The 43,626-nt window shown below is 60.5% G+C and carries 44 protein-coding genes, 1 other RNA gene and 1 riboswitch (1 of these 46 only partly in view); of the genes, 14 read left to right on the top strand and 31 right to left on the bottom strand.

Annotation, left to right across the window (positions count from 1 at the left end; genetic code table 11):
• Positions 1-92: 92 nt before the first annotated feature.
• Positions 93-905, bottom strand: a complete 813-nt coding sequence (locus tag UB90_RS17950) for a TIGR00282 family metallophosphoesterase (RefSeq protein WP_039982753.1) — start codon at positions 903-905, stop codon at positions 93-95.
• 287 nt (positions 906-1,192) lie between these two features.
• Here UB90_RS17950 and UB90_RS17945 point away from each other — a divergent pair, with 287 nt between their 5' ends.
• Positions 1,193-2,032, top strand: a complete 840-nt coding sequence (locus UB90_RS17945; RefSeq protein ID WP_065322618.1) for a 2OG-Fe(II) oxygenase — start codon at positions 1,193-1,195, stop codon at positions 2,030-2,032.
• A gap of 72 nt (positions 2,033-2,104) precedes the next feature.
• Here UB90_RS17945 and UB90_RS17940 read toward each other — a convergent pair whose 3' ends face one another.
• Together UB90_RS17940 and mgtE are read right to left on the bottom strand one after the other, a co-directional pair.
• Positions 2,105-2,692, bottom strand: coding sequence for a 5-formyltetrahydrofolate cyclo-ligase (locus UB90_RS17940; RefSeq protein ID WP_065325754.1), 588 nt, complete (start codon positions 2,690-2,692; stop codon positions 2,105-2,107).
• 20 nt (positions 2,693-2,712) lie between these two features.
• A complete protein-coding gene (gene mgtE / locus UB90_RS17935) occupies positions 2,713-4,101 on the bottom strand; it encodes a magnesium transporter (protein ID WP_046002801.1) in 1,389 nt (462 codons plus the stop codon).
• 138 nt (positions 4,102-4,239) lie between these two features.
• On the opposite strand from mgtE, the gene guaD reads away from it, so the two are divergent.
• The gene (gene guaD, locus UB90_RS17930; protein WP_065325753.1) at positions 4,240-5,529 is read left to right on the top strand and encodes a guanine deaminase; all 1,290 of its coding nucleotides are present in this window, start codon (positions 4,240-4,242) and stop codon (positions 5,527-5,529) included.
• Positions 5,530-5,656: 127 nt separating this feature from the next.
• On the opposite strand, the gene UB90_RS17925 is transcribed toward guaD, so the two are convergent.
• The 3 genes from UB90_RS17925 to UB90_RS17915 form a co-directional block, all read right to left on the bottom strand.
• Positions 5,657-6,997 carry an 8-oxoguanine deaminase gene (locus UB90_RS17925; protein WP_065325769.1) on the bottom strand — a complete coding sequence of 447 codons (1,341 nt, stop codon included), beginning with the start codon at positions 6,995-6,997 and terminating at the stop codon, positions 5,657-5,659.
• 181 nt (positions 6,998-7,178) lie between these two features.
• Complete coding sequence (gene hisN / locus UB90_RS17920; RefSeq protein WP_065325752.1) at positions 7,179-7,973, bottom strand: histidinol-phosphatase; 795 nt, start codon at positions 7,971-7,973, stop codon at positions 7,179-7,181.
• A 161-nt stretch (positions 7,974-8,134) separates the two neighbouring features.
• A complete protein-coding gene (locus UB90_RS17915) occupies positions 8,135-8,509 on the bottom strand; it encodes a helix-turn-helix domain-containing protein (RefSeq protein ID WP_005638576.1) in 375 nt (124 codons plus the stop codon).
• Between the two features lie 366 nt (positions 8,510-8,875).
• Between UB90_RS17915 and UB90_RS17910 the strand changes: the two genes are divergently transcribed.
• Positions 8,876-9,850 (top strand): NADPH:quinone oxidoreductase family protein, encoded by a 975-nt coding sequence (locus UB90_RS17910; protein WP_065325751.1) that lies wholly within the window; start codon positions 8,876-8,878, stop codon positions 9,848-9,850.
• On the opposite strand, the gene UB90_RS17905 is transcribed toward UB90_RS17910, so the two are convergent.
• The gene (locus UB90_RS17905; RefSeq protein ID WP_009177084.1) at positions 9,819-10,736 is read right to left on the bottom strand and encodes a LysR family transcriptional regulator; all 918 of its coding nucleotides are present in this window, start codon (positions 10,734-10,736) and stop codon (positions 9,819-9,821) included. The genes UB90_RS17910 and UB90_RS17905 overlap by 32 nt on opposite strands.
• A gap of 124 nt (positions 10,737-10,860) precedes the next feature.
• Between UB90_RS17905 and UB90_RS17900 the strand changes: the two genes are divergently transcribed.
• From UB90_RS17900 to UB90_RS17890, 3 genes are all read left to right on the top strand, one after another.
• Positions 10,861-11,073 (top strand): DUF1127 domain-containing protein, encoded by a 213-nt coding sequence (locus tag UB90_RS17900; RefSeq protein ID WP_065325750.1) that lies wholly within the window; start codon positions 10,861-10,863, stop codon positions 11,071-11,073.
• Between the two features lie 229 nt (positions 11,074-11,302).
• Positions 11,303-12,082, top strand: coding sequence for a Bax inhibitor-1/YccA family protein (locus UB90_RS17895; protein WP_005630255.1), 780 nt, complete (start codon positions 11,303-11,305; stop codon positions 12,080-12,082).
• Positions 12,083-12,186: 104 nt separating this feature from the next.
• Positions 12,187-12,678: a GNAT family N-acetyltransferase gene (locus UB90_RS17890; RefSeq protein WP_065325749.1), complete on the top strand. Its 492-nt coding sequence runs from the start codon at positions 12,187-12,189 to the stop codon at positions 12,676-12,678.
• 159 nt (positions 12,679-12,837) lie between these two features.
• Here the strand turns inward: UB90_RS17890 and UB90_RS23280 are convergent, their stop codons facing one another.
• The 7 genes from UB90_RS23280 to gatC all read right to left on the bottom strand — a co-directional run bounded on the left by UB90_RS23280 (position 12,838) and on the right by gatC (position 17,365).
• A complete protein-coding gene (locus UB90_RS23280) occupies positions 12,838-12,963 on the bottom strand; it encodes a hypothetical protein (RefSeq protein WP_009176384.1) in 126 nt (41 codons plus the stop codon).
• A 241-nt stretch (positions 12,964-13,204) separates the two neighbouring features.
• Positions 13,205-13,372, bottom strand: a complete 168-nt coding sequence (gene rpmG / locus UB90_RS17885) for a 50S ribosomal protein L33 (protein ID WP_005630270.1) — start codon at positions 13,370-13,372, stop codon at positions 13,205-13,207.
• Between the two features lie 182 nt (positions 13,373-13,554).
• Positions 13,555-13,983, bottom strand: an RNA gene (gene rnpB / locus UB90_RS17880) — RNase P RNA component class A.
• A 117-nt stretch (positions 13,984-14,100) separates the two neighbouring features.
• Positions 14,101-14,760 carry an N-acetylmuramoyl-L-alanine amidase gene (locus tag UB90_RS17875; protein WP_065325748.1) on the bottom strand — a complete coding sequence of 220 codons (660 nt, stop codon included), beginning with the start codon at positions 14,758-14,760 and terminating at the stop codon, positions 14,101-14,103.
• A gap of 9 nt (positions 14,761-14,769) precedes the next feature.
• Positions 14,770-15,534: a hypothetical protein gene (locus UB90_RS17870; RefSeq protein WP_009176990.1), complete on the bottom strand. Its 765-nt coding sequence runs from the start codon at positions 15,532-15,534 to the stop codon at positions 14,770-14,772.
• A gap of 52 nt (positions 15,535-15,586) precedes the next feature.
• Positions 15,587-17,074, bottom strand: coding sequence for an Asp-tRNA(Asn)/Glu-tRNA(Gln) amidotransferase subunit GatA (gene gatA, locus UB90_RS17865; RefSeq protein ID WP_065325747.1), 1,488 nt, complete (start codon positions 17,072-17,074; stop codon positions 15,587-15,589).
• Positions 17,075-17,077: 3 nt separating this feature from the next.
• On the bottom strand, positions 17,078-17,365 hold the full coding sequence (gene gatC / locus UB90_RS17860) for an Asp-tRNA(Asn)/Glu-tRNA(Gln) amidotransferase subunit GatC (RefSeq protein WP_005679979.1): 288 nt from the start codon (positions 17,363-17,365) through the stop codon (positions 17,078-17,080).
• A gap of 343 nt (positions 17,366-17,708) precedes the next feature.
• Here gatC and UB90_RS17850 point away from each other — a divergent pair, with 343 nt between their 5' ends.
• A complete protein-coding gene (locus UB90_RS17850) occupies positions 17,709-18,401 on the top strand; it encodes a metal-dependent hydrolase (protein ID WP_009176956.1) in 693 nt (230 codons plus the stop codon).
• The gene (locus tag UB90_RS17845) at positions 18,401-19,570 is read left to right on the top strand and encodes a M24 family metallopeptidase (protein ID WP_005635925.1); all 1,170 of its coding nucleotides are present in this window, start codon (positions 18,401-18,403) and stop codon (positions 19,568-19,570) included. Before UB90_RS17850 ends, UB90_RS17845 begins: the two co-directional genes overlap by 1 nt.
• A 256-nt stretch (positions 19,571-19,826) precedes the next feature.
• Here UB90_RS17845 and UB90_RS17840 read toward each other — a convergent pair whose 3' ends face one another.
• The 5 genes from UB90_RS17840 to UB90_RS17820 all read right to left on the bottom strand — a co-directional run bounded on the left by UB90_RS17840 (position 19,827) and on the right by UB90_RS17820 (position 22,679).
• Positions 19,827-20,429, bottom strand: coding sequence for a DNA-3-methyladenine glycosylase I (locus tag UB90_RS17840; RefSeq protein WP_065325745.1), 603 nt, complete (start codon positions 20,427-20,429; stop codon positions 19,827-19,829).
• Positions 20,426-20,713: a YciI family protein gene (locus tag UB90_RS17835; RefSeq protein WP_227512103.1), complete on the bottom strand. Its 288-nt coding sequence runs from the start codon at positions 20,711-20,713 to the stop codon at positions 20,426-20,428. The genes UB90_RS17840 and UB90_RS17835 overlap by 4 nt, the downstream gene beginning before the upstream one ends.
• 23 nt (positions 20,714-20,736) lie before the next feature.
• The gene (locus UB90_RS17830) at positions 20,737-21,318 is read right to left on the bottom strand and encodes a TetR/AcrR family transcriptional regulator (protein WP_065325743.1); all 582 of its coding nucleotides are present in this window, start codon (positions 21,316-21,318) and stop codon (positions 20,737-20,739) included.
• Positions 21,319-21,405: 87 nt separating this feature from the next.
• The gene (locus UB90_RS17825) at positions 21,406-22,230 is read right to left on the bottom strand and encodes an aminoglycoside phosphotransferase family protein (protein WP_065325742.1); all 825 of its coding nucleotides are present in this window, start codon (positions 22,228-22,230) and stop codon (positions 21,406-21,408) included.
• Entirely contained in the window at positions 22,227-22,679 is a 453-nt protein-coding gene (locus tag UB90_RS17820; protein ID WP_065325741.1) for a nucleoside deaminase, read from the bottom strand. Before UB90_RS17820 ends, UB90_RS17825 begins: the two co-directional genes overlap by 4 nt.
• 63 nt (positions 22,680-22,742) lie before the next feature.
• On the opposite strand from UB90_RS17820, the gene UB90_RS17815 reads away from it, so the two are divergent.
• The 4 genes from UB90_RS17815 (at position 22,743) to UB90_RS17800 (ending at position 27,240) form a co-directional block, all read left to right on the top strand.
• Entirely contained in the window at positions 22,743-23,990 is a 1,248-nt protein-coding gene (locus UB90_RS17815; protein ID WP_081285616.1) for a pseudouridine synthase, read from the top strand.
• 164 nt (positions 23,991-24,154) lie between these two features.
• Positions 24,155-25,063, top strand: a complete 909-nt coding sequence (locus UB90_RS17810; RefSeq protein WP_065325739.1) for a 5-bromo-4-chloroindolyl phosphate hydrolysis family protein — start codon at positions 24,155-24,157, stop codon at positions 25,061-25,063.
• A 22-nt stretch (positions 25,064-25,085) separates the two neighbouring features.
• A complete protein-coding gene (locus UB90_RS17805) occupies positions 25,086-26,276 on the top strand; it encodes a toxic anion resistance protein (protein WP_005652065.1) in 1,191 nt (396 codons plus the stop codon).
• Positions 26,251-27,240 (top strand): DUF2927 domain-containing protein, encoded by a 990-nt coding sequence (locus UB90_RS17800; RefSeq protein ID WP_227512238.1) that lies wholly within the window; start codon positions 26,251-26,253, stop codon positions 27,238-27,240. The genes UB90_RS17805 and UB90_RS17800 overlap by 26 nt, the downstream gene beginning before the upstream one ends.
• Before the next feature lie 28 nt (positions 27,241-27,268).
• Here the strand turns inward: UB90_RS17800 and UB90_RS17795 are convergent, their stop codons facing one another.
• The 9 genes from UB90_RS17795 to UB90_RS17755 all read right to left on the bottom strand — a co-directional run bounded on the left by UB90_RS17795 (position 27,269) and on the right by UB90_RS17755 (position 39,697).
• Positions 27,269-27,892 carry a glutathione S-transferase family protein gene (locus tag UB90_RS17795; RefSeq protein WP_065325738.1) on the bottom strand — a complete coding sequence of 208 codons (624 nt, stop codon included), beginning with the start codon at positions 27,890-27,892 and terminating at the stop codon, positions 27,269-27,271.
• A 110-nt stretch (positions 27,893-28,002) separates the two neighbouring features.
• A complete protein-coding gene (locus UB90_RS17790; protein WP_065325737.1) occupies positions 28,003-29,715 on the bottom strand; it encodes a thiamine pyrophosphate-binding protein in 1,713 nt (570 codons plus the stop codon).
• Between the two features lie 524 nt (positions 29,716-30,239).
• Positions 30,240-32,480: a phosphoenolpyruvate--protein phosphotransferase gene (gene ptsP / locus UB90_RS17785; protein WP_065325736.1), complete on the bottom strand. Its 2,241-nt coding sequence runs from the start codon at positions 32,478-32,480 to the stop codon at positions 30,240-30,242.
• Between the two features lie 347 nt (positions 32,481-32,827).
• The gene (locus tag UB90_RS17780; RefSeq protein WP_065325735.1) at positions 32,828-34,066 is read right to left on the bottom strand and encodes an aspartate kinase; all 1,239 of its coding nucleotides are present in this window, start codon (positions 34,064-34,066) and stop codon (positions 32,828-32,830) included.
• A 135-nt stretch (positions 34,067-34,201) separates the two neighbouring features.
• Positions 34,202-35,650 (bottom strand): TrkH family potassium uptake protein, encoded by a 1,449-nt coding sequence (locus UB90_RS17775; RefSeq protein ID WP_065325734.1) that lies wholly within the window; start codon positions 35,648-35,650, stop codon positions 34,202-34,204.
• A gap of 47 nt (positions 35,651-35,697) precedes the next feature.
• Positions 35,698-36,324 carry a hypothetical protein gene (locus UB90_RS22865; protein ID WP_065325733.1) on the bottom strand — a complete coding sequence of 209 codons (627 nt, stop codon included), beginning with the start codon at positions 36,322-36,324 and terminating at the stop codon, positions 35,698-35,700.
• 231 nt (positions 36,325-36,555) lie between these two features.
• Entirely contained in the window at positions 36,556-37,659 is a 1,104-nt protein-coding gene (folE2, locus tag UB90_RS17765) for a GTP cyclohydrolase FolE2 (protein ID WP_065325732.1), read from the bottom strand.
• A gap of 193 nt (positions 37,660-37,852) precedes the next feature.
• Positions 37,853-39,040: an O-succinylhomoserine sulfhydrylase gene (gene metZ / locus UB90_RS17760; RefSeq protein ID WP_065325731.1), complete on the bottom strand. Its 1,188-nt coding sequence runs from the start codon at positions 39,038-39,040 to the stop codon at positions 37,853-37,855.
• A gap of 77 nt (positions 39,041-39,117) precedes the next feature.
• Positions 39,118-39,196, bottom strand: a riboswitch (SAM riboswitch).
• A 99-nt stretch (positions 39,197-39,295) separates the two neighbouring features.
• A complete protein-coding gene (locus UB90_RS17755) occupies positions 39,296-39,697 on the bottom strand; it encodes a hypothetical protein (protein WP_065325730.1) in 402 nt (133 codons plus the stop codon).
• A gap of 285 nt (positions 39,698-39,982) precedes the next feature.
• Between UB90_RS17755 and UB90_RS17750 the strand changes: the two genes are divergently transcribed.
• Complete coding sequence (locus UB90_RS17750; protein WP_065325729.1) at positions 39,983-40,915, top strand: alpha/beta hydrolase; 933 nt, start codon at positions 39,983-39,985, stop codon at positions 40,913-40,915.
• A gap of 221 nt (positions 40,916-41,136) precedes the next feature.
• Here UB90_RS17750 and UB90_RS17745 read toward each other — a convergent pair whose 3' ends face one another.
• Together UB90_RS17745 and UB90_RS17740 are read right to left on the bottom strand one after the other, a co-directional pair.
• Positions 41,137-41,775: an inner membrane-spanning protein YciB gene (locus UB90_RS17745; protein WP_065325728.1), complete on the bottom strand. Its 639-nt coding sequence runs from the start codon at positions 41,773-41,775 to the stop codon at positions 41,137-41,139.
• 44 nt (positions 41,776-41,819) lie between these two features.
• A complete protein-coding gene (locus UB90_RS17740; protein ID WP_065325767.1) occupies positions 41,820-42,725 on the bottom strand; it encodes a DMT family transporter in 906 nt (301 codons plus the stop codon).
• Positions 42,726-42,832: 107 nt separating this feature from the next.
• On the opposite strand from UB90_RS17740, the gene UB90_RS17735 reads away from it, so the two are divergent.
• Positions 42,833-43,324 (top strand): MgtC/SapB family protein, encoded by a 492-nt coding sequence (locus tag UB90_RS17735; RefSeq protein WP_065325727.1) that lies wholly within the window; start codon positions 42,833-42,835, stop codon positions 43,322-43,324.
• A gap of 36 nt (positions 43,325-43,360) precedes the next feature.
• Here the strand turns inward: UB90_RS17735 and ftsY are convergent, their stop codons facing one another.
• Positions 43,361-43,626 carry the final stretch of a signal recognition particle-docking protein FtsY gene (gene ftsY, locus UB90_RS17730; RefSeq protein WP_065325726.1) on the bottom strand. It continues 901 nt past the right edge of the window, so the window shows 266 of its 1,167 coding nt (coding positions 902-1,167); its start codon lies off the right edge, out of view — the gene reads right to left on this strand; the stop codon is at positions 43,361-43,363.

Here is a 43,626-nt window from a genome sequence, read left to right as displayed (position 1 = left end):
CGTGCGCGGCCCGGCCCAACGGGAGGAAGGCTTTTGTCAAAAAGCATGACGACGGGCGGGAGGACCACCGGTTTTGCGTAGCGCGCCCGGGATTAAGGCGCGGCCTGCTGCAAGAGGCCACCCTGACGCACCATCTCGATGCGTTTGGCGGCACCGGTACGATCGTCGGTTTCCACATAAACGCCCGAAAGCGTTGCGGCACCGCTGGCGGGCGTAAAGCGCCCTTTGGGCATGCCAGTGAGGAAACGGCGCATCGGTTCCGCCTTATCCATGCCAATCACGGAATTATAGTCGCCGCACATACCCGCATCGGTCAGATAGGCGGTGCCGCCCTCAAGGATCTGCGCATCGCCCGTCGGCACATGGGTATGTGTCCCAACCACAAGCGACGCCTTACCATTGCAAAAATGCCCCATCGCCATCTTCTCGGAGGTGGCCTCGCAATGCATATCGACAATGATCGCCTGCGCCAGACCACCGCGTGGATGCGATTTCAGCACGCCCTCGACCGCCCCAAAAGGATCATCAAAGGCGCGTTTCATAAACACCTGCCCCAGCGCTTGCAGCACCAGAACCTTCTGACCGCCGCGTGCGGTGAACAGCCGATGCCCCCGCCCCGGTGCGCCCTTGGCAAAGTTCAGCGGCCGCACGATGCGGCTGTCCTGCTCGATGTACTGGAGCATGTCCTTTTGATCGAAGGCATGATCGCCAAGTGTCACGCAATCCGCGCCTGCCTCAAACAGGATCTTGGCATGTTCACCCGACAGCCCCATCCCGTTGGAGGCATTCTCGCCATTCACCACAACAAAATCGAGCCGCCACTCCTCGCGCAGACGCGGCAGGGTTTCGCTCACCGCCGCACGTCCCGCGCGGCCCATCACATCGCCAAGAAACAGAATTCGCATGCCCCCGGAATAGGCGCAGTGGCGGCGCGCCACAAGGGCAAAGCCTGCGGTTTTCTGCCCGCACTGTCGCGCCTGCGCGCAGACCGTACAGGCGTCACTGTTTTGCGCTGGCCAACAATCCCGCCCTTTGCGCAGAATTTCTCCCTCCTATCCTTATGGACCAACCGAAGATGTGCGGCTTTTTAATAAAAGAGTTGCGTACTGGCCGCAGGCCGACAAGTCTGACCCTTATATCCAAGCGCAGCCAATCCCAGCGCCGCTGTAATTTTTTCAGACGAGTCCAAAACATGTCCACACCGGTATTGAACCTTGATCCTGACACCCTCTTGATGGCTTCGCGCGATGCCCGTGCCGCCGCAGAGCCGCTGGCAGCGGAGTATCAAGCCCGCGCACCGTTCAATTATGGCGGTTACGACAACTTCCTGAACCCGGAAATTTTGGAGCGTGTGCGCGAGGAGCTGAAACAGCTGCCAGAAGCTGCCAACAGCTATGACCGCCCGCAAGAACGGCTGAAGACCTCTTATGTGCCCGAGCGCCTGCCAATGTATACGCGACAGTTGTTCTATGCACTGAACTCGCGCCCGGTGATTGCCTTTATCGAGGAACTCACCGGTATCAAAGGGCTGATCCCGGACCCTTATTTTGCAGGCGGCGGCATTCATGTGGTGGCCAATGGCGGCCATCTGGATATCCACGCGGATTTCAACCATCATGCGGGCCTCAATCTGGAACGCCGGGTCAATCTGCTGATTTATCTCAACAAGGATTGGCGCGAGGAATATGGCGGCTCCTTTGAGGTCTGGGATGAGAATATGTCTGGGAAACTGGCCAGTTACGTGCCGCTCTTTAACCGGATGTGCATGTTCTCCACCTCCTCCGAGAGCTGGCATGGCAACCCCGAGCCGGTGAATCACCCCGATGGCGAGCCGCGCATGTCGATTGCGCTTTATTACTACACCGCCACATGGGACAGCACCCGCAAGAGCCATACCACGCTGTTCAAACCGCGCCCCGGTTCAAAAGACCAGCGTGACCGTCAGGTGGCCCGCCGAGAGCTGCTGCAAGACCTGCTGCCACCGGTGATCCACCGCAAATTGGCATGGCGTCTGGAAAAGCTGGGGTTCTAAGTCGCCAGAACGACGACAGCCCAGCAGAGGCAACGCCGGGCGCGCGCCACGGCGCGCCATGCCGCCCCGAAACTATCCGCGTTTGTAATCCAGCACCCGGCTCTCGGTCACGATCATGTCGAGCGGCTGGTCGGTGGGCTCCAGTGGCAGGCCTTCGGCCTCTTGCGCGTCAAAGGCAAAGCCGATTGCGAGGGTGGCGCGGCGCGCGCGCAAACGTTCCAGCGTGCGGTCGTAAAAACCGCCGCCATAACCCAGCCGATTGCCCGCCGCGTCAAAGGCCACCAGCGGCACGATCAGAATTTCGGGGTCGAAATAATCGTCCAATTCCGGGACTTTGGCGCCAAAGGGGCCATCGCGCAGCGCGCCTTCTGGTTGCCAGCGGCTGAACTCCAGCGGCAGGCCTGCGCCCTGAATGACCGGCACGCCCACGGGACCATGGGCCGCGGCCTCGGCCATGACGGCCACCGGGTCGATCTCGGTGCGGATCGCCATATATCCCGCCAGCGGCACGCCGCGATAGCCCGCAAGCACCTCGGCCAGATGGCCCGCCGCGCCGGGGCGTTGCGCCTCAAACGCGCCCTTGCGACGCACAAAAGCCGCCTTGCGCGCCGCAGCCTTGATCGCCGCCAAATCGGCCGCATTGTGATCCGTCTCGCTCATGTCCTGCTCCTGCCGACCTGTTACAGCAGTACCGCACCCGCAAGGCCAAGGAAGGCAAAAAAGCCCACAACATCCGTCACCGTGGTCACAAATGCGCCCGAGGCCAGCGCCGGGTCGACACCGATACGGTCAAGAATAACCGGGATCACCGTTCCCGCGAGCCCCGCGACGACAAGGTTGATCACCATTGCGGCAGCGATCACCACCCCAAGCATCGGCGTGCCGAACCAGACCACCCCGATGATGCCCATCACCACTGCAAAGATGGCGCCATTGATCAGCCCCACCAGCACCTCGCGCCGGATCACCCGCCAGACGTTTGATCCCGTCAGGTCGCGGGTCGCCAGCGCGCGCACGGCCACCGTCAGAGATTGCGTCCCGGCATTGCCGCCCATGGAAGCCACGATGGGCATGAGCACCGCCAGCGCCACAAACTGCGCAATCGTTGCCTCAAACTGCGCGATCACCAATGAGGCAAAGATCGCGGTGACCAGATTGACCGCAAGCCAGGGAAAGCGCTGTTTGGTGGTCTCGGAAACCCGGTCCGAGAGGCTCCCCTCGCCGACACCGGCCAGTCGCAGGATGTCTTCTTCGTGTTCCTCGTCCAGCACCGCCATCGCATCGTCGATGGTAATGGCACCGACCAGCCGTCCGTCCTCATCCACCACCGGCGCAGAGATCAGGTGATACTGGTTGAAGGCATAGGCCACGTCTTCTTCGTCCTGCGCCGCCGGGATGACCTGAAAGGTCTCCTCGATGATCTCGATCAGGGGCTTGGTGCGGCGCGAACTCATCAGTCGCCCCAGGGTCACCTGCCCGACAGGATGCATACGGGGGTCGACGATGACCACGTGATAGAATTGCTCGGGCAGCTCTTCTGCCTCGCGCATATGGTCGATGGCCTGCCCCACGGTCCAGTGTTCGGGCGCGGTCACCACCTCGCGCTGCATCAGACGGCCTGCGGAGTTTTCCGGATAAGAGAGCGACTGCTCGATAGCGACCCGGTCACTGTCTTCGAGTGCGTCAAGAATCGCTTCTTGTTGTGGCTCTTCCAGATCCTCCAGAAGGTCGACCACATCGTCACTGTCCAGATCGCGCACCGCATCCGCCAGAACCTGCGGGGTCAGGGCGGAAATGACTTCCTCACGGATGGATTCATCCAGTTCCGACAGGATGTCGCCGTCGAACTCCTTGTCATAGAGCCGGATCAATCGGCCCCGATCAAACGCGTTGATCTGTTCCAAAAGGTCAGCGATGTCAGCCGGGTGCAGCGGCTCCATCAGCTCAACAAGCGCCTCGCGGTCGTCGCGATCCAGCGCAAAGAGGATCTGCGCGACCCGCTTACGATCCAGCTCGTAAGCGTCTTCGCCCGTGGGTTCTGTCTCGGGGGTGTTCTCGCCTGTGGTCATTCGCAGCCCTCCGGTTTACCTGAGTTACCTGTCTAAAGGATGCATGCGGGCAAAAACAACGGCCCATCAGCAATTTACCCTCACCGCGCAGAGCCCTATCCTCTGTGCAACTGATTTGACAACAGATGTGACACCGCAATGAAACAAGATCTCATTCTTCTGGGCCGGGTGCTGTCTTTTTCGGCATCCCCTTTTGATGCGGCCGGCCCGGAAGCCGCCGTGGAACAGCACGAGGCCATTGCCCTGCGCGGCGGCAAGATCGTGGCGCTTGGCAGCCGTGCTGCGCTCACCAAGGCGCTGCCAGAGGCGGAGATCGTTGATCACGGCAACAAGCTGATCCTACCGGGGTTTGTCGACGCGCATGTGCATTATCCGCAGACCGCGATCATCGCCAGCTGGGGCAAGCGGCTGATCGACTGGCTCAATACCTACACCTTCCCCGAGGAAATGCGGTTCGGCGATGCGGGGTATGCGGCAGAGATCGCGGCGCGCTATCTGGATCTGACCACTGCCTGCGGCACCACGACGGTGGCGAGCTACTGCACCATCCATCCCGAAAGCGTCGAGGCGCTGTTTCAGGCGGCGCAGGCGCGCGGGCAACGCGTGGTCGCTGGCAAAACCTGCATGGACCGCAACGCCCCCGAGGGCCTGCGGGATACGCCCCAGAGCGCCCATGACGACAGCGCCGCGCTGATCCAGCGCTGGCATGGTGTCGACCGGATTACTTATGCGATCACGCCACGGTTTTCGCCCACCTCAACGCCAGAACAGCTCGACGCACTCGGCGCACTTTGGGCCGCGCATCCCACCTGTCTGATGCAAACCCATCTGAGCGAGCAACTCGACGAGATTGAATGGGTGCGCAGCCTTTATCCCGAGGCGCGCGACTATCTCGACACTTACGAGCGTTTTGGCCTTCTGCGCGAGGGCGCCATCTTTGGCCACGCCATTCATCTGGAACCGCGCGAACGCGACCGGCTGCGCGAAACCCGCGCAAGCCTCATTCATTGCCCCACCTCCAACACCTTCATCGGCTCCGGCCTTTTTGACATGCAGGGGCTGATCCGTGAGGGTCAGCGCATTGGCCTCGCGACCGACACCGGCGGCGGGTCGAGCTTTTCAATGCTGCGCACCATGGCCGCCGCCTATGAGGTCGCTCAACTGCGCGGCACGCCTTTGCATGCGGCGCAACTGCTGTGGCTAGCGACCCAGGGCTCTGCCACGGCGCTCGGACTTCAGGACAAGGTCGGTAATCTCGCAGTGGGCATGGAGGCTGATCTCGTGGTGCTCGATCTTGCCTCAACCCCCGCCATTGCCCAGCGCGCCAATCGCGCGACTGATCTCTGGGAAGCGCTGTTCCCGACGCTGATGATGGGCGATGATCGCGCCATCGCAGAGGTCCGCATCAATGGCCGCAAGGCCCACTGAAGGCCCCGCTGAAACCCCAATGAAATAACAAAGGGCGGCGCCACGGCGCCACCCCAAGCTCTTCTAACTCAAAATATCCCGGAGCGCGAGGCAGAGCCTCGCATCCTCCAACCTTCAAACCAAACGCTCAGGCCCCGTTGGCCAGAGCTTGCGTCATCTCACCATGTCGACGGATCACCGCCGAGAGGTCCAGCGTGGTCATGCGGCCCCAAGCCACCACCTGCCGCCCCTCGACAAAGAGGTCGCGCACCTGTCGCGGCCCCGCCAGAACCAATGCCGCCGGATCCCAGCTTCCGCTCGACGCAAGGCCCGAGACATCCCAGACCGCCAGATCCGCGCGTTTGCCGACCGCAATACGCCCGCAGTCCCGCCGACCCAACACATCCGCACCGCCCCGGGTGGCAATCTCCAGCGCCTCATAAGCGGACATGGCATCCGCGCCGTTGGCGACCCGCTGCAGCAACATCGCCTGTCGCGCCTCGTCCCAGAGGTTGGCAATATCGTTGCTGGCAGATCCGTCCACCCCCAGCCCCACTTTGACGCCCGCATCCCGCATTTGGCGCACTGGCGCGATACCGCTGCCAAGGCGACAGTTGGAACACGGACAATGGGCCACGCCCGTGCGTGTTTTGGCAAAGAGATCAATCTCTTCCACGTCCAGTTTCACGCAATGCGCGTGCCAGACATCATCGCCAGTCCAGCCCAGTTCCTCGGCGTATTGACCGGGGCGGCAGCCAAATTGCGCCTCGCTATAGGCGATGTCCTCGTCATTTTCCGCCAGATGGGTGTGCAGCATCACGCCCTTGTCGCGCGCCAGCACCGCCGCGTCGCGCATCAGCTCCCGGCTGACCGAGAATGGCGAACAGGGTGCCAGCCCCACCCGGCACATGGAGCCTTCGCTGGGATCGTGAAACGCATCCACCACCCGGATCATATCCTCAAGGATGTCGGCTTCGCGCTCCACCAGAGCATCGGGCGGCAGGCCGCCGTCGCTTTCACCGATGCTCATCGCGCCTCGGGTGGGATGAAACCGCAGCCCCACCTCGGCGGCGGCATGAATGGTGTCGTCCAGCCGTCCACCGTTGGGAAAGAGATAGAGATGATCCGAGGTCAGGCTACACCCCGACAACGCCAGTTCTGCCAGACCAAGCTGGGTCGAGACCTGCAAATGCTGCGGCCCCATGCGCGACCAGATCGGATAAAGGGTCTGCAACCACCCAAACAGCAGCGCATCCTGCCCACCCGGCACAGCGCGGGTGAGGTTTTGATAGAGGTGGTGATGGGTGTTGACGAGCCCCGGCGTCACCACGGTGCCGCTGGCATCCACGGTCGCCTCTGCCCCTTGCAGGCCCTGCCCGATCTCAACAATCACACCGTCCCGCACCCGGATGTCGGCGGATTTCAACACCCGCCGGTCATCATCCATGGTCAGCAGGGTTTCGGCATTTTTCAAAAGAAAATCAGTCACGACTTCACGCTCCAAAATCTGCCCGTTTCATAAGGTGGAGGTGAAGAGACGCCGACGGAATACGGGCAAAGGACTCGGCGCAGATCTATTGCTATCCCAGCCGCCGCCAAAAGAGCAAGTCAGGCAATCCGTTAAACAGCTTCTGCAATTGCCCTGAAAACATGCGCTTGCCCGTGATCCATCACGCGCGCTGCAACAATGCCAGTGCCGCTGCGTGAATTTCCGGGTTTGCAGCAGCAAGTGCGCGACCGCCATCATGGGCCGGGCCGCCCTCCCAATTGGTGACAATGCCGCCTGCGGCCTCGATCACCGCGATGGGGGCCTGGATATCATAGGCGTTTAATCCAGCCTCGATCACCAGATCCACAGTTCCTGCCGCCAATAGCGCATAGGCGTAGCAATCCATGCCAAAGCGGGTCAGTTTGACGTGGCGCGCGACACGTTCAAACCCGGCGCGATCCTCGGTGGTGCCAACCTCCGGGAAGGTGGTGAACAGGATGGCATCCTCAAGCGCATTGGTCTTTCGGGTTTGCAACGGGCGCGTGCCATAGGGGCCGATCACCTGAGCATGCCCCCGGCAGCCCTCGAACCGCTCACCGATATAGGGCTGGTCAATGACGCCCAGCATCGGACCGTTTGCATCCGACAGCGCAATCAGCACCCCCCAAGTGGGTGTACCACTGATGAAACCGCGCGTGCCATCGATCGGGTCAAGCACCCATGTCCGCCCGCTATCGCCTGTCGTGGGCGCAAATTCTTCGCCCAGAATACTGTCTTCGGGGCGCAACTCCGCCAGCACGGCGCGCATGGCCTCTTCGGCGGCGCGATCCGCAACTGTCACCGGATCAAAACCCGCATCCAATTTATTGTCTGCGGTGGTGGCCGTGTTACGAAAATGCGGCAAGATCGCTTCTCGGGCCGCATCCGCCAAACGGCGCGCGACTTCCAGATCGGAGAGATTGGCGGAATAGGTCATGACACGAGGCCCCAGTCATTGAATTGGCAAGCCTCAATCGCGTGCCATGACAGACGTGAGTATTTCAAGTCCAAAGCACGGGGGCACGCAACCGGGCGCGCGGCCTGCGCATGAAAAAGGCCGCGCAATGCGGCCTAGATCCTTCGTAGTCAGCTGTTGTCTCAGGCGACGTCGCTGAGGACGCGCGCAAGTTCGAACAGTCGGCGACGCTGGTTTTCCGGGATAGCGTAGTAAGACCGCACCAGATCCAGCGCTTCCTTGTCGCCCATAAGATCCGCAGGAACGCGGGCTTTTTCGGGAACCACTTTCGCAGTTTCATCCTGCAGCCCTTCAAAGAAGAAGCTGATATTTACATCCAGCGCGTCAGAAATATCCCAAAGCCGGGAAGCACTGACGCGGTTTGCGCCGGTTTCGTACTTCTGGATCTGTTGGAATTTAATCCCAACCTTTTCTGCCAATTGCTGCTGGGTCATGCCAATAAGCCAGCGACGGTGCCGAATGCGTTTGCCAACGTGAATGTCGACGGGATGTGCCATTTGTAGTATCTCCCAGCTACGGCCTCCAGAAAACTGGTGTGCGGCGCGAAGTTCTACGCCGCAAACCACTGTTCCGGACCCGCATACCGATGGCGCACAAGCCGACATCGGGATCTTTTGGTTAGGGTCAGAAGTTCAGTTATGTGGAAAGTGTACGCTCTTCGTGGTTGAATACAAGTTTTCCAACACGCGCTCTACGAGCCTCGGCAGGCAAATATATGATTTTATGCATCAAAAATTATCGCGAAAGACGGTACAAATACGGTTTGCTGCCACTCACCATAAATGGCGAGGCGTGAAATCGGTGTCAAAACATTCATCTTTGATTCGAATCACTCAAGTCGGAAAATAACGAGGGAAACCAAAATGCTATCCTTTCGTATAGTAAACCATGGGCAGAGTGGAAATCTGATTGAAACGCCAATTCCACCTCTGGGCCCGGATCAGATCGCTGTTGAAATCCATGCCTGCGCCCTGAACTTTGCCGACCTATTAATGATCAAGGGGAATTATCAGGATACGCCTCCCCTTCCCTTTACACCGGGATTGGAATGCGCGGGACGGGTCACCGCAATAGGTGCGCAAATTTCGGAATTTGAAATCGGCGACCGCGTCGCGGTATTTAGCGGCCAAGATGGATTGGCGGAAATGGGCGTATTTGACGCCAGCCGCGCAGTGCATATTCCCGAAAATGTTAGTTATGACGCTGCGGCTGCGTCCTTGATCGCCTATGGCACCAGCCTGCTTGCCTTGGAGCATCTGGCCAAGGTGCAACCCGGAGAGCGCCTGCTGGTGACCGGTGCTGCCGGGGGCGTGGGGCTCACGGCGGTTGAGATCGGGAAACTCTTGGGGGCAGAGGTGATCGCGCAGGCGCGCGGTCCAGAAAAGCTCAGGGTGGCGCAAGCGGCGGGAGCGGACCATCTGATCGACGCCACCGAGGATCTGCGCCAACGGGTCAAGGATCTGGGCGGCGCGGATGTGGTCTATGACGCGGTGGGCGGTGACATCTGGCAGGCTGCCTTTCGCGCCACCAATCCCGGCGGTCGGCTGCTGCCTATCGGATTCGCAGGCGGTGAGGTGCCGCAAATTCCGGCCAATCACCTGCTGGTCAAGAACCTGACAGTGTTTGGCTTTTACCTCGGTGGGCTGGTGAAACTGCGCCCCGAGCTGGGGCGACAGACCTTTGAGCGACTAATGCAGTGGCTGGCCGAAGGGCGGATCACGCCGCATATCAGTCACCGGCTGCCCCTGTGTGAGACGGCGCAAGGCTTGGAACTCATCCGCAGCCGCGCCGCCACCGGCAAGGTCATCATGCAACCCCAAGCTGGGCTCCGGCGCTGACCATTTCGGTTCCCACGGCGCGCAATCCAGGTTGCGAAAGCCCGGCAAACCCCTGACGGATCAGGCCTGCGAGGTGGTCGACATATTGCGCCCGTGCCCGCTCTGCGCCGTAGAGGTTGATGTGCTGGACCGGCAATCGTGGCAGGCTGCCACCGTGGTCGATCACCTGCTGATGCGCAGGCTGGGTGCCCTCAAGCAGCACACCAACGGCCAGATCTGCGCTGACGGTGGCCTCCACGGTGCGGTCAGACTCGCTGTCCACCGCCATTTCCCACGGGATACCCGCATCATCGAGCGCAGCCGTTGCCAACCCACGGAAGATACAATTGCGGCAGAACCCGATCCGAAGCGGGCGCTGGCGCCACGTCTGCCCACCCAGCGCGCCAATCCATTGGAGCGGCATCTGGTGGATGGCCTCTCCGCCCGCGCCGGCGGCTGTTTCGGTGGTCACAATGAGGTCAAACCGTCCCTGATCGAAGTCCATCTTCAGATCGCGCGTGTTCGAGGTACATAGGTTCACCTTCACGCGCGGGAACTGCACATTAAAGCGCTGCATCACCATCGGGATCACCGGATGCACCACATCATGGGGTACCCCCAGCGTTACCTCCCCCTCAAAGGCCTGATCGGTCAGGCGGGTGATGATCTCGTCATTGAGGCTCAGCATCTTGCGCGCAAAGCCCAAGAGCTGCTCGCCTGCGGCTGTCAGACCGATATTACGCCCGGAACGATCCAGAAGTTCGACCCCCAGCATCTCTTCGAGACGTTTGAGCTGCATGGACACAGCCGACTGGGTCAGATGCAGAAAAGACGCCGCACGCGTGACGCCGCCAGTGTCGGCAACCGCCACAAAAGAACGCAGCGTGGTTATGTCCAAATTTCTCATCATCACACCTTTTGATGGATCACTTCAAAATCATTCGTTTTGAGAATGTATGTGCCTTCGGTATACATCAATATCAGTGATGCAATCAAGCGCATCCATCACAAAACAATCTCAGGAGGCCATCATGGCGAATTGCATTGAACACAGCCGCCCCGTCTATCTGCGGCGCCCCTCGCTCTATTTATACATCGCTAAGATGTTCGCGCTGCGCCGCCAGCGTATGCATTTGGCCGAACTCAGCGATGAGCAGCTGAAAGACGTCGGCCTGACCCGCGAGGCTGCGGACGCCGAGGCACGCCGCAAAGCATGGGATGCACCGCAATACTGGTTGAGCTGAGGTGCGCTCAGTGCAGACCAAGAATAGAGCCAAAAAACGGCCGGAACCGGCTCACCCCGCTAAGCGGATCCGGTTCCGGTAAAAAACTTGCCAAACTGCCGTTCATTTTACCTCGATTGCAGGCCCGAACCTCTTGAACCTGCGGGCGCAAAAGCCAATATTTGAGGCAACAGGCAGATCCGCGTCGCGGGTGTGCTCTGAGGGAGAATCTAGACGGAGACCATGACACATGGCACAGTTTGACAGCATTCGATCTGCTGCCGGCGCGCGCAGCGCCGAGATCGACGCCGGGCTTCGCGCCCACATGAACAAAGTCTACGGCACCATGTCCGTGGGCACACTTATTACCTTCCTCGCCGCTTGGGCGATTGCAGGCCTGTCGGTTACCTCTGACCCGGCCAATGCCGTCGCGCAGCTGAGCTCTGACAGCTATCTGACCAACTTCGGCTACGCGATCTATGCGTCGCCGCTGAAATGGGTGATCATGTTCGCCCCGCTGGCCTTTGTCTTCTTTGGCTTTGGCGCTGCCGTGAACCGTCTGTCCGCCGCTGGCGTTCAGGTTGTCTTCTACGCTTTTGCCGCACTGATGGGTCTGTCGATCTCTTCGATCTTCGTGACCTTCACCGGTGAAAGCATCGCGCAGGTGTTCCTGGTGACCTCCATCGCCTTTGCGGGTCTGTCGCTGGTGGGTTACACCACCAAGAAAGACCTCTCCGGCATGGGTTCGTTCCTGATCATGGGTCTGATCGGCCTGATCGTGGCGTCGGTTGTGAACATCTTCCTCGCGTCCTCCGCGATGGCGTTTGCAATCTCCGTGATCGGTGTTCTGATCTTTGCGGGCCTCACCGCTTATGACACCCAGCGCATCAAGAACGACTACCTGCAGATGGCACATGCTGGCGATCAGGAATGGCTTGGCAAGGCTGCCGTCATGGGCGCGCTGAGCCTCTATCTGGACTTCATCAACATGTTCATGATGCTGCTCCAGCTGCTCGGGAACCGCGAATAACCGCAACTTCCCAACTTACAGACAGCCGGGGCGGATCAGATTGATCCGCCCCTTTTCATTTTCAGACCCCTGATTTGATTTCGACACGACCCAAGGATTGACCGATGAAGATTGAACCCATTGGCCCAGAGCGGGCCACGCTCTTGGTGCCACTGCTGCAGGACTTGCACGCGCTCCACGTCGAGCACCAGCCTGAACGCCACACACCTGACCCCGCGGACGCTGATCTTTGTGCATGGTTGCAAGAGTGGCTGGAGAAACCAGAGATTTGCGCCCTCGCCGCCATCAGCCCTCAGGACGCCGTTATGGGGTATCTGATCTATGGGATGGAGGATCGCCCCGCCCTGCCCGTACGCCCGGCAGAGCGCCGCGCAACGGTGCACCACATAGCCGTCACCCCCGCACTGCGCCAGATCGGGGTGGGCAAGGCGCTTATGACGCGAATGAAACAGGACGCACTTGAGAAAGGGGCCGATGTGATCGGCGTGACCTACGCGCCCTTCAACGCGGCCTCAGCCGCATTGATGCGTCATTTTGGGCTGGAGCCGGTTCTCACCATGGCAGAGTGGCGCAAGGACCGCGAAACCAAGTCCTGATGGCTCGCCCTGCCGGAGGCGCATTTCGCGCCCCGGTGCATCAATGGTGGGCCTGCTTCAATCCGGTTGAACCTTGGCATGGTTCCCTTCAACGGCGCTCGTCAGGGGTGTTAACTTCCGTTAAATCAATCGATGCGCGAGGCAGCCCGTCTGCACAGATCAGAGCGCTTTGACATCAACAACTGTCGGGGCTTTCAGCACTGCGACGGTTTCTTGCTGTTCGGTCAGTGCCACGGCTGCAGGCAACAACAACATCAGCGCAGACAATCCAATCAGGCTTTTCATAAGATCACCCTCTCCACTCTCTAACTTTCACACCACGCCTAGAGGTCTGACCGCGAAATAGGGCAGGAATGTGCAGATCCCACGGCCAAGGCCCGGCACAGATTCTGCATTTTAGATAAGCGCGACACCGATCCCTGCGGGCAAACCCTGCGCTGCGCATATGATCTGTGCTGCACAACAAAAAAGGCCGCGCCCGATGCGCGACCTTTTTTAGACTGAGATCCAATGGACCCCGAAAGGCTTACTTGATTTTGCCTTCTTTGTACTCGACGTGCTTGCGCGCGACCGGGTCGTATTTACGAACGGTCATTTTCTCGGTCATGGTGCGCGCGTTTTTCTTGGTCACGTAGAAGTGGCCCGTGCCCGCGGTCGAGTTCAGGCGGATTTTGATGGTCGTCGGCTTCGCCATTGTGCTTCTCCTGCGTCCGAAAAGGCAGGGGGCCTCTCGGGTCTAATTCCTATATGAGCGTGCGCTTTTACCTTTGTGGTGGCGAGTGTCAATAGGATTCGCCCGGCTAAATTGCAGCTCTTACTAAAATCGCGCTTTAGGGGCGGATTACGATGCTGTCGCGCCTCGAAGGGCTGCGTATTTTGCGCAGAGAGCCTATAAGCCGGATCTTGTTCCCCCTGCCCCGAAAGGCAAGGTTTGATGACCATTCTTCTGGGACGCCCGTTGCCGGACGCCTCTAGCTGCCAACCCGGCCTCTCTCGGGTGAAACATCCCTAGCGGCGGTCTCGGTTGCCCGACCCGGCCCGCGCGGAGGCCCTATTTGGCATTGCTCCCGGTGGGGCTTGCCGTGCCACCCCTGTTGCCAGCGGTGCGGTGGGCTCTTACCCCACCGTTTCATCCTTACCCCGTCGCATCCTTTGGCGAACCTCCAGAGCGGCGAGGCGGTCTCATTTCTGTGGCGCTTTCCGTCAGGTTGCCCTGCCCGGGCGTTACCCGGCACCGTTGTTTCAGGGAGTCCGGACTTTCCTCGCGGGGGCTTGATGCCCCAACGCGGCCATCCGGCTCTCTGCGCGCGGTCTGCCTACGCCTGCATCGGCGCTGCGTCAAGGTGGAGCGGCTGAGAGGGGCGTTGCCCCTCTGCGCGGATGCGCATTCCCCCCAGGATATTTGACGTTAGAAGATAAAGGTCAGTCCATGAGGGGAGTAAGGTCTGCGTCACAGAGCGGTCCCTGCCCCCATGGACGGTAGCGCAGGCGCACTGTTTCGAGGAGCGTGGCGTCATCTGCTTTGGCCGTAAAGCCGCAAGCCTTGGCGGCGTCGCGAAAGCTCTGCGGTGTAGCGGCGGTTGCGGCATGTGACCGGCTGGCAGGCCGCGCATATCCAAGGGTCTCCAGCCGCTGCCAGTCGAAGCGCGGCCCCGGATCCCATTTGCGCCCGGGCGCAAGGTCTGAATGGCCAATCACACCCTCGGGCGCAATGTTCCAGCGGGTCATGATGTGTGGCAGAAGGGTTTCCAGCCTGTGCATTTGCGGCTCGGAGAACGGATGATCGCCGCGATTGTCCAACTCAATCCCGATAGAGCGTGAATTGATGTCCTGCTGCCCCGCCCATTCGCCTGCGCCTGCGTGCCAGGCGCGTTGGTCCTCTTCGACCATTTGCCAAAGTCTGCCATCGCCGCCGATCAGATAATGAGCCGAGACCTCATATGCGGGATCACATAGCCGTGTGAGTGCGGCATCTGCGCTCTGCATTGCGGTGTAATGCAGCACGATCAGATGGGGGCGCAGGCCCTCACGCCGTGGCCCGTAATTGGGACTCGGATGCCAGATCGGGGAGACATCAGACATGTGTTCGGCTTAGTCGCCCTGCGCGCGCACAGCGGCGCGAAACGGGGCCGGATCCCAGCCACAGGCGTAGCCATCCCCATCCGGGTCCAGCGCCTTGCGGTCCCGTTTTGGCCCACCCATCTCAAGAAATGCGGTCTGCGCGAGATCGGCAGAGGCATATTCCGCGCAGTGGCGCTGCGAACGGGCCTGCAGGTTGATCCCGGTGCGGCTATAGATCCGCTGACCGCGGGGATTGGAGGTCGACAGCGCGTAGCGCACGATATTGGGCGCCAGATCCTGCGGGCGGTCTGGTACAGCCGTGGGGGTGACCACCTGATATTGCGCGCGCTGGCGTGCGATGCGCTCAGCGTCACTCTCGATGGTTTGACGGGCGGCGACGGCCTCGAAATTATTCTCGTCCGACAGGTTGGGGTTACCGACCAGTGCGGGTGCCGGGTTCGAGGGGCTGGCTTCCAGCGGGGCCTGACCTGAGTTCTGACCAGCGGCTGAAATCGCTGCTGCGGCCTCTCTGGCGATGTCGTCATTTGCAGTTGCGGCAGCCCCGGCGGAGGGGCGGGGCTGCTGCCAGTTGGCGTTTGTTCCAGACGTTTCAGTCGACAGGCGAGATGCGGGCACCAGAGGTGCGCCGTTCAGGGTGCGGCCTGCTTCGACCTCGGGCGGAGCGTTAAAGGGACTTGTTGCGTCCCCTACCCCTGCCGCGCTGTCGGGGACCTGCGGGCTGCAGGCCACCAGTGCCATCGCGCTGACCGCGATCAAAAATCCCGAAACTCGCATCTGCGTCACCTGTCTGCTCAGTCTAGCTTTTCACTCTTCTTAGCGATGTGTTTTACCACCACTGCGCAGGCTTGGCTACAAATCCGGCGGATTGCTCCAGCGCATAGGCGGTATTCAGAAGATCCCCTTCTTCCCACGGCCGCCCGATCAGCTGCAGTCCCAGCGGCAGACCTTGAGTGTCGACACCGGTTGGCACCGAAATACCGGGCAGGCCTGCAAGGTTCACGGTGACGGTGAAGACATCGTTCAGGTACATCTTGACCGGATCTTCGTCATTCATCTCGCCAAGGCCAAAGGCCGCAGAGGGCGTCGCCGGGGTCAGGATCGCGTCCACACCGGCGGCAAAAGCATCCTCGAAGTCCTTTTTGATCAAGGTGCGAACCTTGCGCGCGCGGTTGTAATAAGCGTCGTAGAACCCCGCCGACAGCACATAGGTACCGACCATCACGCGGCGCTGCACCTCGTGGCCAAACCCTTCGGCGCGGGTTTTCTCGTACATCTCGGTGATGCCGTCACCCTGCGCCAGCGTCGCGCGGTGGCCGTAGCGCACGCCATCATAGCGCGCGAGGTTCGAAGAGGCCTCAGCCGGGGCGATCACGTAATAGGCAGGCAGCGCGTATTTTGTGTGCGGCAGCGAGATGTCTACGATCTCGGCGCCCGCAGCCTTGAGCATCGCTGCGCCCTCGTCCCAGAGCTTGGCAATCTCGGCGGGCATGCCGTCCATGCGATATTCGCGCGGGATGCCGATTTTCTTGCCCTTGATGTCGCCGGTCAGCATCGCCTCGAAGTTGGGGACCGCGAGGTCTGCGGAAGTCGAATCCTTGGCGTCATAGCCACACATGGCCTCAAGCATGATGGCCGCGTCGCGCACGTTCTTGGTCATCGGCCCGGCCTGATCCAGCGATGAAGCAAAGGCCACGATGCCCCAGCGCGAGCAGCGCCCGTAGGTGGGTTTGATGCCGACGGTGCCAGTAAAGGCCGCAGGCTGGCGGATCGATCCACCCGTATCAGTGCCGGTTGCCGCAAGGCACAGGTCTGCCGCCACAGCCGCCGCCGAGCCGCCCGAAGACCCACCGGGGGTCAGCGGGGTCTCTTCCGCGCCGCGCCGCCATGGGCTGATGGCATTGCCATAGGCGGAGGTCTCGTTCGACGAGCCCATAGCAAATTCGTCCATGTTCAGCTTGCCGAGCATCACCGCGCCTGCGTCCTGCAATTTCTGCGAGACGGTGGATTCATATTCGGGCTTGAACCCCTTGAGGATGTTCGACGCCGCCTGACTGTCGACACCTTTGGTGCAGAACAGATCCTTGATTCCGATGGGCAGACCACACATGGCGGGTGCGTCGCCTTCTTTGATGCGCGCATCCGCCGCCTTGGCACGCTCCAGCGCGATCTCGGGGGTTTTATGCACAAACGCATTGAGCGCATCTGCCCCGTCGATGGCCTTGAGGCAGGCTTCGGTGAGTTCCACAGAGGTGGTGTCACCCTTACGCAGCAGATCGCGGGCCTCTGCAAGGCCCAGTTTATTCAGGTCAGACATGTCTTACTCCACAACCTTGGGCACAGCAAAGAAGCCTTCGCGGGCATCGGGGGCATTGGCCAGCACCTTGTCCTGCTGGTTGCCGTCGGTGACCACATCTTCGCGGCGCTTGAGGCGCTGCGGGGTGACGGAGGTCATCGGTTCGACGCCCTCGACATCCACTTCATTCAGTTGCTCGATGAACCCGAGGATCGTGTTGAACTCCTCTGCCAGCGCAGGCAGAGCGTCCTCTTCGACCTTGATCCGGGCCAGTTTGGCCACTTTCGCGGCTGTGCTTTGGTCAATCGACATCAATAACCCTCATCTCGTCTTGTCCACGCGTTTACCGCTCGTGCCTGCGCGCCGCAAGCCTGCCTTGGGAATTCTCCGCCCGCATATCCAAATCCCACCGCCAACTGAGGTGTTTCGCATCGGGCTTTGCCCGATGCGACCCGCGCGCGGACAGCAAAGCTGTCCGCGCGCGCTCGGCCCAACGGATCGCAAGGCCCCAAAGGGGCATGAGAGCGGGCGGGAGCGCTGCCCCTGCTCTATCGTCTTTCATGACTTCATCACAGCCATGGATTTTTCCCAAACCCCTGATAGGGTCACGTAAAAGACATTCCACATACTTCTTGGACAACGCGGAGAACGGCGCATGAAACTGATCTGGCTAGGTCACGGCGGCTTTCGTCTGGAAACGGGCGAGACCACCCTCCTCATCGACCCTTGGCTTACCGGCAACCCGATGCTGGACGACAGCCAGCATGATGCCGCCACCAAGGGGGCCACGCATATCCTGTTGACCCACGCGCATTTTGATCACGTGGCAGACGTGCTTGGCCTTGCCAAACACCTCTCGATCCCGATCATCGGCCAATATGATCTGATGGGCTATTGGGGTGAAACCGAAGGCGTGGAAACCCTGGGCTTTAACAAAGGGGGCACGGTCGATGTGGGCGAGACCCGCGTGTCGATGGTGCCCGCCTCCCATTCCAACACGTTTTCCACCCGCGACGGGCTGCGCACCGCTGGCAGCGAAGTGGGCTATATGATCCAAGCCGAGGGACAGATGATCTATGTCTCGGGGGATACGGACATTATGGCCGATATGGACTGGATGGGAGACTACTACAAACCCGACATCGGCATCCTATCGGCTGGTGGCCATTTCACCATGGATATGAAGGCCGCCGCCTATGCCGCAAGGCGCTATTTTGCCTTCAAAACGGTCATTCCCTGCCACTATCGCACCTTTCCATTGCTGGAACAGAGCGCACAGGACTTGATTGACGGGCTTCCCGGCGTCAACGTCATCGAGCCACAGGTTATGAAAGAAATCGAGTTCTAATGCCCGCCAACGATTTTACCACCACCGAATACGCCCGCAGATTGGAAAAGACCCGCCGCGCCATGGCAGCACAGGGCCTTAAAACACTGGTGATCTGCGATCCTTCCAACATGGCATGGCTCACCGGCTACGACGGCTGGAGCTTTTATGTCCCGCAGGCAGTGATTCTGCATGAAAACGGCATGCCGATGTGGTGGGGCCGCACTCAGGACAAGCCCGGCGCCGCATTGACCACCTGGTTGGAGGCCGATCATCTCTTTGACTGGCCCGAAGAACACGTCCAACATCCCGATCACCACCCGTTTGACTCGCTGGTGGATCTGCTGCGCGAATATGGCTGGACCGAAGCCATCGGCGTGGAGATGGACAACTACTATTACTCCGCCCGCAGCCATGAGATTCTGGAAACCGCCTTTGGCCGCGATGCCTTTGCGGATGCCACGGGCCTTGTGAACTGGCAACGCGCGGTCAAAAGCGAACAGGAACTGCAGTTGATGCAGGCAGCAGGCAAGCTCTCGGCGCATATGCACGGGGTACTGCGCGCGGAATTCAATGAAGGCATTCCCAAAAACGCGCTGGTGGCACGGGTGCAGGCCGCAGGTATCGAGGGTCTGCCGCTTCTGGCCGGGGATTATCCGGCAATCTCACCCATCGCGCCCTCGGGCATTGAGGCCTCAGCCTCGCATATCACCTGGAATGACCGCCCCCTGGCCCCCGGCGAGGCAACCTATTTCGAGATCTCGGGCTGCGTGCGCCGCTATCATTGCCCGATCAGCCGCACGCTGTTCCTCGGCAGCCCGCCCGAGGACATCCGCCGCGGGGAAAAGGCAATCCTGCAGGCGATCGAAGACACATTCGCCGTCGCCAAGCCCGGTGTCACCTGCGAAGAGGTCGCCGCCTGCGTCTATGAGAGCTTTGGCCGCGCGGGCTACATCAAGGGCAACCGCACCGGCTATCCGGTTGGCCTCAGCTACCCACCGGATTGGGGCGAGCGCACGATGTCGCTGCGTCCAGGCGATACCACCAAGCTCGAAGAGAACATGACGTTCCACCTGATGCCGGGTCTGTGGACCCCGGACTGGGGCATGGCGATCACCGAGACCTTTGTGGTGACCCCGAACGGCGGCGAGGCTCTGGTCGATGTGCCGCGCGAAATTGTGGTGAAGTAACTCGGTCCCTCAACCGGTCGGCTTCACTGGCAGGCGGGTGACCTCCCGCCCGTCAGCGAGGTTTATAAAAAACCACGCTTCCCGTTGGGCCAAGCGCCGCGCGCCCGAAGGGCGCGCGGCGCGGGTCGCTTTGGGCAAAGCCCAAAGCGAAATCCCTCAAACCCGACAGTCGCATGGTAATCCCCCGTTTTTGCGGGGGCTGTCGTAGATCCACGCGGCCATCTGCAGTTTCAGGCCAATGGTCACAGGCCAATCGTCAGAGAGGAACCGAAAACGCCCGGCGCGCCTCAGCCGCCAACGGGCGACAGTAGCAGCCCTCAGCGTGATCGTTGACCAAACCCATCGCCTGCATAAAGGCAAAACAGGTGGTTGGTCCGACGAATTTCCAGCCCCGTTTTTTCAAGTCCTTCGACAGCGCGACTGACTCTGGGCAGGTGGAGACGGTCTGCGGCTCTGGGGGTGTTTTGACCTCGTAGCGCCAGAAGAATGCGGCCAGAGATCCCTCGCTGGCCTCCATCTCGACCGCGCGCGCGGCATTGTTAATGACCGCCTCGATCTTGCCGCGATGACGGATGATGCCGGCGTCCTGCAACAATGCGGCGACCTTCTCCGGGCCATACCCCGCCATGCTGTGATAGTCGAACCCATCAAAAGCCGCGCGAAAGTTCTCGCGTTTCGACAGGATGGTGCGCCAACTGAGGCCGGACTGGAAACTCTCCAGACAGATCTTCTCAAACAGCCTCCGGTCGTCCCCCACCGGAAAGCCCCACTCCGCATCGTGGTAGGCATCAAACTCCGGTGCCGTGGCCGACCATGCACAGCGCTGCTGGCCATCCGAGCTTGTGACAACACGGCTCATCCGGCCACCTTCAGGAACCCCAGCCGCGCATCGGTGCGCGCGGGCGTAAATCCGGTGATCTCAGCCGTGACGATGCCCTCCTGCACAAAAGGGTCTGCCGCCACCCGCGCCTCCAGCGCGTCGCGCTCTTCGCCGAAAGCAAGGATCGCGCCCCCTGCGCCATCATCCAAAGAACCCGCCGCAAGGAAAATCCCATCGGAAAACCCCTGCGCCAGCCATGCTTTATGCGCCTCCATAGCTTCTCCGGCGCGGGTCTTCTCTTTGGTGAATTTTAAAAAGATCACAAACAAGGCGATCCTCCCTCTTGTTATGAATAATCGGCGGATTGCGCCGCGATTTGCTGTGCCACCCAATCCGTCATCTGCGCGACCTCTGCCTCGATCAGCGCCTCGTCGCCAAAGGCCTGTGCTAGCGCTGCGACGCCCTGACTGCGGCCCATCAGATGCGTGGCGAGCGCCTTGGCGTCGCGCTCTACACCGGCGCTGCGAAATTGCACCGCGAGCCAGTCTATGAAGAGTGTGAACAGCTCCGCCGCGCGTGCTTGGGCGATGTGATCAAGCTTTGAAAGCTCGCTCACCAATGTGCCTACAGGGCAGCCCCATGACATGATCTTGGCGCGGTTGCGGATCAGGATGCGGATGAAACAGGTGATGCGCGCCAGCGGCGTGTCGCCCTCGGCCTCCCACGCGGTCAGCATCGCGGCTGTGCGCGACAGGCGCAGGTCGATCACCGCATCAAGGATTTCGTCCTTGGTTTTGAAATGATAGTAGAAATTGCCGCGCGACAGCCTCAGGGGCGCAGCAATATCGGCCAGCGAGGTGGCCTCATACCCACGCTCATAAAACAGCACATCGGCCTGTTCGACGATCCGCTCTCTCGTGCTGGGCATCGCCACTTCATCCTCGGCTAAGACATAATACAGGCGCAAATATGACGATTAGGTCAAGCGCCCTAAAGCATCAGTAGGACAAGTGACCTAACCCGGCAAGCCCTTTTCAGCCACCCTCAGCATTTGACGTAACAAGGCACGCTCTTGTGGGGCCTCCTGCCCGGACCAGAGCATTGAGAGCAACAGCTTGGCAATGGCCCATCTGAGCTGCTCCTTCGCGCCACATCCCGCCACACGCCCCCACGTGATCGCGCGGTGCCGGATCACCTGCGCATCAGCTGCAAAAGCGTGACACCCGCGCGGATGGCGAAACGCATTGGCCAGTTCATACGCCCGCGGCCCCGCCAATCCCTTGGCATCAAAAGCCCGCAGCCCCTGCGCAGTGTGAATGATGTTATCGTGATGCAGATCACCGTGCAGGGCGACACTCTCAGCCGCACCGCGCTGCATCTTATCCAAACAGGCCCACGCGATGCTTTGCGCCTCGCGCACCTCAGGGGCGGTAAAACAGGCATCCCGCAACGGCGCCATGATTTCGGCCACCGACAGCAGCCCGTCTGCGCAAACCTCTGCTGCAAACAACCGTGCTGCCACCTTGGCCAACCCGTGATCTGCGGTCTTTTCGCCCTGTGTACGCGCCAGTTCCCCAAGCGATGGTCCCTGAAGCCACTCCATCACCACTGAATCTGATGACCGCGCAAACACCCGCACGGCCCCGGCACCCTCGACACGCTCCAGATAGGCTAGGCCGCTGGTTTCATTTCCCATATGCCCGGCGGGATAGTATTTCAGCGCTGCCTGCGTGCCAGTTTTCTGCCGCACCCGCCAGACTATGGCGCGCGCGGTTTCAGCGATCAACTCTGGCGCACTCAGTCCAAAGCGGTGCAACAGGTCTGTGGGGGGCAGGCTCATCCGCGCCGTTTCGCAAAAAAGGCCCTCAACAACGCTTCTGACTGTGATGCAGAAAACCCGTCATAAACCTCTGGCACATGGTGCGCCTGCGGGTGGTCGAACACGCAGGCACCGTGGGCCACGCCACCGGATTTCGGATCAGACGCGCCGTAGTACACCCGCGCGACGCGGGCGGCGGCAATGGCAGCGGCACACATGGCGCAGGGCTCCAGCGTTACATAGAGATCATGCCCCGTCAGCCGCTCACTGCCCAGTGCCGCGCAGCCCGCGCGGATCACCAGCACCTCGGCATGGGCTGTGGGATCGTTGAGTTCGCGGGTTCGGTTGCCTGCCCGCGCCACCACCTCGCCCGAGGGGCTGACCAGCACCGCACCCACCGGCACCTCACCGCGCGCAGCGGCGGCCTGCGCCTCTTCCAGCGCCTCTGCCATGAAGGATCGAAACTCCATGTGTGCCTTGCCCCTTTCTGTCGCCAAACCGCCCGCACTATAGGTCGCGCATCCCTGCAATGGATGCTTTCGCCGCCCTCGCGAATAGGCTATGGCAGCGCCATGAGCAAGAAAACCCCATCCTCCCCCTCCGCGCATCGCGCAGCCAAAGGCACCCGGCCACAGGCGAAACCCTCAGCGAAGCCGCGCGGTCCCCAAGCCCCGCAGGCAAGCGCAACAGGGGACGCGCGGCCCTCTACGGAGGGCGACCGCATTGCCAAGGTGCTCTCACGCGCCGGTGTGGCCTCACGCCGTGAGGCGGAGCGGATGATTGCCGAGGGCCGCGTTGCGGTCAACGGCGCGGTGATCGACAGCCCGGCGCTCAACGTGACCGGCAGTGATCGCATCGTGGTGGATGGCACCCCCCTGCCCGAGGCCGAGGCCCCGCGCCTGTGGCTCTACTACAAACCCACCGGTCTGGTGACGACCAATTCGGACGAAAAAGGCCGCAGGACGATCTTTGACGAATTGCCCGAGGATCTGCCGCGGGTGATGACGGTCGGGCGCCTCGACCTCAATTCCGAAGGTCTGCTGCTGTTGACCAACGACGGCGGCGTCAAACGCCAGTTGGAGCTGCCCTCCACCGGCTGGCTGCGCCGCTACCGGGTGCGCATCAATGGCCGACCGCAGGACCATGAATTCGATGTGCTGCGCAAAGGCGTGGTGATCGACGGCGAACGCTTCCAGCCGATGACCGTAAACCTTGATCGTCAGCAGGGCGCCAATGCCTGGCTCACCATCGGGCTGCGCGAAGGCAAGAACCGCGAAATTCGCCGCGCCATGGAAGAGGTCGGCTACCCGGTGAACCGCTTGCTGCGGATCTCTTATGGTCCGTTCCAACTTGGCACGCTGAAGGAAGGCGAGGTCGAAGAGCTGCGCCCCCGTGTGGTGCGCGACCAGCTGGGTCTGGCCGCCCCCGAGGGCGACAGTGAAGCCAAGAAAAAACCCACCCGCCCCGCACGTGGGCCGCGCAATCCCGGTGGAACCCCCGGCGCAAGACCGGCTGGCAAAGGCGGCAGTGCGCCAAAGGGCCGCCCCACCCGCCAAGGGGCTGGTAAGGGATCGGGAAAGCCGTTTGAGGGCAAAACCTTCTCTGGCAAAGCTTCTGCGGGTAAATCCAGCGCTGGCAAACCGTCTGGTGGCAAACCCTCCGGCACCAAGAGCTTTGGCTCAAAACCCGCAAGCGGCGCGGGCGCGCGCAAAACCGGTGGGCCTTCTGGCGGCAAATCAGCCCCCGGAGCACGGCGTTTTGGCAAAAAACCGCAAGACTGAGCCCCCCGGAGCGGACTTCCCCCTAGCAGGAGCGCCTGCAATCCCCTAGGTTTCAATATGTTGGGGAAATGTTGGGGGCCAAAACGGTGCAAACCATCGCCTATGTTGCGTTGCTGATCCTGATGCTGGGCATCGGGACCGGTTGGATCGTCGGGGTCTGACGTATGGCACAACGGTTTGGCGGTAAGTTCAGCCCTTCAGCTCAGCAATCCACCCGTCCCGATGGGCGCCCCACAGGCAATTCCCGCATGATGGCCAGCGCACGGGTTAATCCCGTCGGCCTACGTGCGAACCTGATGTTCGTGCCTGCGGCGATACTCATGCTGTTTTCACTGGGTGCTGGCGCATCCGGTTTGGTCCTCGGACTGATCGGGGCCGGCCTCTGGGCTGCATCCGCTGTGATGCTACGCGAAGGGCTTAAGGCGCAAGCCGCCTATGAGGCGCGCAAAGTCGCGCGCCGCCCCGCCCTGCCCCGCAAGATCCTTGCCAGTCTGTTATGCGGCCTCGGCGGCGCGGTGGGCGCATGGTCCAGCGAGCCGGGCGTGATCACCGCCGCACTCTATGGTGTGGCTTGCCTCGGGCTGCATCTGGCCGCCTTTGGCATCGATCCCCTCAGCGACAAGGGCGTCGAGGGCATTGACGAATTTCAAAGCTCCCGCGTGGCGCGTGTGGTGGATGAGGCCGAAACCCATCTGGCGGCGATGAAAGACGCGGTGTTGCGCGCCAAGGATCGACAGGTGGAGCTGCGCGTGGATCAGTTTCAGGCGGTGGCGCGCGATCTTTGCCGCACCGTCGAAGAAGACCCGCGCGATCTGACCGCCGCGCGCAAATATCTGACCGTCTATCTGCTTGGTGCGCGGGACGCGACGATCAAGTTTGCCGATATCTTTGCCCGCAGTGGCAATGTCGAGGCGCGCGCGGACTACCTCGCGCTGCTCGACGATCTGGAACAGAATTTCGCCGCCCGGAATGAAAAACTCCTGCTGGAGGACCGGGGCGATCTGAATATTGAAATTGATGTGTTACGCGCCCGATTGGAGCGCGAAGGCGTCCAACTGGACCGCCCCTCTTAACCTGACAGGAAAGGCCTGGCCCATGTCTGAGACCATTCAGAAAAAAGCAGTGGAAGCTGAAACTCTGGTGAAAGAAGTGACGGATGTCACCCTGCCCGAGCCCAAAGGCGAGCTTGCCACGCTTGAGGCTGCAGACCCCGAGACCTCTACCGCGATCCGTCGCCGCATCGACGAGATCGACATGGGCGACACCAATTCGATCATCTCCTTCGGCTCTGCCGCGCAGGGCGAATTGCAGCAGATCTCTCAGGCAATGCTCACGGATGTGCGCAACAAGGATGTCGGCCCTGCCGGTGATTCCTTGCGCGATATCGTCACCACCATTCGCGGCTTTTCGGTGTCGGAACTGGACGTGCGCCGCAAGCCGACCTTCTGGGAGCGCCTGTTGGGCCGCGCCGCGCCCTTCGCAAAATTCACCGCCAAATATGAGACCGTGCAGGGCCAGATCGACAAGATCACCGACAGCCTCTTGGCGCATGAGCACACGCTGCTGAAAGACATCAAATCGCTTGATGTTCTCTATGAGAAGACGCTGGACTTCTACGACGAACTGGCGCTTTACATCGCGGCCGGTGAAGCCAAGCTGGCCGAGTTGGACGCCACCGAGATCCCCGCGCTGGAGGCCGCAGTTCAGGCTGCACCAGAGGATGATCAGGTCATCAAAGCACAAGAGCTGCGCGATCTGCGCGCAGCCCGTGACGATTTGGAACGCCGCGTGCATGACCTGAAACTCACCCGTCAGGTGACCATGCAGTCCCTGCCCTCCATTCGTCTGGTGCAGGAAAACGACAAATCGCTGGTCACCAAGATCAACTCGACGCTGGTGAACACCGTGCCGCTCTGGGAAACCCAGCTGGCGCAGGCGGTGACCATCCAACGCTCTGCCGAAGCCGCAAATGCGGTACGCGATGCCAACAACCTCACCAATGAGTTGCTGACCGCCAATGCCGCCAACCTGCGCGAGAGCAACAAGGTCATCCGCGAGGAAATGGAGCGCGGCGTCTTTGATATCGAGGCGGTCAAAAAGGCCAATGCCGACCTGATCGGCACCATCGAGGAAAGCCTGCAAATTGCCGACGAGGGCAAACGCAAGCGCGCCGAAGCCGAGACCGAGCTGAAGAAGATGGAAACCGAGCTGCGCGACACATTGGCGGCGGCCAAGGCCCGCAAGGACGGGGTCGGCGACAATGCTGGCACCGCCGTGCCCAAGTGAGCCTGACCGCGTGACCCCTCGCGACAATACCAGAAACGGAGCGCGGCCACTGGGCGCGCTCCTTGCCTTGAGCGCCGCTCTGGCACTTGGCGGCTGTCTTGCGCTTGCGCCCGGCCCCAAGGATACGCCACGCCCAACCCCGCGCCCAATCAAACCGGTCTATACCCCATCGGTGGAGGCGCAGACGCTCACCAAATACTATGCCGACCTGGAACAGGACCTGCTCACGCGCGGGCTCTTGCGTACGGATGGCGGCGGGCCTGAAACGCCCTATGACGCCGAAGATCTGGCGGAACGCTTTGAGACCCTTGCGTTTTACGATGAATACGCCAGCGCCACCGATGGTGGTGCCGGGGGCATGGGACGCTGGGAACAGCCCGTGCGGCTGGTGCCGATCTTTGGGCCCTCGGTGACCAAAGCACAGGCCGAGAAGGACCGCGCCACCCTCACCGCCTATGCCGCACGACTGGCCCGGATTACCGGCCATCCGGTCACGGTCGGCACCAGCGGCAACTTCACCGTGCTCTTTGCCGGGGTGGATGATGCGGATTTTGTCGAGGATAAAGTCCGCCGCCTGTTGCCCAATCTCTCAGATAGCGATGTGGCGCTTTTTGCGACACCACCACGCAAGTTCTATTGCCTCGTTTTTGCAGGCGGGCCTCAGCGCGATCCGCTCAACTACAGCCGCGGCGTGGCCTTGATCCGCGCGGAACAGCCGGATCTGATGCGCGAGAGCTGTATCCATGAGGAAATCGCCCAAGGCCTTGGCCTGCGCAACGACAGCCCCAAGGCGCGGCCTTCAATCTTTAACGACGATGATGAATTTGCCCGCCTCACCAGCCATGATGAGAAGCTCTTGCAGATCCTCTATGATCGCCGTCTGCGCGTTGGCATGAGCGCGCCTGAAGCAAAACCCATCGTTGAACGCATCGCCCAAGAGGTGATGGGGGATCTGTCCCTCTGATCGCCGCGCCGCGCTCAAGCGCGCGGCCTCACCCTTGTGGTATCTGGTTCACGTGATCAGGCACATGATAGCCGCGTTGGACAGCGGGCCGTGCCGCGATGCGCTGGTACCATTTGCGCACATGCGGGTAGTCGCGCAGATCAATCTCTTGCCATTCATGTCGTGACACCCATGGCCAACAGGCAATGTCGGCGATGGTATATTCGCCGATGATATAGTCGCGCCCCTCTAGGCGACGGTCCAGCACCCCATAAAGGCGCCGCGCCTCTTCGCCATATCGCTCTTCGGCGTAGGTGGAGACACCGCGATTGTATTTCAGGAAATGATGCGCCTGCCCCAGCATCGGGCCAAACCCCGCCATCTGCCACATCAACCATTCATAAATCTCGATGCGGTTTTCGCGCGGCAGAAACTGGCCGTATTTTTCCGCCAGATAAATCAGGATCGCCCCGGATTCCATCAAGGTCACGCCCGTTTCATTGTCGCGAATTGCCGGGATCTTGTTGTTGGGGCTGATGGTCAGAAACTCCGCCTCCAGCTGCTCACCCTTGGTGATATCCACCGCGTGCACATTATAAGGAACATTGAGCTCCTCCAGCAGGATCGAAACCTTGCGCCCATTGGGCGTATTCCAACTGTAGAGGTCGATCATCGGATTCTCCGCTCTGGTCCTTCTGCGACGCAGAATGACGCGGGACAACGGCCCGCGTCAATCAAGTCTTTGGAAAATATTGGAATATTCAACTTTGAAGCGCGTAGGCTTCAGCTTTTTCCCTTGCTCTCACCCTCAGCCCGCACCGCCGAGAGCGACTGGTTCGGGGTCAATGCTTCGGGATCGACCACGATTTCGATCATATAGCCGCCCTTGGCGCTGCGCGCACGTTCCAGTGCGGCCGGGAAGTCATCGGTTTTCAACACCCGCTCGCCCGTGATCCCAAATGAGGCCGCGTAGGCCACAAAATCCGGGTTCACCAGTTTGGTGGCCATGACCTTGCCAGGATGGTGGCGTTCCTGATGCATACGGATGGTGCCATACATGCCGTTGTTCACCACCACATAGATGACATCCGCCCCGTGCTGAACAGCCGTCGCCAGCTCTTGCGAGGTCATCATGAAACAGCCATCCCCGGCCATCGCCACCACGGTGCGATCCGGGTGCTCCAGCTTGGCCGCAACTGCGGCAGGAACCCCGTAACCCATCGAGCCGCTGGTGGGCGCAAGCTGGGTGCGATAGGCGCGGTGCTGGTGAAACCGATGCAGCCAGACCGTGTAGTTCCCGGCCCCATTGGTGTAGATCGTATCGTCCGGCAGGGTCTCGCTCATGTGGCGCACCACATGGCCCATGTTCACGTCGCCCGGCACCTCGGTCGGGGTCTGGAACGCAAGGTAGTCGGCGCGCTGTGCCTGCACCCAATCGGACCAGACATATGGCCCATCGGGCACGGTGATTGCATCGGCCGCATCAAAGAACAGCTCTGGGTCGGACTGGATCGCCAGATCGGGCTGATAGACCTGCCCCAGCTCTTCTGCTCCGGGATGAACATGCACAAATGTCATCTGTGGATGCGGAATGTCGATCAGCTCATAACCTTGGGTTGTCATCTCGCCAAGGCGCGGGCCAACCGTAATCAACAGATCAACCTCTTCGCGCAACCGCTTGCGAAGATTGGGAATTGGGGCGATGCCTACGGGGCCGACGTAGTTGTCGTGCCCGTTGTCCACATAGTCCTGACTGCGAAAGGACGTGGTCACCGGCAGACCCAGCCGTTCTGCAAAAGCCAGTGCCTTTTGCGCACAGCTCTCACTCCAGCTGGGACCGCCCACCATCAGCATCGGGCGTTCGGCGCGGGCAATCATCGCCTGCAGCGTCTCAATATCCTGTGCCGCCGGTGCAGTGCGTGCGTGCGGTGTCACCCTAAGGTCTGCCACCGCGACCTCGTCGGTCAGCATGTCCTCAGGCAGCGCCAAGACCACCGGACCGGGGCGACCTGACAGCGCCGTTTTCCACGCGCGCGCCATATATTCGGGGATACGGGCGGCATCGTCGATCTGCGCCACCCATTTGGCCATCTGGCCAAACATGCGGCGATAATCAATCTCCTGAAAGGCCTCGCGATCCACCATCTCGCGCCCGACCTGCCCGATCAGCAGAATCATCGGGGTAGAATCCTGAAATGCGGTATGCACGCCGTTCGATGCATTGGTGGCCCCTGGTCCGCGCGTCACGGCGCAGATTCCGGGCTTGCCGGTCATCTTACCGTAGGCATCTGCCATGTTCGAGGCACCGGATTCGTGGCGGCACGTCACCACTTTGATGGTCTCTTGGTGGGCATGGAGCCCGTCCAGCAACTCCAGATAACTCTCTCCGGGGACGCAATAAATCGTATCAGCCCCGAGGATCTGCAGCTGGTCTGCAAGAATTCTGCCACCGCTGCGAAGCGGGGCTGCGTTGGGCTGTGCTTTGTCGCTGGACATCTGTTCGTTTTCCTCTCCTGAACGCCGCGATCATAACTATTTAATAAGTTAATCCCAGACCTCTCGCCGGTGATTTCGCCACATTTACGGCGCCCCTGTCATTTTGACGAAATCGCTCATTTATGATCGTCAAAGATAGGTCTTTGGTCTGTAGAAAACGGACTGATGTGATGTGGATAACCTCGCGTTTTCGCTATTTCGGCAGATGGTTACGCCGATCATTCGCTGTGGAGAACAGCTTTCGTCACTTCGCCATCGCGACCGTCTCTTGTTGGTACGGAGGGGCACGTGGCCAGCAGGTAGCTTGACGCAGAAAACACGCCAGATCCGAGGAACTTTTGGCTCTGGCTAAAAGATCAAATTTATCTAAAATTTGAAACTAATTTAACGATGCTGGGGCGCGTGGCCTAGATAATGTCCGAATAGGAAAACCATTTTCACGCTTCAGCGAATGAATTCGCAGCGTAAAATGCAGCGCGGCCGCCCTCGTTGAAGGCGACCGCAGGATCAGACGTCATGCAAGCTCAGAGTTCGCGCAGGTACTGCATGACCGCCGGCCGCACCGTCTGATCACCACGATGGCGTGCATCAGAGATGATCTTGCGCAGCTCGCCCAGATCCACCCGCATCAGCAGCGATTTAACCGGACCGATGGAGGCCGGGCGCATCGACAAGGTACGGATGCCCATGGCTGCAAGACACACCGCTTCAATCGGGCGCCCCGCATCCTCGCCGCAGAAACTGAGCGGGGTGCCGGAGATATCGCAGCGCTCCACGATGCGCTCAATAAAGCTCAGGAAGCTCACATTCAGCGTATCGTAGCGTTTGCGCACGCGCTCGTTTTCACGGTCCGCCGCAAAGAAGAACTGCTTAAGATCGTTGCCCCCGATTGACAGAAAATCCACCTCTTCAAAGAACTTGAGCGGTGCAAAGCCAAGCGAGGGCGTTTCCAGCATCGCGCCAATTTCCAGCGAAGAAGGCAGAACATGGCCCAACCGACGTTCCCGTTCGATGGTCTTGGCCACCTCTTCGCGCGCAAGGCGGTATTCCTCAAACTGCGCCACAAATGGGAACATGACCGTCAAAGGCCCGCCATTCGCCGCCCGGATCAACGCCTGCAGCTGCATCCGCATCACACCAGGTTTATCCAGCCCCACCCGGATCGCGCGCCAGCCGAGTGCCGGGTTCGGCTCATCGGTGGGCTTCATGTAGGGCAGAACTTTATCAGAGCCGATATCGAGCGTGCGGAAGATCACCCGCTTACCGCCCGCGGCCTCAAGAACGCGCTGATAGAGGCTCACCAGTTCCGAGCGTTTCGGCATCTGGTTGCGTACGAGGAATTGCAGCTCGGTGCGAAACAGGCCCACGCCTTCGGCGCCAGAGTTATTCAGCGACGGCAAATCGGCCATCAGACCTGCGTTCATCAGCAGGTTAATCCTTTGCCTGTCGGTGGTTATGGCAGGCTTCTCACGTATGGAGGTATAGCGCTCCTGCGCTTGTGCCTGCATGGCGATCTTGTCACGAAAGGCGCTGACGACGGGATCATCGGGGCGCAAATGCACCACGCCATTGTCCCCATCGACCAGCACATGATCACCGTTCAGACCCTCTGTCGTGATGCGCGCCGCGCGCACCACCAGCGGAATCGCCAGCGCCCGTGCCACAATCGCCGCATGAGAGCCAACGGAACCTTCCTCAAGGACGATCCCCTTGAGCTTGCGGCCATATTCCAGCAATTCCGCCGGGCCGATATTGCGGGCCACCAGAATGGGGTTTTCCGGCAACTCAGCGCCAGTGTCCTTGCCCTGACCTGTCAGAATGCGCAGCAAGCGGTTCGAGAGATCATCCAGATCGCTCAGGCGTTCGCGCAAATAGGCGTCCTGTACCTGCGCCATACGGCCACGGGCGAGGGATTGCTCTTTTTCCACCGCAGCCTCGGCGCTGAGGCCACGCGCAATGTCTTCTTCCATGCGCCGCATCCAGCCCTTGGAGTTGGCAAACATCCGATAGGTTTCAAGAACCTGCGCCTGCTCCTTATCTCCGCTGGAGGACACCTGTAGCATCTTGTCGACGCCCACACGCAGCTCATCCACCGCCTCTTGCAGGCGCTCCAGCTCGCGGTGGGGATCATCGGCAATCGGGTTGGTGACCACCACGCGGGGTTCATGCAGCCAGATGTTACCCTCAGCCGCCCCTTCCTGCGCGGTAATCCCCTTCAATAGTACCGACTGCTGGTGCAGCGGCGACATCGCCGAGCCCTCGCCCACAAACGCGCCAAGTTCGGTCATCTCGGCAATGACCATGGCCACCACCTCAAGCGCGTAGACCGCATCTGCGGAATATTCCCGGCTCTCCTTGGACTGCACCACCAGAACGCCCATCATCTCGCCCAGACGCTGGACCGGGATACCAAGGAAGGAGGAAAACCGCTCCTCTCCGGTCTCTGGCATATAGCGAAAGCCGCGCGCGCTGGGGGCGTCGGGGGTGTTGATGACCTTGCCGGTGCGCGCCACGCGCCCCACCAGCCCCTCGCCCACACGCATACGGGTCTGGTGAACGGATTCGCGGTTCAGACCTTCAGTGGCGCAAAGTTCCAGTGTTTCTTCGTCGCGAAACAGATAGATGGAGCACACTTCGGTGCCCATGCTGTCGGCAATCAGCTGAGTGATCTTATCAAGGCGGGCCTGCCCTGCATCATCTCCTGCCATGGCCTCGCGCAGACGACCCAGAAGCTTTCTGCTTTCGGATTCCGTGTTCTCAACCATGTTGGCCCTTTCTCGGGTTATTCATTTGACGCCACGGATGCCCTGTTACCCACCCGTCCGAGTCCGGCGTTCTGAATAGCAGATGACGCTTATGCGCATCAACTCTCTTCACACCACACGCGGGGTCACAGGCAATGTGTCGGCTGGCCGGGGCGCTGGCAAGAGGTTTTGCAGCAAATACCGCTGCGTGCAGAGCTGGTGCCCGTCGTATTTGCATCTCTCAAACGCCGCGGCCTCTCTAGCTGCAGCGCAGCAAATAGAGACAATGAACTCAATGAATTAGACTGTTTAAACAAAAACGCGCCGGAGGAGCCCCCGGCGCGCAAAAAGATCAGCGGCAACGCATATCAGCTTGCCTTGTCGAGCTCGAATGCGTCGTGCAGCGCCTGCACCGCGAGCTCCATATACTTGCGATCCACCAGCACAGAGATCTTGATCTCGGAGGTGGTGATCACCTTGATATTGATGCCCTCATCCGACAGCACCTTGAACATCTTCGCGGCAACGCCGGACTGCGACCGCATGCCGATCCCAACGACGGAAATCTTGGCCACGCCGGTATCCGCCACCAGCTCACCGTAATTCAGCTCGCCCTTTTCCTTGTAGGCGCTGAGCGCAACCTCGGCGCGCTGAACCTGATCTGTGGGGCAAGAGAAGGTCATATCAGTGCGGCCATCTTCAGAGATGTTCTGCACGATCATATCGACGTTCACGCCCGCATCAGAGAGGCAGCCAAAGATGGTCGCCGCAATGCCGGGACGGTCCGCGACCGAGAGACAGGTCAGCTTGGCCTCATCACGAGAGTAGGCAACGCCGTTAACAACATTGGATTCCATGATTTCCTCCTCGTCGCAGACCAGTGTGCCGGCCTCGTCGGATTGTTCTTCAAAGCTGGAGAGCACGCGCAGTTTGACCTTGTAGCGCATGGCCAGTTCCACAGAGCGGGTTTGCAGCACTTTTGCACCCAAGGATGCCAGTTCCAGCATTTCCTCAAAGGCGATCTTGTCGAGCTTGCGCGCCTTTTCACAGATGCGCGGATCGGTGGTGTAGACGCCGTCCACATCGGTATAGATGTCGCAGCGCTCGGCCCCAAAGGCCGCCGCAAAGGCAACCGCCGTAGTATCAGACCCGCCGCGCCCCAATGTGGTGATGCGACCCTCAGGCGAAACCCCCTGAAAACCTGCAACCACGGCCACCTTCATACCCTCGCCGAACTTGGCGTTGATATTGTCAGTGCCGATGTCCTCGATCCGGGCCTGACTATGGGCGGAGTTGGTCTTGAGCGGCACTTGCCAGCCCTGCCAGCTGCGCGCGGGCACGTCCATTTCCTGAAGCGTCAGCGCCATCAGCCCGGCGGTCACGTTCTCACCAGAGGACACAACCGCATCATATTCACGCGCATCATAAAGCGGCGAGGTCTCGCCCACCCAGCCGACCAGCTCATTGGTCTTGCCAGACATGGCGGAGACGATGACGATCACGTCATAGCCCTTGGCAACTTCGACGCCAACACGTTTGGCGGCGCGGCGAATGCGATCCAGATTGGCGACGGATGTGCCGCCGAATTTCATCACAAGTAGGGGCATGAGGTGTGGTTTCCCTCCGCTTGCGGGGTTAAAGGTTCGCGCGTTCTTAGGCGAGCGACCGCGCAAGAGCAAGATGGCCCAGCCCTTTATTTCAAGGCCAAGGGCGTTTTGCGCAACCTTCAGCCCCAGATAGGCTTAGCTGCGCCAGAAACGAACCGTCAGGATGGCATAGACCGCCATCAGTTCCAGCCGCCCGATCAGCATGGCAATCGCCAGAATCCACTTGGCGGTATCATTCAGCGGCGCAAAGTTGCCCGCAGGTCCTATGATATCGCCCAGACCGGGGCCGATATTGGCCACTGCGGTTGCGGCACCCGAAATCGCGGTAATGAAATCCAGCCCCGTCAGCGCCAATGCCCAGGCCACAATACCCAGCGTAATGACAAAGAACATAAAGAAGGAGATCACCGAACTCAGCACATCCGGCGTCACAGGACGGCCCTGATAGCGCGGCACAAACACCCCATTGGGCGAGCGGATCCGCTGTACCTGCACCCGAATGGAGGCAAAGAGCAGCTGATAGCGGAAGATCTTCACCGAACAGGCTGTCGAGCCCGCACAGCCCCCGATCAGCCCGACAAAGAAGAAGATCATGATCAAAAACGGCCCCCAGCCCATATAGTCGACACTGGCAAAACCGGTGCCCGACATGATGGAGACGATATTGAACAGTGCTTCTCGCACTGCCTGTTCGGGGTGGTGCGGAAACACCGTGATCAACACGCCCGCTGTCACCCCGACGAGCACAAAGATGGTCCAGAGAAACGCGCGGATCTGGCTGTCATGCAGCAGCGGTGTCATCTGCCCGTTCACCAATTGCACATAGCGCACATAGGGCAGCGCCGAAGCAATCATAAAGAGCGAGGCCGCATATTCCGCCGGACCAGAGAAGGTCCCGAAAGAGGCATCATAGTTTGAAAACCCGCCCGTCGACATGGTGGTCATCGCATGCACCAACGCATCAAAAGGCCCCATGCCCAAGACGGTGTAAACCAGCGCGCACACCATGGTGAGAACCAGATAGATCACCGAGATCTGCTTGGCGATCTCCTGCGCACGTGGCAGGATTTTTCCCATGGTATCAAAAGCTTCAGACTTGAAGATCTGCATGCCCCCCACCCGCAGTTCGGGCAGGAACACCATGGCCACCACAATAATGCCGATACCACCCAACCATTGCAGAATGCCCCGCCACAACAACAGCCCACGCGGCAGATCATCCAAGCCCGAAATCACCGTTGAGCCCGTTGTGGTCAGCCCAGACATCGCCTCAAAGAACGCATCGGTAAAGCTCAGCTCGGTCGCGCCCAGCATCAGGGGCAACGCCCCGAATAGGGGCAGCACCACCCAAACAGATGTCGTCAGCAAAAAGGTCTGGCGGATCGACAGGCCGCGCCCCACGCCATTGGCGCAGGTCAGGGCCAGAATGCCCCCGACCAGCAGGCAAAACAGGGCGCTTTCCAAAAACACCGGCCACTCCCCCTTGCCATCATAGAGGTCAAGGAGAAGCGGAAAGACCATGGTGCCGCCCAAAATGGCGACAAGCAGGCCGATGACATATCCGACGGGGCGCAGATCCAACATGAGGCGCAGCGTTGGCAACCCCCGCTCAGACTGTCAAGCCAAAGCGATCACGACTTGTCTTTTGTGCCCTCTTTGCCGGCTTCCTTGGCGGGCATTGCAGGCGGCGTCGCTGGTGCACGGGCGCGCCTGCGCGGAGCTGGCTGGCTGGATTTGGGCGCTGCGACTGGACCTGCGGCGCCGGGTGTAGGTGCCGCTGGCTCTGGTTTGGCAACCGGTGCGCGCGCTACAGATTCCGTAGGATTTGCAGTTTTTTCCGCAGCAGCTTTTGCATCCACAGCCTGCGCGGGTGGCGCCGCTTTGGGTGCCGGGGCCTTTTCAGCCGTTGCTTTCTTCACCGGAGCCTTCTTGGCCGCAGCTTTAACCGGGATCGCTTTTGTCGCCACCTTTCGGGCGGCGGGCTTGCGCGCTGCAGGTTTGCGTGGCTGAGCGGGCTTTTTGGCAGGCGCGGCCGCCGCAGGGGGCACCGCCTCAGCAACAACAGAGCCACTGGGCAAACCGCTGATCCACTCCTGCTGCGCTTTCAGCAGCGCTTGCGCCAGATGCAACTGGCGCTGCGGGGCTTCTGCCACCAGCGCCGACACAGCGCGCATCATCTTCATTTGCTGACCCAAGGCATAACCTGCCCAAGCCTGCGGGGTTGTGGGGATGTCTTTGAAACCTTCAAACCGGATCATGTGATCTCCTCGGCGTCGATGATTGTCGCACATAAACGGGCAAGGCGCCCTGTCGACTGACGCAAGCGCCCCCTCACGACTCAGGCTAACATGATTTTCCTTCGCAACAGCAGAAAAATGCCGCGATGCGGCAAAAACCAGCACCCGACCTCCGATGAAAGGGGCCTTGTCTTCATCTTCTTATAAATATCTCGGGGAGCGCGAGGGGCAGCGCCCCTCGCATTGATCGCCTCAACCGCGATGGATCAGAGTTGAGAACAGCTGCGGGTCAAGGCTCGGTGCGGCGAACATCACCCCTTGCGTCAGCACCGAGACCGCATCATGGCTGTGCAGGCTTTCCTGATGGCTCGCCACAACCCGGAAATCGCCGACGCGCGCGTCGCTTTGCAGCGCCTCGCAGAACAGCCGTGCTGCATCCTCCACAAAGATAGGATTGGCCGCATTCAACTCCGCAAAGGCCTGCTCGTCCTCGCGTTTGACCATCACCTGCGTCTCGGTCGGCACTGCGCGGCGACAATGGTCGATCAGGTCCTCAAACCACAGACAGCCGCTATCCTGCTCCATTTGCACGGAAATCCGCGCAACGGAGCGCTGCGAATGTGGCGTCGCCAACTGCCCGCGTGCCTGACGCGCATGCTCCGAAAGCTCAAGCGAACAGGGACAGGTGGAGGAGTAAACGTAATCCAGATGCACGATGCGATGACGTTGCCCGCCCATTTGCACCAGTTCCAGCGCCACGTCGTAATACTGATAGCCCGACAGACCCGAACGCAGGCTCTCCACCTTCACCGGAAAGGAAAACCGCATCTGAAGCCGCGCATCACCGCTCTCAAGATCACTGAGGTAATCCTCAAGCGCCGCTTCCATCACATCAAAGGAGAACACTTTTTCCGCATGTTTGTAGAAGCTGCGCATGATGCGGGACATGTTGATGCCCTTTTTCTCCGCATCGAGGCTCACGGTGCCAGTCACACTGGTTTCCAGCGTCAGATCGCCGTTGTCGCGGGTATGAAAGCGGATCGGCAGGCGGAAATTGGAAATACCGACATGCTGGATCTGCTCTTTTGCGCCCCGGATCAGGCTGGACGGGCCGTTTTGCAGATCCGGCAGCGTGGCGCGATAGGTCTCGGATGCGTCAAATTCTTCCGGGTACTGGCGCTTCAGGTCAGGATAGTTTTGCACTTCCCGGCCCGGCAAAAGCCGCGCAATGGCAGGGTCCAGCTGCGCCACTTCCGCCTCGCTCGCCTCATCCGCCCAACGGCGCAACACAGCCAGCGCCTCTTCGGCGTCTGAGCGATCTGGCGTATCGTTCACATCACGAGAATGGATATTCATGAACCCGTACTCCTGTCCCAGCAGCAAAGCGTCTGCTCGCAATTATCTAGGGTAGTACGTCAGGAAACACAAAACAGATCACCTAAAAACGCCACTAAAGGTCTCTGATCTGACCTTTTGAACCACCTCACCTGACCCATGGGTGAGGCCGCAGCGGAGCCAATGGCCCCTGCTGCGGCAGCTTTCTGCTGCTTTAACGCACTGCCTGAAGGGCTTGTTTCACATCCGCAATCAGATCGTCCGTATCCTCAAGCCCGACGGAGAACCGCACCAGCCCGTCGGTGATCCCAAGTTCCGTGCGCTGATCTTCGGACAGGCGCTGGTGGGTGGTGGTCGCCGGATGCGTCGCAATGGATTTCGCATCGCCCAGATTGTTGGAAATCACCGGGATCGTCAGCGCATTGAGGAAGGCAAAGGCCGCGTCCTTGCCGCCCTTGATATCCAGTGACAGCACCGTGCCGCCCTTGCCGCCCAATTGCCGCTGCACCAGATCATTCTGCGCATGAGTCTTCAGACCCGGATAGATGGTGCGCGCCAAGGCCGGATGACCGTCCAGCGCCTCGGCGATCTGCAGCGCGCTTGCGGCCTGTGCGTTGACCCGCAGATCAATGGTTTCCAGTCCTTTAACGAACATCCAGGCATGAAACGGGCTGAGCGAGCCGCCAGTGTGTTTCATGTAAGGCTCCAGCGTGCCACGGATGTAATCCTTGCTGCCCAGCACCACGCCCCCCAGCGCGCGCCCCTGCCCGTCGATATGTTTGGTGGCCGAGTAAACCACCACATCCGCACCCTGTTCGATGGCATTGGAAAACACCGGCGTAGAGAACACATTGTCGACCACAACAGTTGCGCCGACCGCATGGGCGATTTCGGCGACGCCTTTGATGTCGATCACCTCGAGCGTCGGGTTCGACATGCTCTCAAAGAACACCGCCTTGGTATCTGCACGCATCGCTGCACGCCATGCGTCCAGATCAGTGCCATCAACAAATGTCACCTCAACCCCATAGCGGGTCAGGATGCTCTCGAGAATATAAAGACAGGACCCAAAGAGCGCCTTGGCGGACACCACATGATCGCCCGCCTTCAGGATCGAGGTTAGCGCGCCATTGACCGCGGCCATGCCGGATGCGGTGGCAAAAGCGTCCTCCGCCCCTTCGAGCAGCGCGATACGTTCCTCAAACATCGCAACGGTGGGGTTGCCATAGCGGGCATAGATAAATTCATCCGGGCCGGTTTCGATAAACCGCGCCTCTGCCTGCTCTGCACTGTCGTAGACAAACCCCTGGGTCAGGAAAATCGCCTCGCTGACCTCGTTATACTGGCTGCGCCGGGTGCCGCCGTGAACCAGTTTGGTGCGTTTGTTCCAGGTCTCAGTCATCGTGTCGCCTCCGCCGGTCACCGCCACTCTCTTGCGGGCCGCGCATAAAAAAACTCCCGTTCGGCCAAGCGAAAGGGAGTCCCGTCGTCCTGACCTCTTTAGCGGCTTTTTTAACGTGGCCCGCAATCCGGTAAACAAATCGCCACGATGCAACATTACGCAGATCCAGCGCAGTGTTGCGGCATGTCGTACTCTCGCGCGTTCTTTGCGTCAAGAGGGGACGCAGCCGACTGCGTCCCGTCAAGCCTTCTGGTGTCAATCCACAAATGGCGTAGAGCCATCCCAGGTGCCTGCAGTCTTTGTCGGGCGTGGCGTCGGACCAGGCGTTGCTGGCACAATAGCCGGAGTCACAACCTGTCCCTGCCCCGCGACAGATGCCTGCCCGCTGGCACAGCGCCCGGAAAAGGTCAGATGGTCCGGCCCGGACGGGAGCATGCTGGTGCGGAACTCCACTATGGGACCGTCGCCGCAAATTATCGCGGAGGCGTTGTCTCTGATCTCCTGCTCGGTGAATGCAACACCGGCGATGCCGCTGAATCGGCCATCGCCATCACTGTTGATGTTCATCTGATTGCTTGCAGGCACGCCACCACCACATGCAGCCACAATGGCGCAAACCGAAATTGCGGCGAGAGGTTTGAAAATGGTTTTGAACATGGGAAGGGTCCTTTTCGATTGGATCTTGGCAAACAGTCCCGGCAAAATCGCAGGGATGCCATCTCGCTACACCATGTAGGTAAAGACAAAATTTGCGAACATCGCCCGATCGCGTGCCAGAGCGGGGCACCCCATGCGCAACAAAGGCCGCGCGCGCGGCCCCGCCTTTGATGTGACATCCCTGCCGCATACCCGGTCGCGTCACCTCCCCGTTACCCAGTCGTCACCTTCCCGTCACTGTAGGCCGCTACCGGATAGGAAAAATCATGGCTTTGGGGGCCTGTGATGGCAGTTATTCGTATCAATGCAGTGGGTGAGACGCCGGTGCTTCATGCGCGGCTCAGGTCGTTTGACGATGGTATCGCACGACTGGCGCATGTGCCGGGGCCTGTGGTGATTATGGTGCATGGCTACAAATACCAGCCCGGCAATCCAAACCACTGCCCGCACCGCCACATCCTGTCGCTTGATCCACAGCATATGCCGTGGCGTGCGCCATCCTGGCCGCGCCAGCTCGGCTTCGGCCTTGGACGGAGGGACGAGGGGCTCGCAGTGGCGTTTGGCTGGGACGCCCGAGGCACGCTGGCCTCAGCGCAAGCACGCGCCTTGGCGGCAGGACGGGCCTTGGCACAAGTGGTGCGCAGCCTGCACGCACAGGCCCCCGCCCGCGACATCCATATCATCGGGCATTCTCTGGGGTCCGAGGTGGCACTGGAGGCCCTTCACTGGCTGCCCGCCGGTGCCGTGGGACGGGTCATCTCTTTGACCGGCGCCAGCTATCAGAGCCGAGCGGCAGCCGCGCTGGCGACACCTGCCGGACGCCGGGCAGAGTTTTTCAACGTCACCAGCCGTGAAAACGATGCGTTTGATTTTATGTTTGAGACCCTGACCCGGTCACCCGAACGTGGCGATCGCGCCATTGGTCAGGGGTTTGAGGCAACAAATGCGGTGACCCTGCAGCTTGATTGCCTCGATACGCTGGAGCATTTGGCGCAGATGGGCCATTCCATCGGCCTGCCGGAGCGGCGGGTGTGCCACTGGTCGTCCTACATGCGCCCGGGCGCGCTGCGTCTGTACAAGCGGCTCTTGCGTCAGCCGGAGCGCACGCCCCTGCCCTTGATGCAGCAACTCCTGCCAGAGGTGCCCGCGCGGCGCTGGTCACGCCTGCTGAGCCTGCGCCCGCAATCAAGCCCGATGCCGATCTGGCAGCGGATCTGACCCACCTCGGACCGCTACCTTCCCTAGGCTCGCTCCTGCCAAATCAAAGACGGGCGTCCTCCCGCCCCTTTCCGCGACAGCCAAAGGCTGCACCAAAAGCGTTGGGCCGGGCGTGAGCCGCGCCTGAAAGGCGCGGCTCACGCCCCCGGCGATGCGCAAAGCGCAGCGCAAACCCTCAAACCGGGTCGCGTTTCAGCTGAAATGATGCGCCGCGTCTGCGCTCACTCAGCCTCACCCTCTTCTTCGATACCGTAGGTCTGAAACAGTTTCGCCTGCGTCATGAAGAACAGGAACATCGCAGCCGTGAGGCCAAAGGTCTTGAAATAAACCCAAGTTTCGGTGCTCATAACCCGCCAGATGACCTCATTGGCCACCGCCAGCCCAAAGAAGAATGCACAGAGGCGACGTGTGAGGATCATCCATCCTTCGTCCTGCAGCGGCATCATCTCTTCCATCACCACCCGAAGGTAGCTTTGCCCCCGCAATAGCCCGATGCCCAAGAGGCCACCAAACAGCAGGTAGATCATCGTCGGCTTCATCTTGAAGAAGCGCTCATCATTGAACCAGACCGACAGTCCCCCGAAGACCACAATCACCACCAGCGTCATCACCTGCATGCGCGACAGCTTGCCGGTGAGCTTCCACAGGATCAGCGTCGACAGCACCATCAGCGGCACAAAGCCAGCGGTGACGATGATGAATCCCTCATAAGAGGTGCCGCCAATCTCAAACACCTGATCCTTGAGCTTGAGATAGGCGATGAAGAACAACACAACCGGGCCGAACTCCAGCAGGTTCTTCACCAAGGGGCTGATTTTGCGCGCCTCACCAGTGGATGCATCGCTTGTCTGTTCGCTCATAGGTGACCTCTCATGTCCCAAATCGTCTCTCTCAGATGGCACCCTCAGCCCCCCATTTCAACAATGACCGCCCCAACGGCGATCAGCGCCATCAGGGCGATGCGGCGTGGGCCGACGGTTTCTTTCAGCACCAGCCAGCCGATGAGTGCTGCAAATACTGTTGATGTTTCGCGCAAGACTGCGGCCTCACCGACCTTATCGAGACGGGTGGCCAGCATGATCGACCCGAAGGAGGCAAAGGCCACCAGCCCGCCGAAAAATCCGCGCAGCATCAAAGGCCCCACCGTCGGCTGATCTGCCCCCATCCGCCGCCACCGCCAATAGGCATAAATCGGCATGGTGATCCCATCGATCATAAAGAACCACGCCAGAAAGGTGAAAGGATCGGCGGTGGCCCGAATGCCATAGGCGTCGTAGGTCGTATAAAGCGCCACAAATGACCCCGTCGCCACCGCAAGCAGCAGCGCAATCCCAAGGGTTTCGCGCGCCGTCACAAGGAAAACAAAGTTATAAACCGCAAGGCCAAAGATCCCCGCCAGCAGCACGCCCACCCCCAGCCACTGCACCGGCGTGAAGGTCTCACCAAAGAGCCAATAGGCCCCGATGACCGCAAACAATGGCCCCGTGCCACGGACCACCGGGTAGACGACGGTGTAGGCGCCCTTGGTATAGGCCATCGCCTGCAGCAGCTTATAGATCACATGGATCACCCAAACGCCGAGGAAAATCAGCCACATATGCGGCTCTGGCCAGGGCACCACAAACAGTGCAAACGGCGCTGCCATCAAGGCATAAGACGCATCAATCGCACCGCGCGACAGCCACGGATCGTGCCGCCCCTTTTGCAGCGCGCCAAAGACGGCGTGCAAGAACGCGGCGGAAACTGCCAAGGTCAAAGCCAGTTGGCGTCCTGCCTCTGTGCCCTCTAGGGAAATCAGCCAGTCGCTCAGCATGTGCTGTCCTTCTCAATGCGAAATCTCAAACGATGAAAACCAAAAACTCGGGAACCATGTCCCGTTGCGCAGGTTGAATACGCGACACGACACCTTGGGGCGCTATGTTCGACACGGCCATTCAGCAGATCACCGAAGAGTTCACCAGCACGTTTTCCGTGGTGCCTGCGCCGGTGGCCTTTGCCCGACTGCTCGCGGCCAGTGCGTTGGCGGCGCTGATCGGGTTGGAGCGGGAGATGCTCGATAAGCCCGCAGGCCTCAAGACTCATATTCTGGTCGCCGTTGCGGCCTGCCTCTTTGTGGTGCTGGGGCGTGAGATTGCCGCGCTTGATTTTGGCGCGGACGCCCAGCGCAACGATCCCCTGCGCATGATCGAGGCGGTCACGGCCGGTGTGGCGTTTCTTGCAGCGGGTCTGATCTTCACCGCCGGGGACCGGGTGCGCAATGTCACCACCGGGGCCTCGCTCTGGCTTGCAGGCGCGATCGGCTTGGGCTGCGGTGCGGGTCAGATGCCGCTGGCGGCGATGGCCACCGCAATTGTCCTCACGGTGCTGTTTGCGCTGCGCCATTTGGAGCGATGGATGACCCGGCATTGAACTCCGATCCTCAGGTCCCGTTTTCAAGCCCCGTCTTCAAACCCCGTCTTCGAGCCCAGTGAGCGCGGCGGCGAACTCCTCGGGGTCAAAGGGTGCAAGATCGTCAATTTGCTCGCCCACGCCAATGGCATGGATCGGCAGGCCGAATTTATCCGCAAGCGCCACCAGAACGCCGCCCTTGGCGGTGCCGTCGAGCTTGGTCATCACCAGCCCCGAGACATCCGCAAGCTGGCGGAAGGTTTCCACCTGCGACAGCGCGTTTTGCCCGGTGGTGGCATCCAAAACCAGAAGCGTGTTGTGCG

This window comes from Tritonibacter mobilis, from assembly GCF_001681715.1.
GTDB classification, from domain to species: Bacteria; Pseudomonadota; Alphaproteobacteria; order Rhodobacterales; family Rhodobacteraceae; genus Epibacterium; species Epibacterium mobile.
This window is presented reverse-complemented; position numbering and strand designations above follow the sequence as displayed.

Bases quoted from the DNA above. Each gene is read 5' to 3' on its own strand.
- mgtE (WP_046002801.1), bottom strand. From the start codon at position 4,101: ATGACCACAGGCGAGAACACCCCCGAGACAGAACCCACGGGCGAAGAC.
- UB90_RS17825 (WP_065325742.1), bottom strand. From the start codon at position 22,230: ATGAGCCTGCCCCCCACAGACCTGTTGCACCGCTTTGGACTGAGTGCG.
- UB90_RS17945 (WP_065322618.1), top strand. From the start codon at position 1,193: ATGTCCACACCGGTATTGAACCTTGATCCTGACACCCTCTTGATGGCT.
- UB90_RS17810 (WP_065325739.1), top strand. From the start codon at position 24,155: ATGGCACAACGGTTTGGCGGTAAGTTCAGCCCTTCAGCTCAGCAATCC.
- UB90_RS17820 (WP_065325741.1), bottom strand. From the start codon at position 22,679: ATGGAGTTTCGATCCTTCATGGCAGAGGCGCTGGAAGAGGCGCAGGCC.
- UB90_RS17795 (WP_065325738.1), bottom strand. From the start codon at position 27,892: ATGATCGACCTCTACAGTTGGAATACGCCCAATGGGCGCAAGGTTTCG.
- UB90_RS17900 (WP_065325750.1), top strand. From the start codon at position 10,861: ATGGCGAATTGCATTGAACACAGCCGCCCCGTCTATCTGCGGCGCCCC.
- UB90_RS17915 (WP_005638576.1), bottom strand. From the start codon at position 8,509: ATGGCACATCCCGTCGACATTCACGTTGGCAAACGCATTCGGCACCGT.
- UB90_RS17870 (WP_009176990.1), bottom strand. From the start codon at position 15,534: ATGCGAGTTTCGGGATTTTTGATCGCGGTCAGCGCGATGGCACTGGTG.
- UB90_RS17830 (WP_065325743.1), bottom strand. From the start codon at position 21,318: ATGCCCAGCACGAGAGAGCGGATCGTCGAACAGGCCGATGTGCTGTTT.
- UB90_RS17815 (WP_081285616.1), top strand. From the start codon at position 22,743: ATGCTTTCGCCGCCCTCGCGAATAGGCTATGGCAGCGCCATGAGCAAG.
- rpmG (WP_005630270.1), bottom strand. From the start codon at position 13,372: ATGGCGAAGCCGACGACCATCAAAATCCGCCTGAACTCGACCGCGGGC.
- UB90_RS17745 (WP_065325728.1), bottom strand. From the start codon at position 41,775: ATGAGCGAACAGACAAGCGATGCATCCACTGGTGAGGCGCGCAAAATC.
- UB90_RS23280 (WP_009176384.1), bottom strand. From the start codon at position 12,963: ATGAAAAGCCTGATTGGATTGTCTGCGCTGATGTTGTTGTTGCCTGCA.
- UB90_RS17905 (WP_009177084.1), bottom strand. From the start codon at position 10,736: ATGAGAAATTTGGACATAACCACGCTGCGTTCTTTTGTGGCGGTTGCC.
- UB90_RS17750 (WP_065325729.1), top strand. From the start codon at position 39,983: ATGGCAGTTATTCGTATCAATGCAGTGGGTGAGACGCCGGTGCTTCAT.
- UB90_RS17775 (WP_065325734.1), bottom strand. From the start codon at position 35,650: ATGTTGGATCTGCGCCCCGTCGGATATGTCATCGGCCTGCTTGTCGCC.
- UB90_RS17875 (WP_065325748.1), bottom strand. From the start codon at position 14,760: ATGTCTGATGTCTCCCCGATCTGGCATCCGAGTCCCAATTACGGGCCA.
- UB90_RS17950 (WP_039982753.1), bottom strand. From the start codon at position 905: ATGCGAATTCTGTTTCTTGGCGATGTGATGGGCCGCGCGGGACGTGCG.
- UB90_RS22865 (WP_065325733.1), bottom strand. From the start codon at position 36,324: ATGATCCGGTTTGAAGGTTTCAAAGACATCCCCACAACCCCGCAGGCT.
- UB90_RS17790 (WP_065325737.1), bottom strand. From the start codon at position 29,715: ATGTCCAGCGACAAAGCACAGCCCAACGCAGCCCCGCTTCGCAGCGGT.
- UB90_RS17940 (WP_065325754.1), bottom strand. From the start codon at position 2,692: ATGAGCGAGACGGATCACAATGCGGCCGATTTGGCGGCGATCAAGGCT.
- gatC (WP_005679979.1), bottom strand. From the start codon at position 17,365: ATGTCGATTGACCAAAGCACAGCCGCGAAAGTGGCCAAACTGGCCCGG.
- UB90_RS17845 (WP_005635925.1), top strand. From the start codon at position 18,401: ATGCCCGCCAACGATTTTACCACCACCGAATACGCCCGCAGATTGGAA.
- UB90_RS17895 (WP_005630255.1), top strand. From the start codon at position 11,303: ATGGCACAGTTTGACAGCATTCGATCTGCTGCCGGCGCGCGCAGCGCC.
- UB90_RS17890 (WP_065325749.1), top strand. From the start codon at position 12,187: ATGAAGATTGAACCCATTGGCCCAGAGCGGGCCACGCTCTTGGTGCCA.
- guaD (WP_065325753.1), top strand. From the start codon at position 4,240: ATGAAACAAGATCTCATTCTTCTGGGCCGGGTGCTGTCTTTTTCGGCA.
- UB90_RS17805 (WP_005652065.1), top strand. From the start codon at position 25,086: ATGTCTGAGACCATTCAGAAAAAAGCAGTGGAAGCTGAAACTCTGGTG.
- UB90_RS17735 (WP_065325727.1), top strand. From the start codon at position 42,833: ATGTTCGACACGGCCATTCAGCAGATCACCGAAGAGTTCACCAGCACG.
- UB90_RS17910 (WP_065325751.1), top strand. From the start codon at position 8,876: ATGCTATCCTTTCGTATAGTAAACCATGGGCAGAGTGGAAATCTGATT.
- UB90_RS17755 (WP_065325730.1), bottom strand. From the start codon at position 39,697: ATGTTCAAAACCATTTTCAAACCTCTCGCCGCAATTTCGGTTTGCGCC.
- ptsP (WP_065325736.1), bottom strand. From the start codon at position 32,480: ATGGTTGAGAACACGGAATCCGAAAGCAGAAAGCTTCTGGGTCGTCTG.
- UB90_RS17850 (WP_009176956.1), top strand. From the start codon at position 17,709: ATGAAACTGATCTGGCTAGGTCACGGCGGCTTTCGTCTGGAAACGGGC.
- UB90_RS17840 (WP_065325745.1), bottom strand. From the start codon at position 20,429: ATGAGCCGTGTTGTCACAAGCTCGGATGGCCAGCAGCGCTGTGCATGG.
- gatA (WP_065325747.1), bottom strand. From the start codon at position 17,074: ATGTCTGACCTGAATAAACTGGGCCTTGCAGAGGCCCGCGATCTGCTG.
- UB90_RS17800 (WP_227512238.1), top strand. From the start codon at position 26,251: ATGCTGGCACCGCCGTGCCCAAGTGAGCCTGACCGCGTGACCCCTCGC.
- folE2 (WP_065325732.1), bottom strand. From the start codon at position 37,659: ATGAATATCCATTCTCGTGATGTGAACGATACGCCAGATCGCTCAGAC.
- hisN (WP_065325752.1), bottom strand. From the start codon at position 7,973: ATGACCTATTCCGCCAATCTCTCCGATCTGGAAGTCGCGCGCCGTTTG.
- UB90_RS17780 (WP_065325735.1), bottom strand. From the start codon at position 34,066: ATGCCCCTACTTGTGATGAAATTCGGCGGCACATCCGTCGCCAATCTG.
- metZ (WP_065325731.1), bottom strand. From the start codon at position 39,040: ATGACTGAGACCTGGAACAAACGCACCAAACTGGTTCACGGCGGCACC.